Here is a 56,236-nt window from a genome sequence, read left to right on the forward strand (position 1 = left end):
GAAGGGGTAGGATTCGAACCTACGTACGCTGACGCGGGCAGATTTACAGTCTGCTGCCTTTAACCACTCGGCCACCCTTCCGGCCAGGGCGGCGAGACATAGCCGCTCCGGGGCACGGCCGTCAAGCCGGCGCTGCTGCACGCCGCGAAAAAGCGTGCGGCCCTCACAGGCTCGCGTCGAGCCTGAAGGCGGCGACGGCGTCGCGGAATTCCGTCAGGAAGTCCTGGGCGAGCGTGGACAGGGACCGCTGCGCCGAGGTCAGCACCGCCATGTCGATGTGGATGGCCGGGTCGAAGGGACGGATGGCGATGCCGCGCCCCTGGTATTCCTGGGCGGTGAACGGATCGACGATGGCGACGCCGCTGCCCTCCGCGACCATGGCGCAGGCGATCATGGTCAGCTGCGTCTCGACGCGCTGCTGACGGCTGACGTCGTGGTCGGCGAACGTCGCGTCGATGCGGTAGCGCAGCAGCGTCGACTGGCCCAGCGAGATGAACGGCTCGCCAGCGAAGTCCCGCGGCGCGAGGCGGGCCTTCTCTGCCAGCCGGTGGCCGCTCGGCACCACGGCGACCGCGGCGACCGCCGGCAGCTTCTCGCTCAGCACGGTGGCGTGCTCCACCGGCGTCTGCCCGAAGCCCAGCTCGCACTGCCCCGCGGCGACCCAGTCGAGAACCACCGTCGAACTGCTGCCCCACAGGGAGACGTCGACGCGCGGACGCTGCGCCAGGAAGCGCGCGACGAAGCGCGGCAGGAAACCGATGGCCAGCGCTGGCATGGCGGCGACGCGCAGCGTGCCGGCGCGGCGCGCGTGCAGGTCGCGCGCCCGCTGCTCGATCCGGTCCAGCCCGACGAAGGAGCGCTCCACCTCCTGGTACAGCGACTGCGCCTCGCTGGTCGGCATGATCCGCGAGCCGCGGCGCTCGAACAGGGTCAGCTTGAGCGCGTGCTGCAGGTCGGTGATCAGGCGGCTCACCGCCGGCTGCGAGACGTTGAGCAGCTCGGCGGCCGAGGTGATGCCGCCGGTCAGCATGACCGCGCGGAAAGCCTCGATCTGGCGCGGGTTGAGCATCGGCGTTGGTCCGTCCGCTGGGTGAGGGCGGGCACAGCATAACATTTGCGTATGGTGGACCCCAGCAATTCGATTTGACGGTTATAGATGCGTGGGGCCAGCATTCGTCCGCGACGCATCGCGCCTTGCGGGGCGCCGGGACAACGAAGGGGGGCAGAGGAATGCGGTATGCGGTTTACGGCCTGATGATGACCGCCGCCATGTGGTGCGGCGCGGCCCAGGCCCAGCAGAAGACCCTGTACGTCGCCGCCTACGGCGGATCGTTCGAGCAGACCATGCGCAAGGACGTCATTCCCGCCTTCGAGCAGAAGCACAGCGTGAAGGTGGAGTACGTCGCCGGCAACTCGACCGACAACCTCGCCAAGCTGCAGGCGCAGAAGGGCAACCAGCAGATCGACGTGGTCATCCTCGACGACGGCCCGATGTATCAGGCGGTGGCGCTCGGCTTCTGCGGCGACCTCGCCAAGGCCCCGGTGTACGACGACCTGTACGATCTGGCGAAGATCCCCTCCAACAAGGCGGTCAACTTCGGCGCCGTCGGCACCGGCATCGTCTACAACAAGAAGGTCTTCGACGAGAACGGCTGGCCGGCGCCCGCCTCGTGGAAGGACATCGAGGACGCCAAATACAAGAAGAAGCTGGTCGTCCCGCCGATCAACAACTCCTACGGCCTGCACGCGCTGGTGATGATGGCGCGCCTGAACGGCGGCGGCGAGAAGAACATCGAGCCGGGCTTCAAGGAGTTCCGCGACAAGGTCAACCCGAACGTCCTGGTCTACGAGCCGTCGCCCGGGAAGATGACGGAGCTGTTCCAGAGCGGTCAGGCGCTGGTCGCGGTGTGGGGCTCGGGCCGCGCCAAGGCGCTGGCCGACACCGGCTTCCCGGCCGCCTTCGCCTACCCGAAGGAGGGCGGCATCGTGCTGGCCTCGGCGGCCTGCCCGATCGCCGGCAGCGCCAAGGCGGCGGAGGCGCAGGCGTTCGTTCAGCACATGCTGGCCCCCGAGGTGCAGACCGCGCTCGCCACCGGCGCCGGCTTCGGCCCGGTCAACCGGACGGTGAAGCTGGCGCCGGAGCAGCAGGTCGGCCTGCCCTACGGGCCGGAGCAGATGGGCAAGCTGCTGGTGGTCGATTGGGACACCATCAACGCCAACCGCGAGGCCTGGAACAAGCGCTGGACCCGCGAGATCGAGCGCTGACGCGGGCGCTCGGGGCGCGGAGTGGGAGACGGAACGATGCCATACTTGGTTCTCGACAGACTGACGAAGCGGTTCGGGCACTGGACGGCGGTCGATGAGCTGTCGCTGACGGTGGAGAAGGGGGAGTTGATCTCCCTGCTCGGCCCCTCCGGCTGCGGCAAGACGACGACGCTCCAGATGATCGCCGGCTTCCTCGACCCGAGCGCGGGGCGGGTCACGCTGGACGGCACCGACCTGCTGGCGAAGAAGCCGAGCCAGCGCGGCCTCGGCATCGTCTTCCAGAGCTACGCCCTGTTCCCGCACATGACCGCGGCGGAGAACGTCGCCTTCGGGCTGGAGATGCGCGGCATCTCCCGCGCCGAGCGCGACCGCCGGGTGGCCGACGCCCTGGCCTTGGTCGGGCTCGGCGCCTTCGGCGACCGCTACCCCCGGCGGATGTCCGGCGGCCAGCAGCAGCGCGTGGCGCTCGCCCGCGCGCTGGTCATCGAGCCGAGCCTGCTGCTGCTCGACGAGCCGCTGTCCAACCTCGACGCCAAGATGCGCGAGGAGATGCAGGTCGAGCTGCGGCGCATCCAGCGCCGCGTCGGTACCACCATGATCCTGGTCACCCACGACCAGGCGGAGGCGATGGCGCTGTCCGACCGCGTCGTCGTCATGAACAAGGGCCGGGTCGAGCAGATCGCCGCCCCGCAGGAGGCCTACGACCGCCCGGCCAGCGCCTTCGTCGCCAACTTCCTCGGCCGCACCAACCTGCTGCAGGGCGTGGTGCGGCACGAGGGCGGCGCGCCGGAGGTCGTCGTGGCCGGCGCCCGCTGGCCGGTCGGCGCCGAGGTGCCGGCCGGCCCCGGCGTCATCACCGTCCGCCCGGAGAAGATCGTCTTCGTGCCGGAGGGCGTCCCCGGCGTGGTGCAGGCCCGCGTCTTCCAGGGCACGCAGTGGCTGTTCGAGGTGACGACCGAGGCCGGCCCGCTGACCGTCATCCGTCAGCACGACGGCCAGCCGCTGCCGTCGGAGAGCGAGTGCGTCAGCCTCGGCTGGCGGAGCGAGGACATGCGCGTGATGGCGGGGACCGCCCGGGCGGGTGCGTCGTGACCGCGGTGCCGAACGCCGGCGCGGCGGCGCCCGATCCCGCGGCGGCCACGACGCCGCCGGCCGCCGGAGCCGCCGCGCCCCGGTTGTGGGCGCCCTACCTGCTGAGCTTGCCGGCGCTGATGCTGTTCGGCGGGCTGCTGGTGGTGCCGCTGGCAATGACGGTGCTGCTGTCGCTGAACAGCTTCGGCTTCTACACCGGCATCCAGGACGTCTGGCAGCTCGGCAACTACATCGACATCCTGACCGACGGGTATTTCCACGAGGTCTTCCTCCGCACCTTCCGCATCGCCGTGTCGGTGACTCTATTGTCGGCCGTGCTGGGCGCGCCGGAGGCCTACGTCCTGCGCCGCATGAACACGCCCTGGCGCGGCATCTGCCTGCTGATCGTGCTGGGGCCGCTGCTGATCTCGGTGGTGTCGCGCACGCTGGGCTGGGCGCTGCTGTTCGGCTCCACCGGGCTGATCAACCAGGGGCTGATGGCGGTCGGCCTGATCGCCACGCCCATCGAGTTCATGTACACCGAGACCGGCGTGGTGATCGCGCTGACCCACGTGCTGGTGCCGTTCATGGTGCTGTCGGTGTGGGCCTCGCTGCAGCGCATCGACCCGCAGGTGGAGAACGCCGCGGTGTCGCTGGGCGCCGGCCCCTTCACCGTGCTGCGCCGCGTCGTGCTGCCGCAGGTGGTTCCCGGCATCCTGTCCGGCTCGATCATCGTCTTCGCGCTGGCGGCCAGCGCCTTCGCCACCCCCGCCATCATCGGCGGCCGGCGGCTCAAGGTGGCGGCGACGCTCGCCTACGACGAGTTCCTCAACACGCTGAACTGGCCGCTCGGCGCCGCGGTCGCGGTGCTGCTGCTGCTCGCCAACATCCTGATCATCGTCGGCTGCAACCGGCTGGTCGAACGTCGCTACAAGCAGGTGTTCGAATGACCCGCAACGGCCCCCTCGCCCTGACCTTCCACGTGCTGTTCCTGGGCTTCCTGCTGGCGCCCATCCTGGTCGTCTGCGTGGTCGCCTTCACGCCCGAGGGCTATCTGTCGCTGCCGACGCGCGGGCCGTCGCTGCGCTGGTTCGCGGCGATCGGCAACAACCCGGAGTTCGTGCGCGCCTTCCGCGACAGCCTGCTGCTCGGCGCCGTGTCCTCGACGCTGGCCATCGCCGTCTCGATCCCGGCAGCGCTGGCCATCGCCCGCCACCGCTTCCCCGGCCGCGAGGCGATCACCGCGCTGTTCCTGTCGCCGCTGATGGTGCCGCACATCGTGCTGGGCATCGCCTTCCTGCGCTTCTTCACGCAGATCGGGCTGGGCGGCACCTTCGCCGGGTTGGTGCTGAGCCACGTCATCATCATCCTGCCCTTCGCGCTGCGCCTCATCCTGGCCGCCTCCACCGGCATGGACCGCGCGGTGGAGAACGCCGCCATGTCGCTGGGCGCTTCCGCCTGGACCACCTTCCGCCGGGTCACGCTGCCGCTGATCCTGCCCGGCGTGGCCAGCGGCTGGGTGCTGGCCTTCATCAACAGCTTCGACGAGGTGACGATGACCGTCTTCATCGCCTCGCCGGAGACGACGACGCTGCCGGTGCGGCTCTTCCTCTACATCCAGGACAACATCGACCCGCTGGTGGCGGCGGTGTCGGCGGCGCTGATCTTCCTGACGGTCGCCGCGATGCTGGCCCTCGACCGCCTGTACGGGCTTGAGCGGCTGCTGGTCGGCCGCGGACAGGAGTGACGATCACCATGTCTGACCTTTCAGGAAGCGAGTACGACGTCGCCGTGGTCGGCGGCGGGCTCGTCGGGTCGGCGACTGCCTGGGGCCTGGCGCGCCTCGGCCAGAAGGTCGCGCTGCTGGACGAGGGGGACGTCGCCGTCCGCCCGTCGCGCGGCAACTTCGCGCTGGTCTGGGTGCAGGGCAAGGGCCTGGGCATGCCGGAATACGCCGGCTGGACCAAGCGCTCCGCCGACGGCTGGACCGAATTCGCCGCGCTGCTGCGCGACCAGACCGGCATCGACGTCGCCTACGACCGGCCGGGCGGCTTCTTCCCCGCGCTGTCCGAGGCGGAGCTGGAGGCGCGCGCCCAGCAGCTGCAGCGGCTGCACAACCAGCCGGGCGTGGTCCGCTACGATTACGAGATCCTCGACCGCGCGGCGTTGAGGCAGGAGTTGCCCTTCATCGGCCCGGACGTGGCGGGGGCCAGCTACTGCCCGCTCGACGGGCACTGCAACTCGCTGCGGCTGCTGCGGGCGCTGCACGCCGGGCTCCAGCATTCCGGCGTCGCCTATCGGCCGAACCGGCGGGTGGAGCGCATCGAGGCGCGCGACGGCGGCTTCCGTCTGGCGACCGGGGGCGGGGAGGTCGGCGCCGGCAAGGTCGTGCTCGCCGCCGGGCACGACAACATCCGCCTCGCGCCGATGGTCGGCCTGGACGCGCCGGTGCGGCCGGAGCGCGGCCACATCATCGTCACCGAGAAGACCATCCCCTTCCTGCGCCACCCGGTCGGCTTCATCCGCCAGACCGACGAGGGCGGGGTGATGATCGGCGATTCCTTCGAGGACGCCGGGCTCGACGTCGGGGTGCGGGTCGGTGTCGTCTCCACCATCGCCGAGCGGGCGGTGCGCATCTTCCCGCTGCTGGGTCCGCTCAACGTCGTGCGGACCTGGGCGGCGCAGCGGGTGATGAGCCGCGACGGCTTCCCGATCTACGAACAGTCAGCGACGGCGCCCGGCGCCTTCCTCGCCACCTGCCACAGCGGCGTCACGCTCGCCGCCAACCACGCCCTGGCGCTGGCGCCGCACATCGCGGCCGGCCGCCTGCCCCAGGAATTCGACGTCTTCAGCGCCCGGAGGTTCCATGTTCCAGAGGCTGCCTAACGCCGCGGCGGAGCGCGTGCCCTTCACCATCGACGGCCGCCCGGCGGAAGCGCAGGCCGGCGACAGCGTCGCCGCCGCCCTGCTGGCGAACGGCGTGCAGACCTGCCGGGCCACGCCGGTGTCCGGCGCGCCGCGTGCCCCCTACTGCATGATGGGCGTGTGCTTCGATTGTCTGGTGACCATCGACGGCGTCGGCAACCGGCAGGGCTGCCAGGTGCGGCTGGAGCCGGGGATGCGCGTCGAGACCCAGGACGGCAAGCGGGAGATCGGGCTGTGAGCGCGACGAAGGACCAGTATGACCTCGCGGTGATCGGCGCCGGCCCGGCCGGCCTCGCCGCCGCGACCCTGGCGGCCCAGCGCGGCCTTTCCACCGTGCTGCTCGACGAGCAGGAGGCGCCCGGCGGCCAGATCTACCGGGCGATCACCCGCACGCCGCTGCGCAACCCCGGCGTCCTCGGCCCCGACTACTGGCACGGCGCCGAGTTGACCGGGCCGTTCCGCGACAGCGGCGCCGACCACCTGCCCGGCACCACGGTGTGGAGCGTGTCGCGCGACCTGGAGATCGGCCTGTCGCGCCAGGGCGCGGCGCGGATCCTGCCGGTGAAGCACGTCATCCTCGCCACCGGCGCGCTGGAGCGGCCGTTCCCCATCCCCGGCTGGACGCTGCCCGGCGTGATGGGCGCCGGGGCGGCGCAGATCCTGCTGAAGGCTTCAGGGCTGGTGGCACAGGGCAACGTGGTGCTGGCCGGCAGCGGGCCGCTGCTCTGGCTGTTGGCGTGGCAATACCTGCGCGCCGGCGCCCGCATCGACGCCATCCTTGACACCACCCCGCGCGAGAACTGGCGCGCCGCGCTGCCGCAGCTCGGCGCCTTCCTGCGCTCGGACTATGTCGGCAAGGGTGTGCGGCTGCTGTTCGAGGTGCGCCGCAAGGTCAAGGTCTACAGCGGGGTCAGCGAGTTGAAGGCGCTCGGCGACGGGCGTGTGCAGATGGTCAGCTTCCGCCAGGGCGACGGCGAGGAATGGCGGCTGCCGGCCGACACGTTGCTGCTGCACCAGGGGGTGATCCCGAACATCAACCTCGCCAACGCCATCGGCTGCGCCCAGACCTGGGACGAGACGCAGCGTTGCTGGACGCCGCAGGTGGACGCGTGGGGCGCCACCACGGTGCCGGGCGTCGCCGTCGCCGGCGACGGCGCGGGCATCGGCGGTGCGCTGGCGGCGGAGCACCGCGGCCGGCTGGCGGCGCTCGACGCGCTGCTGCGCCTCGGCCGCATCGATCGGGTCGAGCGCGACCGCAGCGCCGCCCCACACCGCGACGCGCTGGAGCGGGCGCAGCAGGGCCGCGACTTCCTCGACACGCTGTACAGCCCGGCCAAGCCGTTCCGCGTGCCGCCGGACGACACCATCGTCTGCCGCTGCGAGGAGGTGACGGCGGGGCAGGTGCGCGAGGCGGTGGCGCTCGGCTGCAGCGGCCCCAACCAGACCAAATCGTTCCTGCGCTGCGGCATGGGGCCGTGCCAGGGCCGGCTGTGCGGCCCGACGGTGACCGAGGTGATCGCCGAGGCGCGCGGCGTCTCGCCGGCCGAGGTTGGCTACTACCGCCTGCGCCCGCCGGTGAAGCCGATCACGCTGGCCGAGCTGGCCTCGCTGCCCAAGAGCGAGGCCGACGTCGCCGCCGTGCTGGGCCGGCACTGACCATGTCCCGACCCGATGCCATCGTCATCGGCGGCGGCCTGCACGGCTGCTCCACGGCGCTCCACCTTGCGCGGCGCGGCGTGCGGGCGCTGGTGCTGGAGAAGGACCACGTCGGCCGCCACGCCTCGGGCGTGAACGCGGGCGGTGTGCGTCAGCTCGGCCGCCATGTGGCGGAGATCCCGCTGTCGGTCGCCGCCATGGTGCTCTGGCACCGCATCGCCGAGTTGGTGGGCGACGACTGCGGGTTCGAGAGCCACGGCCAGATCAAGGTTGCCGAGAACGAGGCGGAGCTGGCGGCCGGACGCGACCGCGTCGCGCAGCTCAACGCCCTTGGTTTCACGCACGAGGAGGTGGTCGACGAGGCCGAGCTGCGCCGTCTGGTGCCGGCGATCGCCGACCATTGCGTGGGCGCCGTGGTGTCGCGCGGCGATGGCGCGGCGCTGCCGTACCGCACCACGCTGGCCTTCAAGCGCAGGGCCGAGAGCCTCGGCGCCCGCTTTGTCGAGGGCGCGGCGGTGAGCCGCGTCGCGCGCGCCGGCGGCGGCTGGCGCGTCGAGACCGCCGCGGGCGAGGCGCACGAGGCGCCGGTGCTGGTCAACTGCGCCGGCGCCTGGGCCGACCGCGTCGCGGCGCAGCTCGGCGAGCCGGCGCCGCTGGAGCCGATGGCGCTGATGCTGATGATCACGGCCCGCATGCCGCCGTTCGTCAAGCCGGTGGTCGGGGCGACCGGGCGGACGCTGTCGTTCAAGCAGTTCGCCAACGGGACCGTGCTGATCGGCGGTGGCATGCGCGGGCGCGCCTGGCGCGACGAGAACCGCACCGAGCTGGACTTCGCCAGCCTGTCGATCAACGCCCGGACGGTCTGGGACCTGTTCCCGATCATGCGCGGCGCCACGATCGTCCGCGCCTGGGCCGGCATCGAGGGGCGGATGCCTGACGATATCCCGGTGATCGGCCCGAGCGCCACCGAGCTCGGCGCCTTCCACGCCTTCGGCTTCTCGGCGCATGGCTTCCAGCTCGGCCCCATCGTCGGGCGGATCCTCGCCGACCTGATCATCGACGGCCGCACCGACCTGCCCATCGAGCCCTTCCGCATCCAGCGCTTCCGCCAGATGGCGGAGGCCTGACCAACCCCGTCCTTCAGGAGAGCGTCCGTGCCCATCCAGCGCTTCCACCCCGGCCCGCGCATGAGCGAGATGGTCGTGCACAACGACACCGTCTATCTCGCTGGCCAGATCGCCGACGACGGCTCGACCGACGTGGAGTCGCAGACCCGCGACGTGCTGCGCCAGATCGACGCCCTGCTGGCCGAGGCCGGCACCGACAAGAGCCGACTGCTCACCGCCACGGTCTATCTGGCCGATATCGGTGCCTTCGCGGCGATGAACCGGGCGTGGGACGAGTGGGTGGACCGCGCCAACCCGCCGGCCCGCGCCACCGTCGAGGCGCGCCTCGCCGCGCCCGAGTACCTCGTCGAGATCCAGGTCATGGCGGGGCGCTGAGCGCCGTCCGTTTCCCCACCCTGCAAACTTTGGGAGTCTTCCGTGGTCAAGCGCATCGAAAAGACCAAGATTATGCACCGCGCCGTCGAGCACAACGGCATCGTCTTCCTGGGCGGCATCATCGCCGACGACGTGAGCGTCGGCATGCATGGCCAGACGCAGCAGATCTGCAGGAAGCTCGACGCGGTGCTGGCGATGGCCGGCACCGACCGGACGAAGCTGCTGTCGGCGCAGCTCTACATCACCGACATGGCGCAGAAGGAGGAGATGAACGCCGCATGGCTGGAGTGGCTGGATGGCGGAGACCTTCCGGCGCGCGCTACCATCGGGGTGGCCGACCTCGGCAGCCCGTCGGTTCTCATCGAGGTGGTGGTGACCGCCGCGGCCTAACTGTGCGTTAACGCATAAGCTGAGACAACCGAGTAAGGTGCGGCGGGCATTTTGGAGACGGCCTGACAGCATAAGTCGCGACTAAAATGCCCCATAAGGTGAGAATTCCCGCATTGATTTGCGCAAATCCTGAGATTTTCCGCTGAGGCCCACCCATCCGGAGGCCCATCGCATTTGGCGGGATCGATCATCAGCGATGGGACTTTCAATTTTCGGCTACACGGGCGCAAACGCCGCCTTTTGCCACACCGGCGACCCGGAACCCAAGCCCCTGGAGACGTGTTGCAAAAGTCGTGGCGAAATCATGTGGTGAAAGGGCATGGGGAGGGCCGCCGCCACACGTACCACTCCACGCCTGATCGGGTATGCCCGAGTGTCCACCGATGATCAGCGGTTGGATCTGCAGATGGACGCCCTGACCAAGGCGGGGGTGGAGCCCGAGGACATCTGGACCGATACCGCGTCCGGCCTGACGGTAGCGAGGCCCGGTTTGGCCGGCGTGCTGAAGGCCGTGCAGCCCGGCAACGTATTGGTGGTTTGGAAGTTCGATCGTTTGGCACGTTCGACCCTGGAGTTGCTAAAGATCGCCGATCAGCTCAAGCGGAAGGGCGTCGGTCTGCGCAGCCTGACGCAGGGCATCGACACCAGCGGTCCGGCGGGGGCTCTGGTCTTTGCGGTGCTCGCCGCTGTCGCGGAGATCGAAGCCACGATGATCTCGGAGCGAACCATTGCCGGGATGGAGGCGGCGAGGATCCGCGGCGTTCACCTCGGGCGGCCTCGAAAGCTCACCGACAAGCAGTGTGCGATGATCGAGACGCTGCTCAGGAACCGGCATGGTTGCCAGACGGCGCGGCAGATCGCCGAACAGTTCGGAGTGGAGCGCACAACGATGTATCGCGCGCTCCGGGAGCGCCGTGCTCGAATGGGCAAGGGGTGAAAAGTGGTTTGCGCGGTATCGAACTGATTATAGCGGAAAGTACGGACAACCCATTATTCTCACTGCATACCCTGGTGTGGCGCCAAAATGCCGCAGCTTGGCGTCGACACGTCCAAGGAATGATCCGATAGGGTGCGCAACGCGATTGAGCACTTCTTGGATGGTTGCCGAAACTTGGGAGCCTCCTTTATAGGCTCAGATCTAATAAGCGAAACCCTACACCCCTACCGCAACACAGGAATATAACATGAGTGGCATACATTTGAAATTAGAAGATGTGATTGTTCCGGAAATTCATCAATACGAGTCCACTATCGGTTCTTCGGTATCGGAAGATGACTTGCCGTACGAATACAGCGAGATTGATAGAACGCTGCCAGTCTATACGACCGTAACGGAACAAAGCCGCTCTGACGGGGCTCGGAGCTATCAAGTGACCGTTAATGTAAAGATCGAGGAGCCTGGCAAAGCAGCTCGACTTGAGACACGTCACTTTGATGTTGATCACAACACGAATGACGGCTCATTTAGATTTAAACGCACCAGATAACTTTAAGTAGGTAGGCCCGCCCGTGTCGACGCGCTGGATACCGACCGGTGTCCCACGATATTAATCTGTAGTGAAATGGAACGGGCGCGCGGGCACGGGACTCACTCTTTTAGACAAATCGTAATCATTCAAGGGAAAGGTGCTGTTGTGACGAAAAATATCAACTATACCACAATATTAACTGCTGCAATTGCCTTTTTAGCTCTACTCCAGATCCCTCAGTCTCAAGCGCAGACTGCACCCATCACGTCACAACAGTCCTCATCCTCCAGTTCAGCCAGCGTGAGCCAATCAGCAACGGCGCTGGCCGCATCTCAACAGCCTATTGCTTCTCAGCCCTCCACAGGGGGCGGTGTTTCCTCGATTGCGGCCAAACCTGCATCCGGCAACGATGATTGGCATTTCCGTACCGTTGCTACCATCATCGCTGCCCTGATCGCTGCTGTCGCAAGTGTGGTGTCAGTTATTTGGAATTCTCATTCAAATCGGAAGTTACAAGAGATCGTGTTGCGCGAAAGTGGGAAAATAAAAGAAAAAGAAATAGAAATCAATAGGATTTCAAAAGAAAGCGATCTAAAGAAAGAGATATCCCTTAAAATGGCGCAATTCAGGTTGGAGTGGATTAATAATTTAGGCGACCAATTCGCAATATTTCATTCATGCGCTATCAGGCTTGGCTTTAAACCAGTTGAATCAGGCAACGGAGAGGCGTCTGATGTTCATCAACAGATGTTCCAAGCGGCCACAAGGATCGAGTTGTTGATGAACCATCAAGATCCTGCATTCGCCGACCTCAAGCGGGCGATGCACAGAATTGACCAGCTGGTATGGGCGCGCCTTGAAGGGCGAAAAGATCTCAAAGGCGCCATCAAGGAAATGAAGGAACTTGACAGCAATTATGTCGAGCTCGCTAACGGTATCCTTAAGAGAGAATGGCAAAGGACGAAAAAGCATTTGCGTGAAGATACTGTTGAAGTCTCTGCCCTCAAGTCAGATACAGAGTCGCCCTCCAACCAAGTTGCGGTTGTGCGGGATCTTGTCGAAATTCCTATGCGCTGATGGTGCCGGGCCCAGCACCACCTGAGAGGTGATGGGATCGATTGCAGCGAAAAGGGGATGCCACACTGGGCTGTGGAGGGGCCGCTGCTCGACGCAAGCGGCCAACATACGAGCACGGGCAACTCGCTGCTATGGATTGTCCTCGCGCCGAGGAATCGGGACGTCGCCAGCACGAGGAAATTCTCCCTAGCGCCGCTTGCGCCCATCGATCATGGCGATGCGCTGGTTCACCGTCTCCGGGACCGCCAAGCCGCTGCAGACGTTGAGCATGAACGTCAGGCATTTGTATTCGGAACTGATGGCCCGCTTGTAATATGTGAGTGCCGCGTCGTGCAGCCCCAGGCCTTCCGCGCTTCTGCCCAGATAGTACCAGGAGATGTCCTGGTTGTACCCGATGGTGATGACCAGCTTGGCCAGATCGTCCCATCGGCCGGCATCGTGAAGGTTCCGCATGGTCGCCTGACCGGAGCCGAACCTGGTGGCGCACGCCAGATAGCAGTCAAGTTCCGCCTTGCCCGACACAAACTCATCGACAATCTGGTCAACGTTCTTCGTGTTGATTTCGTCGATGCGCGCTGAGCACGCCCCCACTACGGCCATTGCCGCCGCGGCAGCACAAACACCCAGGGCATGTGAAAGCGGGACCGGAGTCATGGCGCACCTGTCGTGTTGAGCGCTATTTCAGCCAATTTTCCTTCAGCTTCTTCTTCAGCATGCCGACGCCCTCGTCGGCGCCCCCGGCCGGCGCGGCGCTTTCGGCGCTTAGGGGGACCACTGGCTGGGCACGGCCGGCGGGCACAGGACCCGCATCGCTGCCGCTCTGGGCGACCGCTTGATCGAGCCGTTGCAGCGCCTTTCCGGCGTCCGCATGGCCTGCCTCCGCCGCCTTGCGGAACCAGGTACGCGCCTGGGCAAGGTCACGCTTCCCGCCCCGGCCTTGCTCGTACAGGACGCCGATCTGGTACTGGGCGGCGATGTGCCCCTGGTCGGCCGCCTTGCGGAACCACTGCCTCGCCTGGGTATGGTTCTTCTGCCGGAGCGCCTCCTCGCCCCGGCGAAACGCCTCCTCCATCGAGACTGGCTGTTCGGCCGGTGGTGGCGTCAGCGCCAGTTGCTGCGGCTCGTCCTTGCGCGGCAGCGCGCTTGTGGCGGCCGGCGGTGGCTTGCGCTCCAACTCCTCGATCCGGAGCCGGGCCAGCGCAGCGAAGGTCCCCGTCGGGTATTGCTCCAGATAGGCGCGGAACAGGGCCGGGTTTCCGCTGCCGGCGATCGAGTTCCAGTAAGTGAGCTCGATCTGCCGCTCGTCGAAGGCGCTGACCGCAGAGGGCGGTGTCACGTTGATGGTGAGGTTGAATACGAAGTCGCCGGTCAGAGACGACGATTCCCACGGCGTCTGCGCCCCGCCCGTGCGTTTGACGACATTAGCGCGCACGCGCTTGAACACCTCCTCGGCCTTGAGGTCGGGCTGGGCCAGCATTTTGAGGAGTTCGGCGGTGTAAACGCCGTTCCCGCCATCGCCGTCCAGCGCCACCGAACCCGGCGCGGTGGCGTAGGCCACCAGCGTGCCGCGCGCGGCGTCCATGGCCGCCAAGCCGCGGGCGCCGCCGCGGAAGCGGCGTTCAAAGGGGTTGTTGCGGCAGGCGTCGAGGATGATGAGATTCACCCGGTTGTCCGCCTCGCCCATCTGCTCTGTGACGGATTCGACCGCCACCGCCTCGAACCGCACGGCGGCTTCCGAGGCGACCGTGGCGTCCACCGGCACCAGGTAGTTCTGCCCACGCACCTGCACCCCGTGTCCGGCGTAGTAGAAAAGGCCGACGCCGCCCCCCTTGAGGTCTGCGCCGAAGTCGAGGATCGCCTTCTGCATCTGCCGCAGCGAGGCGTCGGTCACCAGCGCCACCTTGAAGCCGAGGCGGTGCAGCGTCGCGGCGATGGCCTTGGCGTCGTTCACTGGGTTCTTGAGCGGCGTCTCCTTGTAGGCGGCATTGCCGATAACCAGCGCCAAGCGCTGCTCCGCATCGGCCGACAGCGCCGGCCGGATGGGCGGGCCGCACCACACGGCCACGAGGGCAATCGCAATGATGAGGCGCCGCACCATGGCCCGCCGCGTGTCGATCCGAAAGGGTGTAGTCCGCAACGATGCGCCGGCCTTGCAGCGATTTCCACAGCGGAGACGGGGGAGCCGCGACGCGTTGGAGTTGATCCGGCATCGGAACCGCCCCTCCCGGCGTGCCTAGGCAGGTCGGTCGATCGGCCCCCGCTCTTTCAACGGCCCAAATGCCGAGGGCACTTGGCAGGGCGCATCTCGCCCGGCAGCGTCGAAATAAATTCCGAGACAAGGGGGTGATTGGCACGACGCGCTGGAGCACCGTATAACGCCTGCTTCAGGTCTCAGAGCTGCCGCCACCGATGTGGCGAAAGGGGACGGCGGCTCCCCGGTCGATGATGGTCCGCTTGGCGCCAATAGTATCGAAAAATTGGCGGCCGGGCTCTGTTGCAAAAGACTCGGTGCAGCGGGGAGTAGTCTTCGCTAAGAGTCGTCATCCGGTGCTTTGCTATTGCCTTCTGGCATCAAGGAAAGTGCGCACTACGGTGGTGGTTCCCTGCGGATTTTCTTCCATGATCCAGTGACCGGAGTCCGGCAGGATGGCTTCCTGAACGTTCTCGGCGGCGAAGCGCATCACCGTCGCCATCGTCGGCCCGAAAGACTTTTCGCCGCCGACGGCAAGCACCGGCATCGTGAGCTTGCCGCGGCCGGCCAGGAATCCCTTGTTGTCAGCGGCGTCCTGGTCGAAGGCCGCGAACTGCGCAAAACCGGAGTGCATGGCGCCGGGCAGCGCGTAGAGCTTGGCGTAATGGTCGCGCGCCGCCTCGCCGATGCGATCAGGGTGGGCAGCGAACTCGTTCCAGAAGCGGTCAAGATAGATGCGCTCGCGCCCGGCGACGAGATGCTCCATGTCCGGGCCGCCAAACCGGAAATGCCAGAGCAACGGCGTCTTTAAGATCTCCTCCCAGGGGCCGATGCCCGGCAGCGGCGCGTCGATCAGCACGAAGCGACCGACACGCTCGGGATGCTGCGCGGCGAAGGCGTAGCCGACCATGTTGCCGATGTCGTGGGTGACGAGGTCCGCGGTGGCGATCTTCAGCGCGTCGAGCACGCCGGCGACGTCGCCCGCCTGGGTCTTCTTGTCGAAGCCGCCGGCCGGCTTGGACGACAGCCCGAGGCCGCGCAGATCCGGCACGACCACCGTATGGTCGCGGGCGAGGTCGGCCGCCAGCGGCGCCCACATGTTGCCGGTCGAGGCATAGCCGTGCAGGAGCACGACGGCCGGACCCGTGCCGCCGACGCGCACGTGGATGGTGGCGCCGTTCGTCGCGATCTCGTGAGTGTGGAAGGTTGCGGGGAATGTTTGGACCTGCGCGGACGCTGGGGCGGTCAGCGCCAGTATTGCGACGGCGCCGGTGGCCAGTAGGGTGCGGAGCATGTCGGATCTCCTCGAGAGTCGGGAATATGTCGGATCAGGCGCCGAAGCCGCCGTCGATGGTCTGGAGCGAGCCGGTGATCATCGCGCCGTACGGGCCGGCGATGAACGCGGCCAGTTGGGCGATCTCGCCGGTGCGGGCATGCCGCTTGATGGCCATAAAACTGTGCATCAGTCCCGCCATCGGCCCATCGGCGGGGTTCATGTCGCTGTCGGTCGGTCCCGGCTGGATGGCGTTGACGGTGATGCCGCGTTCGCCGAAGTCGCGGGCCAACCCACGGACCATGCCCTGCACCGCCGATTTGGTGAGCGCGTAGGCAGCGCCGCCGGCAAACGGCATGCGGTCGCCGTTGACCGAGCCGATCACGATGATGCGACCGTTCGCGTTCATCCGCCGCGCCGCCTCGACCGCGGCGTGGTAGGGCGCGCGGACGTTGACGTCGATCATCCGGTCGACGGCGTCGGGATCGAGCGTGAGCGGGTCGCCCAGGACCAGCGCGCCCGCGTTGACCACGAGGATATCCAGCGCACCACGGTCGGCCACGGTGGCCACCAGCGCGCCGCGGTCGGCGTTGTCGGTCCGGATCGCCTCGGCGCCCGTCTCCGCAGCCAGCGCCTCGGCCGCGTCCTTCGACCCGGCGTAGGTGAAGGCGACGGTGCCGCCGTCCTCGGCGAAGCGCCGAACGATCGCCGCGCCGATGCCCCGGCTGCCGCCGAGGACCAGGATGTTCTTGCCCGTAAAACCAGCCATGATCGGCCCCTTGTGTTTGTGTAGTGGGTACTATAAATTAGCCGGACAGCAGACGCAAGAGGATGTTTAGTGAGCGCTACAAAAATACCTGGAGCGCGCGGGCGGCCACGCTCCTTCGACCCCGAGCGGGCGGTCGAGACCGCCATGAAGCTGTTCCACGCGCGCGGCTACGACGCCGTAGGCGTGGCGGAGCTGAGCAGCGAACTGGGCATCAAGCCGCCGAGCTTCTACGCCGCCTTCGGCAGCAAGGCCGGGCTGTTCGAGCGCGCCCTCCAGCGCTATGCCGCGGGCGAGGGCAACGTCTTTGCGCACGCGCAGGCCACAGGCGGCAACGTCGGCGCGGTGCTGGAGCGCACGCTGTTGCGGGCGGCACACGTCTACCCCCGGCGAGACGGGGCTGCCGGTTGCCTGGTGCTCGACGGAACGCGCAACAGCGCCGATCCCGAGGCGAGCGCGCTGAGCGCCGCCGCACGGAAGGCGAGCTGCGCCACCATCCGGGACTTCGTCGCGGCGCATGCGGTCGTGCGCGCAGAGGAGGTCGCCGACTTCGTGATGATCGCGCTTCTCGGCATGTCGGCGGCGGCGCGCGACGGCGCGGACGAGACGACACTGCGGACCTTCGCCGAAAACGCTGGCCGCGCGTTGCGCCGCGAGTTCGGGCTGGAGTGACGGCCAAAGGCCGGCCAGCCTCACAAACGGATGTCAGCCAAGCATGCACACGTCGTTCCGGGTGATTGACGGTCCACTGTACTGTCGCGAAAGGGGAGTTGCCTTCCTCCGGCTCACCGGTAGGGCAGCGACGCCCCGACGGGAAGCGTCGCTGCAAGCCGAGCATTAAGTCTTTGGGTTTTTGGCGGGCTTTTCGTTGGCTGGGCTCGGCGTACCCGCTCCGCCGACTGGTGCGGTGGTCGGAACGCCCTTGCAGGATTTCGAGAGAACGGAGATGTGCTCCGTGAGCCCGCCGACGTTGAACGTAAAGTCGATATACGCACTTCTGCGCGGCTGGATGCGGATGAAGAACTTCTTAGCCTTGAGAATTCGAGCGATGAACTCGCTTTCCTTGCCTGGATAGAATACGGCCTTACTATTGGTAGCTTCATTCCAATTGCCTGATTTCGCAGGCTCGTCGTCGTACCGGTAGGTAACCGGTATCTTGTCGTTGTCGCCGAATAGCAGATCTCCTCCGGCCGTGATCAGAACGTCCAGATTGCGATCGCGGCAACGAATGAAGAGCGTCCCTCGGCTGGCCGCCGCCCCATCGGGCGCCACAGCATTCAGCATGAGGGTTGCGTTCGTGCTGTCGTCCAGGGGCGACTTTTCTTCCAACACGATCCATGTGGGCGACGAAGGCGCCGGCGTGCTGGACGAGTCCGATTCGGGCTGGCTCGGCAGTCCGCCGTCCGCCGGCTTAGCAGTCTTATTGGAGCCTGGAGCGAAGAGAGCGCTCAGGGTCGCACCGCCGTTGACCGACCGCACCCTAAATGTCATCGACTCGGTTGATTCCGTCGGCCAGTGACTTTCTCTGAGCTTCGCGCACTGCTGGGTCAAGGTCATGCTGAGCAGACGCTCTTGAAGCTTGCTTCCCTTTAGAAGGTCCCCTCGGCTATCGGTGGTTTCAATATCCACATCTCCTCCGGCCAGTCGCGTCACCTTGAAGTATTCACTATACGTAGACCGAGAAGTCTCAAGCGAGGCGAGGCGAGGCACGCGGAGATTGTCCTCGTCGCGGCACAGGCCCAGCGAGTACGTATAAATATAACCGTGATCGCCCACTCCGAGGCTCGAGACGGTTAGTTTTTCGATTTTGGGCGCGAGCTCATTCCAGTTCATATCGAGCTTGAATCCGTCGTGCGGCGAGGGATCCTGCGCAACAGCAGGCCCTCCAGCCATCAGCATCGTTGCACATAAAGTGATCAGCGCGCCTATGGCGCTGAGTCGCGGTTTCTGGGACATCTCCGGTCCTCTCTAACCAGTCAGTCTGCAGCGACTATGATCACGGCAACCAGGGCGCGACAAGGGTGCCAACCGCTCGTCTGAGTTGGTCCTGGGTAGTAGGGACCAGTTTAGTGGCGAAAGGGGACGCCGGATCCGGAGCCGCTTGATAATCCGCTTCGCGCCGAAAATCTTGGAACAGTCGGCGGTAACCGCGCGCCGGTGGGTGGGCGGTCACCCTTGCGCGTCGCGCCGCCGCCGTTCCCGCTCGGCCAGCATGTCGACGAAGATACGGACCTTGGTGGGGCGGAAGCGGGCGGCCGGGAAGACCGCGTGGATGCCTCCGGAAGGCAGACTCCAATGCGGCAGGACCCGGACAAGGCGGCCCGAGGCAAGATCGTCGGCAACCGCATAGTCAGGCAGCACCGAAAGCCCGGCTCCCTCGCGCACCGCCTCCCGGACCGCGAACGTCGCGTCCAGGGAGATCGCCGCCCGCGTCGTCACTATCCGCCGCTCGATCTCGTTCCGTGAGAACTGCCAGTTGAGCGGCTCCCGCAACGCTGTGTTGGCGACAAACGGCAGGGTCGCGATGTCTTCGGGGCCGGAAAGCCCGGCAAGTCGGTCGGCCAGCACCGACGCCGCGACGAGCAACTGGCGGAACGAACCGAGGCGGCGGGCCTGGAAACTGGTGTCGGTCAGCCAGCCGACCCGGATGGCCAAATCGATGTTGCGGGCCACGAGGTCGAGGGACTGGTCGGCCAGCACGACATCGGCCTTGCAGGCGGGAAAGCTTCGGGTGAAGGCAGTGATGGCCGGCACGACGACGGACACGCCGTAGTCGAAGGGCGCGGTCAGCCGGATGAGGCCGGACGGCGTCGCCGCCGTCTCGGCCAATTCCTCGAACGCGTCCTCCGCTTCACGCAGGACCAGGGCGCAACGCTGGTAGAAGGTCCGTCCGGCTTCGGTCGGCTCCACCTTGCGCGTGGTGCGGACCAGGAGCGTAGTGCTGACGTCCTCCTCGAGCCGTGCGACCTGCTGGCTGACCACGGCCTTGGTGATGCCGAGCCGCTCCGCTGCTCCGGTAAACGAGCCCGTCTCCACCACTGCGGCGAAATAGGTGAGACGGTTAAGGTTTCTCGGTTCGTTCATGGCCTGGATACGCGAATTTGTATGCTGATAGCATACAGTATGTCTGCTTTGCGTGGCCTACACCACACAACTGCGAAAGGCTAGTGTCACAGCTGGCACGGAGGCTGACATGACGCCGCCCAAGACCCTGACCTATCTGTTCGATCCGCTCTGTGGCTGGTGCTACGGCGCCTCGCCGGTGATCGCGACCCTGGCCGACGCCCAGGGCGTCACGTTGGAGATGGCGCCGACCGGGCTGTTTTCCGGCGACGGCGCCCGGCCGATGGACGACCGCTTCGCGGCCTACGCGTGGTCGAACGACCAGCGCATCGCACGTCTGACCGGTCGGCACTTCACCGAACTCTACCGGACCCGCGTGCTCGCCGATCGCCGGCAGATGCTTGACAGCGGCCCGGCGACCTTGGCGCTGACGGCCGTTTCGCTGTCCGCACCGGACCGCGAAGCCGAGGCGCTCAGTGCGATTCAAGCCGCACGCTACGTCGACGGGCGGGATGTCACGGCGTTGTCGACGCTGACCGAGGTGCTGACGGCCCTTGGGCTTGTGGAAGCCGCCGCCCTGATCGCGCAGGCGGGCGCCGGGCTTCTGGCCGCAAACCGGTCGCGCATGGATCGCGCCCGGGCGCTCATGACCGAGTTCCGCGCCGACGGCGTGCCGGCCCTCGTCGTCGATGACGGGGCGAAACGCTGGATGCTGCACGCGAGCGCCCTCTTCGCCGCCCCCGACGCCCAGGCCGTCCAGTTGGGGGCCGCCCGGCTGGGTGCCGCATAACCCGCCCCGCCCCTGATTTTCAACGAGGGAGAATCACCATGCTCACGCGGAGAGACATCATGAAGACCATCGCCGTCGGAGGCACCGCCATCACGTTCGCTCCCCTGAACGAATCCGCGGCGGCCGGCGGCGGGCTGAGCTGGAAGCACTTCCCGGCCGGCGAACACGGCTTCTTCCGCGCTCCCGTCCTGATTTCGGGTACTAATGACACCATCCTCATCGACGGGGGCTTCACCCTGGCGGATGGCAAAGCCCTAGCCGACGCGATCAAGGCGACGGGCAGGACGCTGACCGCGGTTTACGTCAGCCAGAGTGACCCGGACTATTATTTCGGTCTTGCCCCCATCAAGGCGGCTTTCCCAGCCGCCCGCGTTATCGCCGCCTCCGCCACGATCGACGCGATCAAGGGCAACGTCGAGAAGAAGCTGGCCACCTGGGGGCCGCAGCTCAAGGAGAACGGCCCGCAGACGCTCGCCGACGTGGTGATGCCCGAGGCCTTCGACGGACGCTCGCTCAGCCTCGATGGCCAATCCATCGAGATCGTCGACGCGGAGGGCCTCACCAATCGCCGCTATCTCTGGGTGCCCTCGCTCGGGGCGATCTTCGGTGGCGTCATGGTCTTTTCCGGCCTCCATGTCTGGACCGCGGATACGCAGAGCAAGGAGTCCAGGGCGGCCTGGGTGAAGACACTCGACACCATGGCGGCACGCAATCCGAACATCGTGGTCGCCGGCCATCAGGCGCCCGGCGCAGCCTCAGACGCCGCGGCCATCACCTACACAAAGGCCTACCTTCTCGCGTTCGAGGAGGAATTTGCGAAGGCGGCGAACAGTGCCGACCTCATCGCGGCGATGACCAAGCGCTATCCCGACGCGGGTATGGGCATCGCCCTGCAGATCGGCGCCAAGGTGGCGACCGGTGAAATGAAATGGGGATGACGCCGCACCGTTGTGCCGGTTCCTGCCGCGGTTTGAACACCAGACCCAGGGACCGGCCCGGCATGCAGCCGTCCTCACAGAGGCTCTCGGCGGCCCCGCGGCGGCATGCCTGTGGGTCTATGCGCGCGACAACCGCGCCAACGCCGACACCACCGCTCCGGCTGTGCTTCACCGCTATACGCCGGTCGCAAGGGGGAGCATCCGCCGATAGGGCTGTGGTGAAAGGGGAGGGCCTCAGCATGAGGTACCGAAAAGCAGCGGAGGCAGCACCGCTACGCCAAACTCCCAGATATTGGTAATTAATGGTTTGTATATTTACACTATCGTTTCCGTCAATGAAAGACTATTTCAACTATATGGCAAAAAAAGGAGGGGGCGAGCCCCTCAGTTTCAGGGAGGAATACGACTGAACCTTCGGGAACGCACGTTGAAGGCTCAGCGTTTCAGGCGAACACGCGCCTGAGCTCTGAACTCAAATCAACAGCCGCTGCGTCATCGATGCTGGCAGGCGAAACAACAGCAAGCTCGCGTTGCCTCAGACACGTGAACCAAGCCGCTGCACAACCAAGTTTGCCAACGCGACGTCCTCAACCCCTACGCCGACCGACTTGTAAACGATGATCTGTTCGTCGTCGCTCCGCCATGCGGCGGGACTGGCAACAACAGCACCCAGTTCCTCCACACGCCCCCAGTCCACCGCGTCGCCGGCGAGGATCAGGTCTCCCGCCTCGCGACGGGCCTGCGGTTTCCATTCCACCACGATGCGTCCGGCGCGTTCCAGCAGCAGCGCATCGATCTCACGGGCGACGGGCTTGCTCGACCCGATCGCCGCAACGAAGGCCCCCGGCTTCACGGCATTTCCGGAGAAAAGCGGGGCCGTGGCGCGCGTGGCGGTCACGATGATGTCGGCATCCTGCAGGGCGTCCGCCGCGTTGGTCGCCGTTGCATGCACGCCAAACCGCTCGCGGACCCAGGCGGCACACGCATCGGCCGCGTCCAGGCCGACGATGCGCACGGTGCGGAACGGGCGGGCGGTCACAAAGGCTTCCAGATGAGCGCGGGCCTGGACCCCGGTGCCGAAGACGGCGAGCACCCCGGCGTCGCGCCGGGCCAGGGCGTTGGCGGCCACCACGGTGACCGCGGCGGTGCGGTACTCGGTCAGTGCATTGCCTTCCATGACGGCGATCAAACGCCCGTCCACGTTGGAAAACAGGGAGAGGAGGAAATTGAACTTGCCGCCGACCGTCGGGTAGACCTTGGCGCCCATGACGCCGGCGCCGGAGAGGATGGCGCCCATCATGCTGAGCGACACGCCGTCGCCGTGCGCCCGGACACGCTCCTGCATGGCGCCGCTGCCATGACCGTAGTCCCGAAAGGCATCCGTCATGGCGGCGACCGCATCGGGAAAGGTAAGGACGCTGCGCACGTCCGCGTCGCTGATGAACACCGTCACCTCCTGAATTCAAGGAAAAATGGTCGCGGGTCGGCCACGGCACACGTCAAACGGATGGGGGCCTCGACGCGCCGGCGCGGTCCAATCCCAATTTGGCGTAGACAGAGTGGTGGATGAGCGTGCCCGTCTTCAGGTCACGCAGTTCAATCGTGAATCCGATGCCGCTGCCCGAAAAGATCTCTTCGATCCGTTTGACACAGATCTTGACCGTTTCAGATGCATTCGGAGACACCGCGATACTGTCCTGGACAAAGCAGCTGATTTCATATCGCATCGCTTGCTCCCTGGGTTGTTCATGCAACAAGGCGACAACGCCCCTATCACGGCGGGACGGCGGCTACGATGCTACGGCGAGCCGTGCCCCAGCGGCGGGCTGCGCTTCCGTCACCGTGAAGCCGGCGAGCGGAATGGCGGGACGCCGTCCGGCGACCAGATCGCCAATGACCCGTGCCGATCCCATGGCCAGGGTGAAGCCAAGCGCGCCATGCCCGACGTTGAGGAGCAGGTTGCTCATCGGCGTGTGCCCAAGCATAGGCTTGCTGGTCGGCGTCGCCGGCCGCAGGCCGCACCATGGCTCGACCCGCCGGTAGTCCGAGGCCTCGGGGAAGGCAGACTTGGCCTCGCGGATCAGCAGGGCCAGCCGGTCCTGGTCCAACTCCCGTCCGTACCCGACGACATCGGCCATGCCGGCGACGCGCAGCCGGTCGCCGAGCCTGGCATAGACGATCTTGCGCGCGTGATCGGTGACGCTGACGCGGGGCGTCGCCGCGGGATCACGCACCGCGACCGAGAGGCTGTATCCCTTCAGCGGGTAGATCGGCAGGCCGAGCCCCGCCGTACGAGCCAGCGTCCGGCTTCCAGCGCCGAGAGCCAGCACATAGGCGTCGGCCTCGACAACACCCTGGTCGGTTTCCAAAGCCAACACGCGCTGACGGTCGCACACGAACCGGCTGGCCGTGCGGCCGTAGGCGAAGGTGACCCCGTAGGTCTCGGTGCGCAGCAGCGATTCCAGACCCGCGCAGAACCGGTGGCAGTCGCCAGCCTGCTCACTTGGGGTGAAGATCCCCCCGACCAGACGGTCGCGGATGTGGAGCAGCGCCGGCTCAATCTCCAGGCATACCGCGGCGTCCACGGCGCGCTGCTCGCAGCCGAGGCGCTCCTGGAAACGCATCTGGGCGACCCCGCCCCGAAAACCCTTCTCGGTCGAGTAGACGACCAGCTTGCCCGTGCGGGAGTGGACGAACTCCACCCCTGTCTGGGCCACGAACTCCTCCATCAACGCCCGGCTGTACAGGGCGAGCGTCAGCAGGCGCTCGGTGGTGCGTCGGCTCTGCGTGCTGGTGCAGGCCATCAGGAACTGCAGGCACCAGCGCCATTGGTGCGGATCGAGCTGCGGCCGGAAGCGCAGGGGTGAAGTGCGGTCCAGCAGCCAGAACGGCAGGTCGAGAAGCGCGCCTGGGCTGGCCAGCGGCGCCACATAGCTGTAGCTGAGCTGCCCGCCGTTGGCGTAGCTCGCGCCAAGCCCCGGACCACCCTCCCGATCGACGACGGTCACCGTGTGGCCGTCGCGGGCAAGGCAATAGGCCGTGGTCAGGCCGGTCACCCCGGCTCCGAGAACGAGAACGTGCATGTGCGCACCTTTCGTGAAGAGGTCGGCGTCCGCTCAGGCGGCGCGCAGCTGCGCCAGAAACCGCGCCACGGCTTCGTGCAGGTGTTTGGCCTGGGTGACGAACTCGTTGGCGACCGCCTGCGCCTCGCGCACCGTCGCCGAAGAGGTCTCTGCCGCCGCGCTGACGTCGGTGATGTGCTGGGACACCTCCCGCGTGCCCAAAGCCACCCCCTGCACGTGCCGGGCGATGTCGGCCGTGGCGGCGCCCTGCTGCTCGACGGCCGTCGCGATGGTGGTGGAGATCTGCTGCATGGCGGTGATCGTCTCAGCGATCTCGCGGATGGCGGCCACGGCGCCGCCGGTGGCGCTCTGCATTGCCCCGACCTGGGCTTTGATCTCGTCGGTCGCCTTTCCGGTCTGCGACGCCAGATTCTTCACCTCCGAGGCGACGATCGCGAAGCCACGGCCCATCTCACCGGCCCGCGCCGCCTCGATGGTGGCGTTCAGCGCCAGCAGGTTGGTGCGATGGGCGATCTCACTGATCAGCGTGACGATGCGGCCGATGCGTTGCGCCGCCTCCTCCAGGCTCGCGACCATGGCGTTGGTATGGTGCGCCTTTGCGTTGGCATCGCGCGCCACGTCGGCGGCGCGGCTGACCTGGCTGGACACCGCGCCGATGGACGAGGACAGCTCCTCGGCACCACCCGCCACCGCGTCGACGCGCACCGACGCCTCGTCGGCCAGGGAGGCGACCTTCGCCGCCTCCCGGCTGGAGCACACGGCGGCCTCGAAGACGACGCTGAATCGGGTCTGGAGTTGGGCCGCGCGCTCGTTGAGGACCGTCACCACACTGTGGACGCTGCTTTCCAGGCGGTCCGAGATGTCGGCCAGCAGGCTGTGCTGCTCGGCCGCGGTGCGGTCGGCCTGCACCGCGGCCTCGGCCGCAAGCCGCCCGCGTTCCAGCAACGCGTCGCGGAACACCTGCACCGACCGTGCCATGGTGCCGATCTCGTCGGCGCGCGCGGCGTGCGGGACGTCGACGCTCGTATCGCCGCCGGACAGGTGTTGCATGGTCTGGGCGATGCGCAGCATCGGCCGGGACACCAGGTACGCGACGAAGGCGTAGAGGATGATCGCTCCCAGCACCGACGCAGCGGCGCCCAAGGCCATGACGATGCGCTGCTCGGCGAAGCGGTCGGCGGCCGTTTGGGATTGCAACGCGAGCGCCGCGCGCTCCGCCTCGATGGTCTCGCTGACGGAGCGGCGGATCCGCTGGCTCGCCGCGCGGGATGTGTCGGTGGCGGTCATGATCCGGATGTCGCCCTGCACCGCCTCGCGCCACAGCGCGAGGGACTCGGCGGTGGCCTCCAGCCGGTCGCGGTGCGGCAGGTCCGCCGGCCGGAGCGCCTTGGTCTCCTCGATCAGGGTGTCGAAACGACGCTTCAGCGTGTCCTTGAAAGGGGCCAGAACGGCGGAATCAGTGGAGGCCAGGTAAAGGCTGACGGCCATCTCCTGCTCGGAGACGTTCTGGAGGATCTGCTGCAACCGGACGATCACCTCGTAGCCTTGCACGGTGGCTTCGCCGCTGCGGCCGATCGCCTCCAGGCCGCGCAGATTGACGCCGGCCACAGCGAACGACGCCGCAACGAAGACACCGAAGAGAAGGAACAGCTTGGACGCGATGCCACTGACGCGGTTGCTCAGGCCTTTGCTCATGATCGCCTCCTCCGCGCGTCAGGCCGCGCTGGTGATAGGGTTGCGGATGACCCGTCCGGGACGCACGGCGGCCGCGCGGCCGCCCCGCAACACGGGCTGACCGTTGACGAGGACGTGGACGATGCCGTCCGCCGGCTCGGTGGGGTTGCGGAAGTCGGCGCGGTCGCGCACCGTGGCCGGATCGAAGACGCAGAGATCGGCGTAGGCTCCGGCGCGGATCACTCCGCGGTCGGCGATGCCGAACTGCCGCGCCGGCAGCCCGGTCATCCGGTGAACGGCCTCTTCCAGGGTGAACAGGCCGGTCTCGCGGCAGTAGTGACCAAGCACGCGCGGGAAGGTGCCCCAAAGCCGCGGGTGCGGGTGCTGGTCGTGCGGCAATCCATCCGAGCCGATCATGCACAGCCGGTGCTTCATGATGTGCCGGACATCCGCCTCGTCCATGTTGACGTAGATCGCGCCGGCCGGGCTCAGGCGCCGCGCGGCCTCCTCCGGGGTGCAGCTCCAGTCCGCCGCGACGTCCTCGACCCGTCGTCCGCTCGCCTCGGGAAAGGGGCTGGACCAGGTCACCCAGGTCTCGCTGGAGCGCTTGAGCTTGCCCGGCAGCAGAACGGTGGAGCTTGCGGTGTAGGGGTAGGCGTCGAGGCCGATGTCCATCGACTCCGCCGCCGCATCGATCGCCGCGAGCGTCATGGCACTGCGTCCCCACACCGACACGCCAAGACACTTGTGGTGGGAGATGACCAGCCGCACCCCCGCGGCCCGCGCGGTGGCGAAGGCCTCCTCCAGGGACACCAGCACGCCCTCACCCTCATCGCGCATGTGGGTGGTGTAGATCGCGCGGTGCCGACCGGCGACCGAGGCGAGCGCCACCACTTCCGCCATCGACGCGTTGCGGCTGAAAGGATAGGCTAGGCCCGTGGAGAAACCGAAGGCTCCGGCTCGCAGCGCGTCGTCCAGCATCGCCTGCATGCCGGCGACCTCGCCATCCGTGGCCGCCCGCGCCGGGTCGGCGCCGACCGACGCGCGCAGCGCCATGTGCCCGACCAGCGGCACGACGTTCACCGCGGGCGACGCCCGCTCCACTGCCGCAAGATAGGCGGTGAAGGTGCCGAAGAAGTCGCCGGCCGCCTTGCCCAGGAGGTTCAGCGGCGCCGGTACGGCGTCGTCGAGGAGCACGGGGGCGAGGCTGATACCGCAGTTGCCAGTGACCACCGTCGTCACGCCCTGGGTGACCTTCGGCTCCGCCTCCGGCTGGATGAGCACCAGCCGGTCGTCGTGGGTGTGCACGTCGATGAACCCGGGGGCCACCACCAGCTCGGCCGCGTCCAGTTCCAGCGCGCCGCAGGCCGGGGGCAGCGCTCCGACGACGGCGATGCGGTCCGCCGCGATGGCGACGTCCGCCGCGAAGACGGGTCGTCCGCTGCCGTCCGCCACCATCCCGTTGCGCACGACCACGTCATAGGCCGGGCGCGTTTTCCCGGTTCCGTCCCCGCCGCACGTCCGCGGCGGGAACGGATCGATGAGCTTGTCCATGGGGCGCCCCTATACCTTGGCCCGGCGCGCCGCCCGCGCCCGCAGTCCCTCGATGGTGCCCATCAGCAGCACCGACACGACGATGATGAGCGTGGAAACCACAGCGATGGTCGGCGACAGGTCGAAGTCGATGTCCTCGAACATCTTGCGCGTCAGCGTCTTCTCGGTGCTGCTGGACAGGAAGTACGAGATCACCGCTTCGTCCAGCGAGGTGATGAAGGCGAAGGCCGCGGAGGTGGCCATGCTCGGCCCCAGCAACGGCAGCGTGACGTGCCGGAACGCGCGCAGCCGGTTCGCCCCCAGGCTGGCCGCCGCCATCTCGAGGCTGGGGTCCATCTTCTGCAGGCCGGCCGAGACGTTGATGACCACGAACGGCACGCAGACGACCGTGTGGGCGAGCACGAAGCCGGTCAGCGAGCCCAGCAGGTTCCACTTCATGTAGACCATGTACATGGCCACGGCGATCACGATGTGCGGCACGATCATCGGCGCCAGCACGACGGCGCGCATGGCGCCCTTCAGCGGCATCCGGCCCCGCATCAGCGCCAGGGCGCCCATGGTGCCGAGCACCACCGCCGCGACGGTGGTCAATCCGGCGACCTTCAGGCTGAACAGCGTGGCGGCGATCCACTCCGGATCCTGGAAGTACGCGACGTACCAGCGCAGCGACCACTGCGACGGCGGGAACGACAGGTACTGGGTCGCGCTGAAGGACGCCGGCATGACGATGACGGTCGGCAGCAGCAGGAACAGGAAGATCAGGCCGCAGACGCCCTTGAACAGCGCGTTGCCGAGGTGCTTCGAGAGGTTCAGGCGCGGAGCGGTCGCGTTGGCCGTCGGCGCGGATTGCGCGTGCGAAGTCATGACGCGGCCTTCTTGTCGAGCCCGAGGAAGCGGTTGAACACCGCGACGAGCAGCAGGGTGATGCCGAGCAGAAGCGCGGCGAGCGCGCCGGCGAAGGGCCAGTTGAGCAGCTCCGTGGTCTGCTGGCCGATGAGCGTGGCGATCATCAGCGTCTCCGGTCCGCCGACCAGCGCCGGCGTGACGTAGAAGCCCAGCGACAGGATGAAGACCATCAGCACGCCCGAGGCGACGCCCGGCAGGCTCAGCGGCAAGACCACCAGGAGGAAGACGCGCACGGCGTTGGCGCCGAGGCTCTGCGCGGCCAGCGGAAGCTCGCGCGGAATGGTGCGCAGCGCCGCCCAGATCGGCAGGATCATGTAGGGCAGCAGCACGTGGGTCATGGCGATGGCGACCGACAGCTCGTTGTAGAGCAGCGGCAGCGGCGCGTCGATCAGCCCGAGGCTCTTCAGCATGGAGTTGAGCAGGCCGTTGCGCTGCAGGATGATGATCCAGGCGTAGCTGCGCACCAGCACGCTGGTCCACAGCGGCACCATCACGCAGGCCGCCGCGAGGGCGAGGCGCCAGCCGGTCAGCCGGGCCATCAGGAACGCCACCGGATAGGCCAGCACCAGCGTCAGGATGGTGACCACGGCGCCCAGCAGGAAGGTCCGGCCGAGGATGCGCAGATAGAGCGGCGTCTCGGCGATACGGACCAACTCGGCTATGGTGAAGTCCGGATTCCAGACGCTCACCTCGAGCAGGCGGCCGACGGGCAGGATGAACGCCACGCACAGGCCGATCACCAGCGGGCCGACCAGCAGCAGGGAGAGCGGCGCGGAAAAGCCCCGCCAGTCGGGCCGCCACAGCGTGGCCGCGAGCCGTTTGAGCGATGCGGTCATGGCCGGTCCCCTCAATAGACCAGGGCGTTGGCGGAGTCCCAGGTCAGGGACACGGCCTCGCCGCGCGCGGGCTTCAGGGCGTCGCTCTGCACCGGGACGCGCACGGTGATCTCGGGCAGGCTCCCGGAGCGCAGCAGATAGATCCGCGTCGGACCGGCGTAGATCACGTCGGTCACCGTGGCGGCCATGCCGCCGACCTCCGCGGGCGCCAGCACGATGCGCTCCGGACGGACCGCCAGGCGCACGCGCGACGTCACCGCCGCCCCGCGGCGGGCCGCCGCCGCGGGCGTACCCCGCACCACCGTCCCATCCACGAGCCGCACCGCCCAGTCCTCGTCGGCGGCCGCCAGAAGCTCGCCGTCCATCAGGTTGGTCTCGCCGATGAAGCTGGCGACGAAGGGGTTCGCCGGCCGCTCGTACAGCTCCGCCGGGGTGCCGACCTGCTCCAGCTGGCCGTGGTTCATGACGGCGATGCGGTCGGCCATGGTCAGAGCCTCCTCCTGGTCGTGGGTGACGTAGATCACCGTGGCGCCGAGCGATTCCTGGAGGTGTTTGATCTCGATCTGCATGCGCTCGCGCAGCTTCTTGTCCAGTGCCCCCAGCGGCTCGTCCATGAGCAGCACCGGCGGGCGGTAGACGATGGCGCGGGCCAGCGCCACGCGCTGCTGCTGGCCGCCGGAGAGCTGGGACGGCAGCCGCGTGTGCATGCCGTCCAGCCCGACGACATGCAGCGCATCCAGCGCCTTGAGCCGGCGTTCCCCGGCGGCGACACCGCGCATGCGCAGCGGGAACGCTACGTTGTCGAGAATGGTCATGTGCGGGAACAGCGCGTACTTCTGGAACACCATACCGACGTCGCGGCGGTGCGGCGGCATGCGCGACACGTCGACGCCATCGATGCACACGGCGCCGTGGTCGGGGTGTTCGAAGCCGGCGATCATCATCAGGAGCGTCGTCTTGCCCGAGCCGCTAGGACCGAGCAGCGCCACGAACTCGCCCCGACCGATGGAGAGGCTGACGTCGGTCACCGCCGTGAAGCTGCCGTAGCGTTTGACGATGCCCTCCACCGACACCGTGCCGCCGCGGATGCGCTGCAGGCCGGAATAGTCCTCGTGGATGGCGTGGGCTGCGGTCATGGAGGTCTCCTCCCTGGAGATGCCGGCCGCCGTTGAGGGGCTGGCAGGGTTCTTGTTTCGGTGATGGCGGAATCCCGGGCCGCCGTGCGTCACGCCGCAACGTGGCACAGCATGGCGCGGTATTTTGGAACCGGACTGTCGAGACGGCGCTCTGTCTCCGACCCGAACGACAGCAGCATCGCGTCGTCATCGCGCCGCGCAGCGAACTGCAGACCCACCGGCATGCCCTGGGCGGTGAAGCCGATGGGGATCGACAGGGCCGGGAGGTCGAGGTAATTGGCGAACCGAGTAAAGGCCGTCGGCAGGCGGCTTTCGTCCACCTTGGACACGGCGATCGCCCCGTCGGGGCACGTCGGAAGTGCGATGACGTCGAACCCGCGCATCGCGGCGTCGAACCGATGCTGGTGCTGCCGCCGATCTTCGATCATTGCTTCATGCGGTGGCTTGGCACGACCGCTCAGGATTCGGTCGCGGACAACCGATCCGAATAGGTTCGGCGCCGCTTCGATCGCCGCCCCATGCACGGCGTAGGCTTCCCGCAGGGCAAGATCGCCCGCCAGAACCGAGTAAGCCTCGAAGCGTTCCGGGCTGTGGAACCGACCGATCCGGTGTCCGGCGTCCGCCAGCTTGGCCAGGGCCGCACGGTAGAGCGCGCCGACGTCCGGGGATGCCGTATGCAGATCGGCGTCGTCGAGTTCGCCAATCCGCACCGCGCCCACGGTGCCCTGTAATGATCCGCCAGGAGTCCCGCCGCCGCGCCAAAGCGCCATGAACACGGTCCGGACATCCTCGACCGTCAGGCCGAGCAGCCCAATTGCGTCGTGCGTCGGGCTATAGGGGATCGCCCCGTCGAGCGGCACCAGCCCCGGGGACGGCTTGAAACCGACGATGCCGCAGAAACTGGCGGGAATACGCACCGACCCGCCCGTGTCGGACCCCAGGGCGAAGGGCACCAGCCCGGCAGCGACTGCGACCGCGGACCCGCTGCTCGACCCGCCGGGAACGCAGTGTTCCCTAGCGTTCCAGGGGTTTCGCGGGATCGGGCTCGCGCTCTGGGTGCCCCAGCCCCCGCACCCCAGTTCGACCGTCGCCGTCTTGCCGAGGACGATCATGCCCGCGTCCTCCAGCCGCTTCACCGGCCAGGATGACGCAGTTGCCGGCGTCTGCGGACGGGCGTTTGATCCACCGTGCGTCGCCAAGCCGGCCACGTCGAACAGATCCTTGACCGCCAGCGGAATGCCGTCGAGCGGGCCACGCGCCAAGCCGCTACGGCGCCGGGCGTCGGCATCGCGGGCCAGTGACCGGGCGTTCTCGGCCAACGCGACGAAGGCGTTCAACATTGGATTGGCACGGTGAATGCGATCAAGACACCCGGAGACGAGGGCTTCGGACGACAGACCGCCCTCGGTCAAAGCCGTCGCCAGCTGAAACAGAGTCAGACCGGATCCGTTTGGGCAGGAAGCGTTCATGGTCAATGCGCCTATGATCGGTCACTTGCTGAGCCACCGGTTCCACCGTTCGATGACCGCGGCACGGTTGACGGCGACCCACGCCGCATCGATCACGGCCATCTTTGCGACGTTTTCCGGCGTCGATCCCCGGACGGCGCGCTCCTCGGCGCTAAGGAGTTCAAGCGCGTTGCGGTTCGACGTGTCGTACTTGAACGCGTTCGCAAAGGCGACGTGGGCTTCCGGGCGGGTCAGGTAATAGTTGAGAAACGCGTAGACCTTCTCCTCGTTCGCTCCACCCTTGAGCACCGACCAGTAGGCGACGTTGGGTACGGCCTCGTTCCAGACGACGCTCACGGGCATCCCCTGATCCTTCAGGACGAAGCCGCTGCCCGACCACATCATGGACATGACGACCTCGCCGGAGCGGAGCAATTGCATGCTCTGGTCGCCGGTGCGCCACCAGACGGCGATCGACGGGCGCAATTCATCCAGCTTCCTGAACGCGCGATCGAGGTCGAGCGGGAAGAGCTTGTCTCGCGGCACCCCGTCCGCCATGAGCGCCGCCATGAGCGGCCACCACGGCGCCCCGGCGTTGGGCATCGCGCGCGGACCGGGAAAGCGCTTCACGTCCCAGAAATCGGCCCAGTTCTGCGGTCCTCCCTGGGGGAACCGGTTGGCGTCGTAGACGATGCTGACGCCGCCTATCGTGCGCAGAAGGCCCCGTTCGGTGCAGGCGCCGTCCACCGCCTGGGAGGCGAGGTTCGAGAGCCTGGAGCAGTCCAGCTTCGCCAGGCTGTCGGCCTGCGCCACCAAGTCCTCCGGCCATGCCGTGACGATGTCCCAGCCGATGGCGTTCGCCTCGCGCATGGCCTTCACCTTGGTCCAGGTCTCGGCGTTGCTGGCTGCCACCGGACGGATGCGAACGCCGGTCTGTTCGGCGAACGGCTCATAGAAATGCTTGCGCAAGGATTGCTCGAACGCGCCGCCCGTCGCGACGACAACCAGTTCCTTGTCCTGCGCCCGTGCCGGGGCCGCGCCGGCGAGCGCAACGACCAGTGACACCGACAGGAACGTGAGAGACCGCAGTGAGTTCAAGGTTTCCTCCCTTCGTGGGCGTGATGCACAGTTACAGATTTATGTATTTCGTCAACGTCGATATGTGAAATGAACGTTACATCGTTGCGCCGAGGAGTGCAATGTGTTTTTCATTGCGGTGAGTGCGTGAAAGCCGCTCGACAGATGCACATGGGAATGCCAAGAGATGAACCTACTGGAGCGGATCGGCCAACGTCGTGACGACCTGACGGAAAGCGAGCAGGCGCTCGCCCGCTACGTTGCGATGAACTACGCCGGCCTCGCCTATGAGCCGGCGGCCCAGATCGCACAGAAGTGCGACGTCAGCGCCGCAACGGCGACGCGGTTCTTTACGAAGCTGGGTTACGACAGCTTTGCCGACGTGCAGCGTGAGGTGCGCGAACAGATCGAACAGCGCCTGAGTTCGCCGCTTGGCCGTCTCGGAACGATGGCGTCCGATGCGGCGTCGATGACGGACCTTGTTGCCCAGACCCTCGAGCGCGACCTGCGCAGCATTCAGGAAGCCGGTGCCGGCATGCAGCCAAGCCGCGTCATCGGTATGGCTGAGATTCTGGTGCAGTCGAAGGGGACGCTCTACATCTACGGGGAAAAGAAGGCGCATGCCGTCGCCTTCTACCTGTACGCGCAGCTTAACCTCTGCCTGGACAGGGTCGTGCTGCTGACCTCCGATCAGTCGCTGCTGGCCGACCGGTTGCTTCAGGTCGGCTCCGACGACATTCTGCTGGTCGTTGATGTCCGACGCTATGTCCGCTCGACGCTCTACGTGGCGCAAACTTTCAGTGAACGCTCGGCCCAGGTGCTGCTGCTCGGCGACAGTGAAACGTCGCCTCTGGCCGCGACGGCCAATTTTGGCATCTACTGCCCGGTCGAAGGCGCCTCACTGTTCGATTCCTATGCGGCTCTGATGTTCGCGGCAAACGCCTTGAGCAACGTCGTCGCCGCCCACCGCAAGGCTGAAATAGCCGACCGCCTGAAGGAAGCGGAGCGGCTTTGGGCACGCTTCGAAACATTCGCAATCAAGAGCAAACAATCCGATGAGCATTGAGCCATGTCTCCTATGACCAATCATCGGCCCGCCGGGCATTGACGGAATGACCGCTCAGCATGGCATGTGTCGTGTGAATCGCTGGTCGATTTGCCTTGGTGCGTTCGATCAGATCATGTTTGCGACAGATGGTTGAGAGCACAGCCATGAGTCACAGGGGAAGCTGCCTTTGCCGTGCCGTACGCTACGAGGTGGACCACCTTGATGCGGCCATTGGGCACTGCCATTGCACGACATGCCGCAAGGCACACGCCGCCGCCTTTGCGACGACAGCCCGTGTGCGGCGCGAGCACTTTCGATGGACAACAGGAGAAGACAACCTCAGCGCCTATGAATCATCCCCGGGAAAGCTGCGCCGGTTCTGCTCAACGTGTGGCACCCATCTCGTGGCCGACCCGTTAGCGCAGCCACATATCATTCTGCGGGTCCCAACCCTGGACGATGACCCTGGCGCAAGACCAGCCGCGCACATCTGGACTGCGCATGATGTCGCTTGGTTGGTGGATGGCGAGGATGTGCCCCGCTATGCCGAGTGGCCACCGGGGCGGTGATGCAGGCAGGCCCGCCGGCGCTCGCGCCTTCACCACCTAGTGCAAGACAGTCGACGTCACCCAGATTGACCTTGCCCGCGTGCGACGCCTCCCATAGCCGGCTAAAATCGGCGACGGACTGGAGGCAAGATGGCGAAGGCGACACGGGCGCGGTACACGCTTGAATTCAAGGAAGAGGCGGTTCGACTGGTCACCGGCGGCCAGCGGGTGGCGACGGTGGCCAAGACACTGGGCTTGGCGGAGCAGACGCTGCACAACTGGGTCAAGGCTGCTGAAAGCGGCGGCTTGAAAGGGGCGGCGGCGCCGAAGGTCAGTGCCGAGCAGATGGAAATCAGCCGTCTGCGGACGGAACTGGCGCGGGTGAAAATGGAGCGCGACATCCTAAAAAAAGCGGCGGCGTACTTCGCCAAGGAGTCGCTGTGAAGTACGCCTTTATTCAGCGGCATCGTGATCAGTGGCCGGTTTGTACTCAGTGTTCGGCTCTTGGCGTCAGCGCCCGCGGGTTTCGCCAGTACGTACACCGCGAGGCCGACACGGCGTCTTCAATTCGGCGGCGAGTGGGTAACGTGGCCCTGCTGACGCACATCAAGGCGATCCACGCCGAAACCCGCGGCGCCTATGGCTGGCCGCGGATCTGGCGGGAGTTGCGCCAGCGGCACGTGCGCGTCGGCAAGGAGCGGGTGCGGCGGATGATGCGCGAGCATGCCATCCGGGCGCGGGGAAAGCGGAAGTTCAAGGCGACAACCCACAGCAACCACGGCCTGCCGGTGTCCGACAACCTGTTGAACCGGGCGTTCCGGCCGGAGCGGCCCGATCGGGTGTGGACGGGCGACATCACCTGCATTGCCACCCAGGAGGGCTGGCTGTACTTGGCCGTCGTCATCGACCTGTTCAGCCGACAGGTGGTGGGCTGGGCGATGGGCGAGCGCATGACCCGCCAGTTGGTGATCGACGCCCTGACCATGGCCTGGTTCCGGCGCCGGCCGGCGGAGGGGCTGATCTTCCATTCCGATCAGGGCTCGCAATACGCCAGCGCCGATTTCCAGGCACTCCTGCGCCGCCATGCCATGCGCGGGTCGATGAGCCGCAAGGGCAACTGCTGGGATAACGCGGTGACGGAGACCCTGTTCGGCTCCTTGAAAGTCGAACGCCTGCATGGCATGCGTTTCGAAACCCGGCGGCAGGCCAAGGACGAGGTCATCGATTGGCTGGGCTTCTACAATCGCAAACGGATGCATTCCACCCTGGGCTACACCAGCCCCATGGCATTCGAGGAAACTTGGCGTCGCCAGCACGGCCCGCTGGCGGCATAATCTCCCGGCTATGGGAGGCGTCGCACGCGGGCAAGGTCAGAAAACAGGCAAACCGTTGTTCTCAAACGGGCTCTCAGGCTTTCCCACCGAATTCTCATTTTATGGGGTTTCGGTTCTCAGCTTATGGGGTGTTATTCCCAATTTATGCGTAAACCGACAGGTCACCCGCACTTCGAATAGCCGCACTCCGGGCAGAGGTCGCAGCCCTCCTGGCGGATCAGGCCGGGTTGGCCGCACTTCGGGCACTGCATGGCGCGCGGCGTGTCGCCGCCGGGGACCGGGCCGCCGGCCACCTTGCGCAAGACGCCGGTGTCCAGTCTCTCGTCGTCCACGGGCAGGAAGCCGGTGGCCTTCATGTGCTTTTCGATGACGTCGCCGATAGCGGCGAGCAGCGACGGCACGTAGCGCCCCTGCATCCAAGCGCCGCCGCGCGGGTCGAACACCGCTTTCAACTCCTCGACCACGAAGCTGATGTCGCCGCCGCGCCGGAACACCGCCGAGATCATGCGCGTCAGCGCCACCGTCCAGGCGTAGTGCTCCATGTTCTTGGAGTTGATGAACACCTCGAACGGCCGCCGCCGCCCGGCCTCGACGATGTCGTTGATGGTGATGTACATGGCGTGGTCGCTGTCCGGCCAGCGCACCTTGTAGGTCTCGCCGGGCAGCGATTCCGGCCGGTCGAGCGGCTTCGTCATGTAGTGTACGACGCCGCCGGGGTCGGCCGGGAGCGGGGCCTGCGTCGGGGGGGCGGGCTTCGCCTCCTCCTTCTTCACGCTCAGCACCGCGCCGGTCACCGGGTTCGGGCGGTAGGTGGTGCAGCCCTTGCAGCCCAGCGCGTAGGCTTGCCGGTAGACGTCCTTGAACGCCTCGAAGGGCAGATCCTCCGGGCAGTTGATGGTCTTGGAGATCGAGCTGTCGACGTATTTCTGCGCCGCCGCCTGCATCACCACATGCTCGCTCGGCGTCAGCGACTGCGCGTCCACGAACCAGTCCGGCAGCGGCGCGTCGGCGCCGAAGCGCTCGCGGAACAGGCGGTAGGCGTGGTCGCTCACCTCCTCCGTCCGGCGCGTGCCGTCCGGCATCAGCACCGAGCGCTCGTAGGTGTAGGAGAACACCGGCTCGATGCCCGAGGAGATGTTGTCAGCGAACAGCGAGATGGTGCCGGTCGGCGCGATGGACGTGAGCAGCGCGTTGCGGATACCGTTCGTCGTGATGAGCGTCCGCACGTCGGGATCGAGCGCTTGCACCATCGGGGCGGCGAGGTACTTGTCCCTGTCGTAGAGCGGGAAGGCGCCCTTCTCCCCCGCCAGCTCGGCCGAGGCGCGGTAGGCCTCGTTCTGCACCACCGACAGCCAGTGCTCGGTCAGCGCCACCGCCTGCTGGCTGCCGTAGCGCACCCGGCACAGGATCAGCGCGTCGGCCAACCCGGTGACGCCCAGCCCGATGCGCCGCTTGGCCTGCGCCTCGTGCCGCTGTTCGGGCAGCGGAAAGCGCGAGGCGTCCACCACGTTGTCCATCATGCGCACGGCGGTGGCGACCAGCGTCTTCAGCCGTGGAATGTCGAGGTGCGCCGACTCGCCGAACGGATCGCGCACCAAGCTCGCCAAGTTGATCGAGCCGAGCAGGCAGGCGCCGTAGGGAGGCAACGGCTGTTCTCCGCACGGGTTGGTCGCGGAAATCTCTTCGACGTACCTTAGGTTGTTCAGCGCGTTGATGCGGTCGATGAAGATGACGCCCGGCTCTGCGTAGGCGTAGGTGGCGCGCATGATGCGGTCCCACAGCTCGCGGGCGCGCACTTCGCGGATGACCGTACCGTCGAACACCAGCGGCCAGGGGCAGTCGGCGTCCACCGCCTCCATGAAGGCGTCGGTCACCAGCACCGACAGGTTGAACATGCGCAGCCGGCCGGGCTCGCGCTTGGCCTCGATGAAGGCTTCGATGTCCGGGTGGTCGCAGCGCAGCGTCGCCATCATCGCACCGCGCCGTGTGCCGGCCGACATGATGGTGCGGCACATGGAATCCCAGACGTCCATGAAGGACAGCGGTCCCGACGCGTCGGCACCGACCCCGCGCACCGGCGCGCCCTTGGGACGCAGTGTCGAGAAGTCGTAGCCGATGCCGCCGCCCTGCTGCATGGTCAGCGCCGCCTCGCGCAGGTGCGCGAAGATGCCGGCCAAGTCGTCCGGGACGGTGCCCATGACGAAGCAGTTGAACAACGTCACCGAACGCCCGGTGCCCGCCCCGGCGACGATGCGGCCGGCCGGCAGGAACTGGAAGCCGGACAGCGCCTTATGGAACGCCGGCTCCCAGCGTGCCGGGTCCGATTCGCAGGCCGCCAGCGCCTTGGCGACGCGCGCCCAGGTGTCTTCTATGGTTTTGTCCACAGGCTCGCCGGCCGCCGTCTTGAGGCGGTACTTCATGTCCCAGATCTGCTGGGAAATAGCGGCGATGCCGGACATGGACCCTCCCAATGCGGCCGGACCCCCGTGCCATCGGACGGGCGATCAAAGGGAATTTCGAGAAATTCCAGATATTTGTGCGCAGTCCCAGCAAGTGTAGGGACGGACCGTGGCGGGAGCAAGCCGTGGCGCGGCGGCCACGGCGTGCGGTGCGACGGCGGCAGGCGCATCTGTCCCCTTGACGGACCGATTGCCCACAATTTTATCCACAGGGTTACTCAGGAGGTGGTGGAAGCCATGGCGCCCTTGGGCTCCGGCCGCGGGCGCGCCGTCGGGGGGCCGCCCGCGGCGATCACGAGTCGGTCGGTGGCCTCCTCCAGGCGGGTCTCCATCTCCTGCATGAGCTGGGCGCGGGTCAGGCCCGGCGCGATGGGCGGCAGGATCTCGACCACGATGGTGCCCGGCTTCTTGAGGAAGCTGCGGCGTGGCCAGTACAGGCCGGAGTTGAGCGCCACCGGCACGACCGGCAGCTTCAGTTCGTCGTACAGCACGCCGACGCCGACGCGGTAGCCTACGTACCGGCCCGGAGCCACCCGCGTGCCCTGGGGGAAGATGACGATGGGCCGGCCCTCGGCGACCACCGGCTTGGAGTTCTCGATCATCGACGTGAGCGCCCGGCCGCGCGCGCCGCGGTCGACGGCGATCATCCGCGACTTTTTGGCGTACCAGCCCCAGGTCGGGATCCAGGTCAGCTCGCGCTTCAGGATCACCGCCGGGTCGTGGAAGATCAGGTGCAGCTTCATCGTCTCCCACGCCGACTGGTGCTTGGCGGCGATGATGAAGGAGCCCTGGGCCGGCAGGTTCTCCAGCCCGCGCACCTCGTAGCGCAGGCCGAGGAAGGTGCGCTCCATCCAGGCGATGGAACTCAGATACCAGCGCACCACGGCCATCATCTGGTCGCGCGGCAGCAGCAGCATCCACAGCAGGCCGACGCACATCAGCGCGGTCCAGACGATGAAGGCGGTGTTGAAGAGGAGCGAGCGGAGAAAGGTCATCGGCGGAAACTGTCAGGAATCGAGGGCTTTCTCAAGCTGGTAGCGCAGCAGCGCCACCAGATATTTGTTGTACTCGGTGGCCAGCAGGCTGGCGGTGCCGGGCCAGCGCCACCACTCCGCAAGGTGGACGTTGGCCGGCGCCACCGCGTGCGGCACCACCGCGGTGCGGGGCGCCGCCATGGCGAACTCCAACAGGCTGCGCCGCATGTGGTAGTTGGCGGTGACGAGGCGCAGCGACGCGTACCCCTGCTCCTCCATCCAATCGGCCGTCTCGAAGGCGTTGCCCACGGTGTCGGCGGCGGCGTAGCCCAGCACGATGCAGCACTCCACCTTGTCCGGCGACAGCTGCGACAGGTTCAGCAGCTCCTTCACGTCGACGCTGGAGTAGACGCCGGAGACGAACAGCTTTTTGGCCAGCCCGGCCTTCAGCAGATCCAGCCCGGTGGACAGCCGGCCGCTGCCGCCGGTCAGCACGACGATGGCGTCGGTGTGCTCCAGCGAGTCGAGGGCGGCGGCGCCCGGCGGCTCGCGCGGGATGGTGCCGGCGAACCACACGAGGCCTCCGGCCCACGCCGCGGCCAGCAGCAGCGCCACGACCGCCAGCCGGCCGAGCGTGCGCGCGACGCGGTCGCGGCGGCGGCGCGCCGGGCTCACGGCATGGTCTCCAGGGTGCGCATCACCGTCCAGCGCGCGGTCAGCACCGCCAGAGCGCAGGCGATCAGCGGTACCAGCGCCAGCGCCGCCCATTGCCCGACGGTGAGCGAGGCGTCGGGCAGCAGGCTGGCGCGCAGGGATCCGGCGGCGCGGGCGACGGCGAACAGCGTCAGCGCCGCCAGCCCCAGCCCGCAGGCGCCGCCGCGCAGGCACAGGCCCAGCACGTGCGCTTCGAACTGCCGCGAGACGTAGCGGTCCGGCGCGCCCATCAGGTGCAACAGTTCCACCACGTTGCGGTGGATGGCGAGGCCGGCGCGCACCGCGAACACCACCGACGCCACCGCGGCGGCGCCGACCAGCAGCACGATGCCGGCGGCGGCCAGCTCGACCGAGCCGGCGAAGGCGCGCAGGTCGGCCAGCCACGCCGCGTGGTCGTCCAGCGTCACCCCCGGCACGGCGGACAGCCGGCCTTGCAGCGCCGTGACATCGACCGGGCCGGAGGCCACCACGTCGACCAGCGTCGGCACCGGCAGCATCGGGTCCTTGGCGCCTTCGTGGCCCAGCCAGGGCTCCAGCAGGTGTGCCACCTGCTCCTGTGACAGGGCGGCGGCGCTGCGGATGCCGGGCGTGCCGCGCAGGATGGCCAGCGTTTTCTCCAGCCGCTCGGCCACCGGTGCGGCGCCGGGGCCGGACAGCGGCACCACCTGCACCGTCAGGCCGCCGGCCAGCCCGCTGTCCCAGCGTCGCGCCATGTCCGACACCACCAGCGCGCCGGCCAGCGCCAGCGCCGCCAGATAGACCATCACCGCGGTGATCAGTAGCAGGAAGCGCGCCGTCGGATCCTTGGCGAGCGGCAGGTCGAAGCGCTTGCGGAAGGGCAAGGCGGAGAGGGCGGCCATGGTGGTCCTCACGCCCAGCTCGACGCGGACTGGTGCAGCACGTGCAGCCGCCCGTTCTCCAGGTGCAGGCGGGGGTGCTCGAAGCGGCGGATCAGCGTCTCGTTGTGGGTGGCAATCACCACGGTGGCGCCCAGCTTGTGCATCTCCTCGAACAGGTAGAGCAGGCGCATGCCGATGCCATCGTCGACGTTGCCGGTCGGCTCGTCGGCCAGCAGCAGGCGCGGGCGGTTGATGACGGCGCGGGCGATGGCGACGCGCTGCTGCTGCCCGCCTGAGAGTATCGACGGCCTGGCGTCCAGGTGGTTGCCGAGTCCGACCCATTTCAGCAGTTCGGTGCAGTGCTCCACCACCTCGTTCTCGCCGGCTCCCGCCATGCGCAGCGGCAGCGCCACGTTGTCGAGCGCCGAGAGGTGGTCCAGCAGCGCGAAGTCCTGGAACACCACGCCGATCTGGCGGCGCAGCTCCGGCAGGTCCTCGCGCTTCAGGCGGGCGATGTCCTGGCCGAAGACGGAGATCAGCCCGCGCGACGGGCGGTGCGCCAGGTACATCAGCTTCAGCAGCGACGATTTGCCGGCCCCGCTCGCCCCCGTCAGAAAGTGGAAGGAGCCGGGCATCAGCGTGAAGGAGATGTCGCGCAGCACCTCCGGTCCGGTGCCGTAGCGCAGGCCGACGTTCTCGAAACGAATCACGTGTGCGCACCGTGCGGTTGAGCAGCGCCCCGGCGCACGATGCAACGGCCGCAAAGCGGCGTCCAGCGCCGCGCCGAGGGGGCTTCCTTGCTTCATACCGCATGAGTCCATATAAGACTCCAGCAATTTCCGTGACCGCGGCGCTCCCCCGACATGCTGATCACCTGCCCCAACTGCTCCACGCGGTACACCGTCGCCGACAAGGCGGTGCCGTCGCAGGGGCGCAAGGTGCGCTGCAAGAGCTGCGGGCACGTGTGGTACCAACGCCCGGTGGTCGAGGAGCCGGAGCGCACCCTCCTCGCCGAGGACCTCGCTCCGCCCCGCCGCCCGGCGGCGAAGCCGGGCAAGGTGAAGAAGCCACTGTCGCGTGGAGTCGTCGCCGGCTGGGCGGCGTTCGCGGTGCTGCTGGCGGCGATCCTGGCCGGGGGCTACTTCGGGCGCGCCCATGTGGTGCGGCTGTGGCCGCCGGCGGCGCTGCTGTACGAGACCGTCGGCTTGGCCGTGGACCCGCCGGGGACGGGGCTGCAGTTGCAGAACGTCCGCTCCGAGCAGCGCGCGGAGAACGGCGCCACGCTGCTGGTGGTGGAGGGACAGATCCTCAACGCGTCCGACGTGATGCGCCCGGTGCCAAAAGTGCGCGCGGTGTCGCTGGGCTTCGACCGCAAGCCGGTGCAGACCTGGACCATCGAGACCACGTCCGACCAGCTCCTGCCCGGCGAGATCGCCACCTTCCGCTCCACCCAGCGCGACCCTGGAGCGGTTGCCGAGGTGATGGTGACGTTCGAGGGCGGGTGACGGGGGCTTCGTCACCCCAGGTGTCGCGCCACCAAGACAACAGTCACACGGATTTCACGGATTTTGGCACGGGTTGCACGGATTTTCTTCTTCGTGCCCAGACCACAGCTTACTGGTAGGCCAAGGTCTCGTATAAGACAGTAGATCCGTGCAATCTGTGTCTCAATCCGTGCAATCCGTGCGGAATCTTGTTTTCACTACAGTGCGGATCACCGCTTCCACGCGATCAGCCGCCGCGCCGCCTCGGCGATGGTCTCCTCCGCTCCCGCGAAGCTGAAGCGCATGAAGCGCCGGCCGCGCGCCGGGTCGAAGTCGATGCCGGGCGTGGCGGCGATGCCGGTCTCGGCCAGCAGACGCTTGCAGAACGCCTCCGAATCGTCGGTCATCGCCGAGACGTCGGCGTAGATATAGAAGGCGCCGTCGGCCGGGGCGATCCTGTCGAAGCCGGCCTTCGGCAATTCGCGCAGCAGCAGTTCGCGGTTGCGGGCGTAGCGGGCTACGTGGCGGTCCAGCTCCTCGGTGCAGTCGAAGGCGGCCACGGCGGCCATCTGCGACAGCGTCGGCGCGGAGATGAACAGGTTCTGCGCCAGGCACTCCACCGAGCGCACGAGCGACTCCGGCAAGATCATCCAGCCCAGCCGCCAGCCGGTCATCGAGAAGTACTTGGAGAAGCTGTTGACCACCAGCGCGTCCAGGCTGATGGCGGCGGCGGTCACCGCCTCGGTGCCGTAGGTCAGGCCATGGTAGATCTCGTCCGACACCAGCCGCACGCCGTTGCGCGTGCACCAGTTGGCCAGTTCGGTCAACTGGGCGCGCGACAGCATGGTGCCGGTCGGGTTGGCCGGGCTGGCGACGATCAGGCCCTTGATGGGCTTGTCCAGCGCCTCCAGCATGGCGACGGTCGGCTGGAAGCCGGTCTCCGGTCCCGCCTCGATCTCCACCGGCTCGACGCCGATGGCGGTCAGCGTGTGGCGGTAGGCGGGGTAGCTGGGCGAGGCCATGGCGACGCGGTCGCCCGGATCGAAGGCCGCCAGGAAGCCCAGCTGGAACGCGCCCGAGGAGCCGACGGTGACGGCGATCTGGCTCTCCGGGATCTCTACGCCGTAGCGGTCGCGGTACCAGCGCGCGATGGCGGCGCGCAGCGGCGGGATGCCCAGCGCGTCGGTGTAGCCGAGCTTGTCGGAGGTCAGCGCGCGCTGCGCCGCCGCGATCACCCCCTGGGGGGCGCCGGTGGACGGCTGGCCGACCTCGAGGTGCAGCACCTCCAGTCCGGCGCGCTCGCGCTCGAAGGCGGCGCGCATGACTTCCATCACGAAGAAGGGAGGGATCTGGCCTCGTCGGGAGATTCCAACCACGTCGGACACCTTGTGCGCTGGGAATGGGAAAGGCGCGATTCATAGCGTGCGGGGCTGCAGGCCGCCACCCCCAACCAAAGGCGGGGGGCGGTCTGCGACCTTCGGCTCTGTGACAATCCGCATCCTGGGGGCGACTCGCGGCTCAATCTTACAGTTAGAAAACTACCCAAAGGGTAGCTGTCCTAACGCAGGAGAGCACAATGCGCGCAGGTCTCATCGCCGCCGTCCTGTTGCTGGCGGCTTCCGGCACCGCCCAGGCGAAGGATCCCCCGGTCAGCTTCTCCGAGGACATCCATCCCATCCTGCAGATCCGCTGCCAGAGCTGCCACCAGCCCGGCGGCGACGGCTTCGAGAAGAGCGGCTTTGACGTCCGCAGCTACGACGGCATCATGAAGGGCACGAAGTTCGGCCCCATGGTCGTCGCCGGCGACCCGACCACCAGCAACCTGCTGATGCTGCTGGACGGCAAGGTGCAAGGCCTGCAGATGCCGCACGGCAAGCGCAAGCTGTCCACCTGCGACCGCGACCTGATCCGCAACTGGATCAAGGCCGGCGCCAAGAACAACTGACCCGCGTGCTGCTGTCCCGCGCTAGTCGCGGGGCAGCAGCATATCGTGGGCGATGCCGCGGGCGCGTGGATCGGCGGCCGTCTGGCAGTCCTTCAGCAGGTTCTCCAGCGACACCTGGCAGGTGACGAGGTCCACGCGGCCCGGTCCATCGCCGCGCGCTGCCAGGACCTCGCCGGCCGGCCGGTCATCGAGCACCGCCGGCAGGGCGCCGGCCAGCAGCGCCGCCGGCCCGGCGGCCGGGCCATCGTTGCCGGTGGCGGTGCCGACGCCGCCGAACAGCGCGCGGCCGACGATGGTGTTGGCGACCACGCCCGGCGCCCCGAAGCCGGCGCGGTCTACGCCGGACGCCCCCAGCACGCCGGTGCCCGGCGCCACCTTGCCGGTGCCGAACAGCCCACCCATGGTGAAGGCGCAGGCGACGGCGTTCTCTCGCACGTCCATGGCGACCAGCCCGGCGCCCGGCGCCACGGCACCCGTCAGCGCCCCCAGCGCCTGCGCGGCGCGGGCGGCGCGTTCGGCGGGCGGCGCGTTCTCGGCGGCGGCCCAGGCCTTGGCGATGGCGGCGCCCGCGTCCGGCTCCGGCAAGTCGGCGAGGTGCAGGTTGCGCGTGCTGTCGATTCGCACGGCGACGGTGTCCCGCCACTGCGGCGTCGCCGCGCGCAACGCCGCCGGGTCGAGGTGGAAGGCGCCGGCCAGCGCCTGTCCGGTGCTGCCGGCGGCGAGAGCGTTGGGGCCGTTGCGGCGGACCTGCGACAGCACGGCGGCCAGCTCCGGCTGGCGCAGCCGCGCGCCCTCGGCCAGCGGGCGGCCGTCGGGCAGGAACAGGCGGCGCGCCTCGGCGTCGGTCAGACGGGCGGACGCCGCCTGGATGTCCTGGGCGAGTGCGCGGGTGACGCCGGGGCTCTCCAGCGCCAGCGTCTCCGCCGGCACGACCGCCTGCTCCCAGCGCAGCGTGCCGCCGCCGGTGGCCTGCAGCGCGTACAGCGCGCGCAGCAAGCTCGGTGCGGCGGTGCCGCCGGGGGCGGCGCGCGGCAGGAAGTCCAGCGTGCGCACGCGCTTGGCCGTGGCATCGAACACCACGCACACGCCGCCGCCGGCCACCCCGACGCGCGAGGGCAGGGTTGCGGTCATGGCCAGCGCCATGCCGGTGGCGGCATCGGCGGCCGAGCCGCCCTGGAACAGCAGGTCGCGCCCGACGGCGGCGGCGAGCGGCTCGTCGGCCACCGCGAACGCCTGTCCGGGGGCGTTCGACTTGAACTTGGTGTTGACGCAGCCGGGCAGAAGCGCAGCTACTATCGCAAACGCGCCCAAACCTCGCCAAATTCGGCGGGTAGAGGTCGTGTTGCAGGTCGGTCCACCGGAGGTCGGAAAGGTGCGTGAGCCCAGAAGGCTGGTGTCGGTCGTCGCCATCGTGTCCATGCTGGCCGTGTCGTGGACGGTGCCCGCGGGCGCCCAGCGCCAGCCGGAGCTTCAACTGCTCAGCGACGCCGAGACGGAACATACCATCCGCGAGATGGCGCGGCCAATCTTCAACGCGGCCGGAATCGACCCGCAGGCGGTCAACATCGTGCTGGTCAACGACCGCACGCTGAACGCCTTCGTGGCCGGCGGGCAGAACATCTTCCTGCACACCGGGCTGCTGCTGCAGACCGACCCGAACCAGCTGGTCGGCGTCATCGCGCACGAGACCGGCCACATCGCCGGCGGACACCTGATCCGCGGGGCGGAGGCGATGGAGAACGCCTTCCTGTCCTCGCTGATCGGCATGGGCATCGGCGTCATCGGCGGGCTGGCGGCGAAGAACGCCGGGGCCGGCATGGCCGGCATCATGCTGGGCCAGGCCATGGGACAGAACCAGTACATGTCGTTCTCGCGCGCCCAGGAATCCTCGGCCGACCAGGCCGGGCTGAGCTACATGGAGCAGGCGCACCTGTCCTCCAAGGGGCTGCTGACCTTCCTGGAAAAGCTGAACGCTGAAGACCCGGTGCTGAACGACCGCGACGCCACGTACGCCCGTACCCACCCGCTGACCCGCGAGCGCATGGACAGCGTGCGCCAGATGGTGCAGCGCTCGCGCTGGAACGACGGCATCGTGCCGGCCGCCCAGCAGGAGCACTACGCCCGCATCCAGGCCAAGCTGTACGCCTACCTGGACCCGCTGGGCGCGCTGCGCCGCTACCGCGCCGAGGACGGCAGCGTGGTCGCACGCTACGGCCGGGCCTACGCCTATTTCCGCCGCGGCGAGGTCAAACAGGCGCTGCCGCTGGCCGATGGGCTGATCCAGCAGGAGCCGCAGAACGCCTACTTCCACGAGATGAAGGGCGACCTGCTGCTGCAGAACGGCCGGGCGGTGGAGGCGGTGGGGCCGTACCGCAAGGCGGTGGCGCTCGCCCCCGACGGCAACCCGATCCGCGTTTCGCTGGCGCACGCACTGCTGGAGCAGCATGATCCGAAGCAGGCGGACGAGGCGATCAAAAACTTGCAGGTCGCCGCCAAGTCGCAGCAGGGGCAGTCGGCCTTCCTGTGGCGGCTGATGGCGCAGGCCTGGAGCATGAAGGACAATCCCGGCATGGTCGCCTACGCCTCGGCCGAGGAGGCGTTCGCCCAGGGCGACCGGCCACGCGCCATCGCCATGGCGGAGCGCGCCGAGAAGCTGCTGCCCGCCGGCTCACCCGGCTGGCTGCGCGCCCAGGACATCCGCAGCCAGATCGGCCCGCGCACCGCCGGCAAGAAATGAAGGACGACGAAAAGCGCCGGATGATGGTGAACTTGGTCGCCGGCGCCGTGGTGGCGGCGATCGTCGGCATCGGCTTCTGGATTGTCGACGGGCTGGCGCGGCAGGCCAAGCTGGAGGACTGCATGATGGCGCACCGCCGCAACTGCCGCGGCTTCGAGGTGCCCGATCCCGGCCGCCGCGGCCCCTGACGGCGCGCGGGCCGCTTGCCCTGCGGCCGGTGCCGGGTCATCTTACGCTCGCAACGCTCATCAGAGGCTCGTTCTCCATGCTCCGCATCCGTCCCGCCCTGCTCGCCGCCGCCGCGGTGGCACTGGCCGTCCTCTCCCCGGCCGCGCAGGCCCAAAGCGTCCCGGCCGAACAGCGCCAGGCCATCGAACAGGTGGTGCGGGAGTACCTGCTGCAACACCCCGAGGTCATCGTCGAGGCCATCGAGGAGCTGCAGAAGCGCGAGCGCGCCGAGGAGGAGCGCAAGGGCAAGCAGGGCCTCGCCCAGAACAAGGACAAGCTGTTCAACGACCCGGCCTCGCCGATCGCCGGCAACCCGAAGGGCGACGTGACGCTGGTGGAGTTCTTCGACTACCAGTGCGGCTACTGCAAGTCGGTGCAGGCCGACGTGCAGAAGCTGATCAAGGATGACGGCAAGCTGAAGTTCGTCTTCAAGGAATTCCCGATCCTCGGGCCCGCGTCGGTGACGGCGTCCAAGGCGGCGCTGGCCGCGCGCGCCCAGGGCAAGTACGAGGCCTACCACAACGCGCTGATGGGCCATCGCGGCCAGCTCGACGAGGCGACGATCCTCAAGCTGGCGTCGTCGGTCGGGCTCGACACCGACCGGCTCAAGAAGGACATGGAGTCGGCCGAGGTGCAGCAGGCGCTGGGCGCCAACCTGGCGCTGGCCGAGCAGCTGGGCATCCGCGGGACGCCGGGCTTCGTCGTTGGCGACCGCATCGTGCCGGGCGCCATCAAGCTCGACGACATGAAGAAGCTGCTCGCCGAGGCCCGCAAGGGATGACGATCCGGGCCGTCGTCTTCGACATCGGCAACGTCCTCATCGAGTGGGACCCGCGCCACCTCTACCGCGAGTTCTTCGACGACCAGGACGCGCTGATGGAGGACTTCCTGTCCACCGTCTGCACGCCGGCCTGGAACCTCGAGCTGGACCGCGGCCAATCCTGGGACGAGGGGGTGGCGGCGCTGGTCGCCGAGTACCCGGACTGCGCCGAGCTGATCCGCGCCTACCGCGAGCGCTGGCACGACATGGTGCCCGGCGAGATCCCCGGCACGCCGGAACTGTTGGAGGAACTGAAGGCGCGCGGCGTGCCGCTTTACGCGCTCAGCAACTTTTCGCGCGAGAAGTACGTGGAGACGCGGGAGCGCTACCCCTCCTTCGACCTGTTCGATGGCCTCGTCATCTCGGGCGAGGTCAGGCTGGTCAAGCCGGACCCGGCGATCTGGCGTCTGCTGCTGGAGCGCTACGGCCTCGACCCGGCGGCGGTGCTGTACATCGACGACCTCGTGGAGAACTGCGCGGTGGCGGAGGGGCTGGGGATGAGGACGCACCGGTTCAGTGGCGCGGCGAAGCTGCGGGCGGAGCTGGAGGAGCGGGGGGTGCTGTAGGGGGCCAACGCGATCACTTGATCCAAAAAGAAAAGGCGCCGTGAGGCGCCTTTTCCCTTTCATTCGTCAAACCCTTACCGGTTCCACCAGCCGCGCTTGGGCTTTTCCGGGGTTGGGTTGACCGTCTCTGCAGCGCGCGCGGCGGCGTTCTCCTCCGCCGTCGGAGTGGTGGGAGCCGCTTCGGCCGGCACGGCTTCCGGCACCGCTTCGGGAGCGGCGACGGCGGCGACTTCCTCGACGACCGGCTCGCTCAGCGTCACCGCGGGCGCCTCGGCGGGCTCGGCGGCCTTCTTGCTGCGCGACGGGCGCTTTTTCGGCTTCGGCGCTTCCGCTTCCGGTGCGGCCTCGACCGCCGGAGCGGGCACGGCCTCGGCGGCCGGCTCGGTCGCGGCCTTCTTGCTGCGCGACGGACGCTTCTTCGGCTTCGGAGCCTCCGCTTCCGGCGCGGCCTCGGCCGGTGCTTCGGCGACCGGCTCGGCCGCGGCCTTCTTGCTGCGCGATGGGCGCTTCTTCTTCGGAGCCTCGACCGCGGTGTCGGCGGCCACTTCCGGAGCCGCAGCCTCGGGCGCCGCGGCGGCCGGGGCCTCCTCGGCAGGGGCTTCGGCCGGAGTCTCGGCGGGCGGCGGCTCGCCGGTCAGGATCCAGTCGAAGTCGATCGGCTCCAGCGCCGGGGCCGGCGGCACCGGCTTCGGCGGCACCAGGGCACGCACGCGCTGTTTCGCCGCCGGTGCCGGCGTTTCGGGAACGTCCGCGGCCGGAGCCTCGGCACCATCCTCGGCGCCTTCCGCGCCCTCGGCGGTCTCGCCCGGCGCCAGCTCGCGCTGGCGCGACCGGCGGCGCCCGCCGCGCTTGCCGCGACGGCGCTTCTTGCGGCTGTCGGCGTCGTCACCCTCGCCGCGCTCGCCGGCCTCGACGCCCTCATCGGCCTCGTCGCCTTCAGCCTCGTCCTCGTCGCTTTCGGCCTCGGACGACAGGGCCTCGGCGTCGGTGCGCTGCTCGCCACCCTCGCGCTCGCCACGGCCGCGGCGGCGGCGGCGGCGGCGGCGGCGGCGGTCGCCGTTCTCACCGGCGTCAACCGCTTCGGCCGGACGCTCGGCGGTCTCGGCCTCGCTCTCGGCGGCCTCGTCGTCCGCGTCCTCCTCTTCCTCCGCCTCCGCCTCGGCGGCGAGCACACGGTCGGTCTCGGCCATGACGCGGTCGGCGCTGACCAGCGGCGCGGTCTCGTCGCCCGGCTGCTTGGCCTTGACGCGCTCCAGGCGCAGGTCGGGGGCGATCAGCGTGTCGTCGGCCTGCACCAGCACGCGGAAGCCGTACTTCGTCTCGATGCGGGCGAGGTCCGTGCGCTTCTGGTTCAGGATGTAGAGCGCGATGGCCGTCGGCACGGTCACCGTGATCTCGGCGGAGCGCTTGCGGATGCCCTCCTCCTCGATGTGGCGCAACACGTGCAGCGACGCCGATTCCACCGAGCGGACCACGCCGGTGCCGGCGCAGTGCGCGCAGCGCTCGAAGTTGGTCTCCAGCAGCGACGGGCGCAGGCGCTGGCGCGACAGCTCCAGCAGGCCGAACGGCGAGATGCGGCCGAGCTGGATGCGCGCCCGGTCGTTCTTCATCGCCTCCTTCAGGCGGCGCTCGACCGACGCGTTGTTCTTCGCGTCCTCCATGTCGATGAAATCGATCACGATGAGGCCCGCGAGGTCGCGCAGGCGGAGCTGGCGGGCCACCTCCTCGGCGGCCTCCAGGTTGGTCTTGTACGCCGTCTCCTCGATGTTGCGCTCGCGCGTCGACTTGCCCGAGTTGACGTCGATGGCGACCAGAGCCTCGGTCGGGTTGATGACGATGTAGCCGCCCGACTTCAGGTGCACGACGGGATTGTGGATGGCGTCGATCTGCGGCTCCACCTGGTAGCGGTGGAACAGCGGGATCTCCTCCTCCTTGTAGGGCTGCACGCGCTTGGCGTGGCTCGGCATCAGCATCCGCATGAAGTCCTTGGCGGTGCGGTAGCCGGCGTCGCCCTCGACCCAGATCTCGTCGATGTCGTTGGAGTAGATGTCGCGGATCGAGCGCTTGATGAGGTTGGCTTCCTCATAGATCAGCGCCGGTGCCGTCGAGCTCAGCGTCTGCTCGCGGATGTCGTCCCACAGGCGCAGCAGGTATTCGAGGTCGCGCTTGATCTCCTGCTTCGAGCGTTCGAGGCCCGCGGTGCGCAGGATGACGGCCATGCCCTCGGGGATGTCCAGGTCGGAGAGCATCTCCTTCAGGCGCTTGCGGTCGGCCGGGTTGGTGATCTTGCGGCTGATGCCGCCGCCGCGCCCGGTGTTGGGCATCAGCACGCAGTAGCGGCCGGGCAGCGACAGGTAGGTGGTCAGCGCAGCACCCTTGTTGCCGCGCTCCTCCTTGGTCACCTGCACCAGCATGATCTGCCGGCGCTTGATGACTTCCTGGATCTTGTAGCTGCGCAACGGGCGGGCGCGGCGGCGGTGGGAATCCTCCACCTCGTCGCCGCCGACCACGTCGACGCTCTCCGACGTGGGGCTAGGCTCGTGGGCGGCGCCGTTCTCGTCGGAGGCGGCCTCGCCGTTCGACTCGGGCTGGGCCTCCCGGGTGTACGTCTCGCTTTCGGCGTACGCGTACGCGCCGCCGTTGTCCTCGCCGTAGCCGGCGGCCGGCTCCTCGAATTCCGTGGCGGCCTCGGCTTCGGCCTCGGCGATCGGCGTGGGCATCGGCGAGTCGTGCTCAATGACGTCGCCGCGGCGGAGGTCCTCCTGCAGGTTCTCCTGGATCTCGCTCTGGATCTCGGCGGTGCTCTCCGCCGCCTCGGCCATGGCGCGCCGGTTGCGGCGCCCGCCGCGCTCGCGGGATTCGGCCTCGCGCTCATCCTCGCGGTAGCGGCGCTCCTCCTCGGCCAGCAGCGCCTCGCGGTCGGCGACCGGGATGCGGTAGTAGTCCGGGTGGATTTCCGAGAAGGCGAGGAAGCCGTGGCGGTTGCCGCCGTACTCGACGAAGGCCGCCTGCAGGGACGGCTCGACGCGCGTCACCTTGGCCAGATAGATGTTGCCCTTGAGCTGTTTGCGGGTGGCGATCTCGAAGTCGAGTTCTTCGAGCCGGTTCCCGTTGACCACGACGACCCGGGTCTCTTCCGGGTGCGTGGCGTCCACAAGCATACGCTTGGCCATTCATGATCCCCATGACGCAACCCGTGCACCCGCGCGACCAGACAGGCGCCCAGGCAGCGTCATCGCTGTGTGAGAAGCGTTCGGAGCCTTACCCGACGGATCGTCGAACGGCGCTCTGGTGAGCAGCCAGGACGGGTCGAGCCCAGCATCCGGGCTCCGGCCTTGCGGCCGAAGCCTGCTTCAAGGTTTCTCCTCATTTTACCGGCCGATCCGTAAGCGTCCCGCACCGGAACGCGACCGAAAGCTAAGCACGGTCGAACTCCCTCCGGGCGCGACGCCGCCGCTTCCCACTGGGAATCGGGCGGACCTCGGTATGTCGCACAGACACCATAGACAAGCGATCATCCGTGCACAACCGGGGAATTCGGCGGAGCGTACGGTCCGCCGATCCTCCGGCCAATGCTCCGGTCAACGGCGTGCTGGCGCGAAAGCCACAGTCGCCGACAATTGAGTCGTTGTCTCACCTTGTCCGTTGAGTGCCTTGATTTGCCTAAGCTATAGGTAGGTGTGGGGTGATCGGAGTAGGGTTCCCGTGGATTTCGTGCGGCGAATGCTCGCGCCGGTGGTCGCGATGGTGTTTCTGCTGGGCGCCGCCCACGCGCAGACCACGGCCGCGCTGCCCGCGCCGCCGCCGCGCCCGGCGGTGGTCGATGCGCGCCTGGGCGTACACCCCGACAAGACCCGTTTCGTGCTGGAGTTGAGCGACGCCGTCGCCTTCAAGGTCAGCACCACCGCCGCCCCCTACCGCGTCATCGTCGATCTGCCGGACCTCGTGTGGCCCGGCGGCGATGCGCCGGCCGCCGGCCGCGGCCTCGTCCAGCGCTACCAGCGCATGGCGGGCGACTCCGGCGGTCTGCGCGTCGTATTCGAGACCAGCGGGCCGGTGCAGGTGCGCGAGGCGTACATGTTGCCGCCGAAGGACGGCCACAAGCCGCGCTTCGTGCTCGACCTGGCGCCCACCACGCCGGACGCGTTCGCCAAGTCCGTGCAGCCCGCGGCCCAGCCGGCCGCAAAGCCCGCCGTCGTCCGGCCGGAGCCGGCGCCTGCGGCGATCCCCGCCCCGCTGCCCCCGGCGCGCGTCGTGCCCGTGGCGCTGCCGGCGGCCCCGCCCGCGCCGTCGCCGCCGCGCGGGCCGGAGAAGCCGTTGATCGTCCTCGATCCCGGGCACGGCGGCGAGGATCCGGGCGCCGTCGGCGTCGGGGGCGTCTTCGAAAAGGACATCACGCTGGCGGTGGCGCGCGAGCTGCGCCGGCAACTGGAGGCGACCGGCCGCTACCGGGTGATGCTGACCCGTGACAAGGACGTGTTCATCCGCCTGCGCGAGCGCGTCGGCATGGCCCGCGATGTCGGCGCCGACCTGTTCCTGTCGCTGCACGCCGACAGCATCGCCACCGGCTCGATCCGCGGCCTGTCGATCTACACGCTGTCCGACAAGGCCTCCGACCGCGAGGCGGAGATGCTGGCCGCCAAGGAGAACCGCGCCGACGCCATAGCCGGCCTCGACCTGTCCGGCGAGAACGACCTGGTGGCGAGCATCCTCATCGATCTGGCGCAGCGCGACACCATGAACCATTCCAAGCGCTTCGCCAAGGCGGTGCTGGAGAGCGTGCGCCACGACATCACCCTGTTGCCCAGCAAGCCGCACCGGCAGGCCGGGTTCGCCGTGCTGACGGCGCCGGACGTGCCGTCGGTGCTGGTGGAGATGGGCTACCTGTCCAGCCCCCAGGACGCCAACCAGCTCAAGTCGCCGCAGCACCGCGAACGCCTCGCCCGCGGCGTGACGCGCGCGGTGGACTCGTATTTCAAATGGCTGGGCGGGCCGCAGAAACTCTAGCGCCGCCTTCTTTCCCTTCCCCGAACGCATAGCCGCTACCCCTTCGTGGTAGGCGCCTTGCGGGTGTCACATTTTCCTGCCAATCGAACGTAGGAGTCGGCGCGTCCCCCCTCCGGGTGTAGGATGCGCCGCTCAGCCCGGCGCCGCGCGACCGGGCTTCTGGTGCGTTGGATCGGGTTCGGGACATGCGTCTGCTGCTGCGGCTTCTGATGGGTCTGTTGATGCTGGCGATCGCCGGGGCGGGCGCTCTGGTGTGGCTCATCGACCACTACAACCACGACCTGCCGGACTACACCAAGCTGGCCAACTACCAGCCGCCAGTGACCACCCGCGTCTACGCCGGCGACGGCCGCCTGCTGGCCGAGTTCGCCGCCGAGAAGCGCGTCTTCGTGCCCATCGACGCGATTCCGAAGCGCGTCAGCAGCGCCTTCCTGTCCGCCGAGGACAAGAGCTTCTACCAGCACAAGGGCATCGACCCGCTGGGCATCGTGCGCGCGGTGCTGACCAACGTCGAGAATTTCGGCTCCGACCGCCGGCCGGTCGGCGCCTCGACCATCACGCAGCAGGTCGCCAAGAACATGCTGCTGTCCGGCGAGGTGTCGTTCAACCGCAAGATCAAGGAAGCCATCCTCGCCGTGCGCATCGAGCGCGCCTTCACCAAGGATCGCATCCTCGAGCTGTACCTGAACGAGATCTTCCTGGGCTTCCGCTCCTACGGTGTGGCTGCTGCCGCCCTGAACTACTTCAACAAGGGGCTGGACGAGCTGTCCGTCGCCGAGGCCGCCTATCTGGCCGCCCTGCCCAAGGCGCCCAGCAACTACCACCCCGAGCGGCAGAAAGACGCCGCCATCGCCCGGCGCAACTGGGTGATCGGCCGCATGGCCGAGGACGGCCACATCACGCCTGATGAGGCGCGGGCCGCCCAGGCCGAGCCGCTGACCATCCGCAAGCGCGACGAGACCGAATACGTCACCGCCGAGTACTTCGCCGAGGAGGTCCGCCGCGAGCTGATCAAGCTGTACGGCGAGCGCGCGCTGTACGAGGGCGGGCTGACTGTGCGTGCCTCCATGGATCCCAAGCTGCAGGACACGGCGTCGCGCGCGCTGCGCCAGGGGCTGATCGACTACGACCGCCGGCATGGCTGGCGCGGCCCGATCACCCGCATGGAGAACTTCGACGGCTGGGCCAAGAAGCTGGCCGCCATCCCGATGCCGCCGGGCGGCGAGGCGTGGCGCTTGGCCGTGGTGCTGAAGGACGATGACGCCACCGGCACCGAGATCGGCCTGGGCGACGGCATGCGCGGGCGCATCCCGCTGTCCGAGCTGAAGTGGGCGCGCGCCTGGAAGGAGGGCGAACTCCTCGGCGCCGAGATCCGCAAGCCGGTGGACGTGCTGAAGCTCGGCGACGTGGTGCTGGTCGAGCCGGTGGCCAAGGACGAGCGCGGCAAGGACCTGCCGCAGGGCAGCTTCGGCCTGCGCCAGATCCCGGCGGTGCAGGGCGGCTTCGCGGCGCTCGACCCGCACACCGGGCGCGTGCTGGCCATGGTCGGCGGCTTCTCGCCGCACATGAGCGCGTTCAACCGCGCCACCCAGGCGATGCGGCAGCCCGGCTCGTCCTTCAAGCCGTTCGTCTACCTGACGGCGCTCGACAACGGCTTTTCCCCGGCCTCGCTGGTGATGGACGCGCCGTTCGAGTACGACCCCGGCGGCGGCCAGCCGATCTGGCGGCCGGAGAACTACAGCCACCAGTTCTACGGGCCGACCCCGCTGCGCGCCGGCATCGAGAAGTCGCGCAACGTCATGACCGTCCGCCTCGCCAAGCACATCGGCATGGACAAGGTGAAAGCCACCGCCGAGAAGTTCGGCATCGTCGACAACCTGCAGCCCTTTCTGCCGATGTCGCTGGGCGCCGGCGAGACGACCGTGCTGCGCATGGCGACGGCGTACGGCATGCTGGTCAACGGCGGGCGCAAGATCGTGCCGACCTTCATCGACCGCATCCAGGACCGCACCGGCAAGACCATCTTCCGCCACGACAACCGGCCCTGCCAGGGTTGTCAGGACGTTGCCTGGGCGCCCAACCTGCCGGTGCCCGCGGTGCCCGACACCCGCGAGCGCATCGCCGACCCGCGCACCGTCTACCAGATGGTGTCGATGCTGGAGGGCGTGGTGCAGCGCGGCACGGCGGCCAAGCTGCTGTCGCTCGGCAAGCCGGTGGCCGGCAAGACCGGCACCACCAACGACAGCAACGACGCGTGGTTCATGGGGTTCTCCTCCGACCTCGCGGTCGGCACCTACATCGGCTTCGACCAGCCGCGCTCGCTGGGCGGCAAGGAGACCGGCGGCTCGGCCGCGGTGCCGGTGTTCAAGGACTTCATGGAGGTGGCGCTGAAGGACCGCCCGGCCACGCCGTTCCGCGTGCCGCCCGGCGTGCGCCTCGTGCG

51 protein-coding genes (1 of these 51 cut by a window edge) are annotated in these 56,236 nt (G+C 68.0%); 26 read left to right on the forward strand and 25 right to left on the reverse strand.

All coding sequences use genetic code 11. The annotated features are described in order from the left end of the window. Positions 1 to 163: 163 nt before the first annotated feature. On the reverse strand, positions 164 to 1,069 hold the full coding sequence (locus tag TSO221_RS00670; protein ID WP_109116557.1) for a LysR substrate-binding domain-containing protein: 906 nt from the start codon (positions 1,067 to 1,069) through the stop codon (positions 164 to 166). Positions 1,070 to 1,230: 161 nt separating this feature from the next. Between TSO221_RS00670 and TSO221_RS00675 the strand changes: the two genes are divergently transcribed. From TSO221_RS00675 to TSO221_RS34780, 13 genes are all read left to right on the forward strand, one after another. Then, positions 1,231 to 2,265 carry an ABC transporter substrate-binding protein gene (locus tag TSO221_RS00675; RefSeq protein WP_109116558.1) on the forward strand — a complete coding sequence of 345 codons (1,035 nt, stop codon included), beginning with the start codon at positions 1,231 to 1,233 and terminating at the stop codon, positions 2,263 to 2,265. A 36-nt stretch (positions 2,266 to 2,301) separates the two neighbouring features. Continuing rightward, positions 2,302 to 3,357: an ABC transporter ATP-binding protein gene (locus TSO221_RS00680; protein WP_109116559.1), complete on the forward strand. Its 1,056-nt coding sequence runs from the start codon at positions 2,302 to 2,304 to the stop codon at positions 3,355 to 3,357. Continuing rightward, the gene (locus TSO221_RS00685; protein WP_247877856.1) at positions 3,354 to 4,286 is read left to right on the forward strand and encodes an ABC transporter permease; all 933 of its coding nucleotides are present in this window, start codon (positions 3,354 to 3,356) and stop codon (positions 4,284 to 4,286) included. Before TSO221_RS00680 ends, TSO221_RS00685 begins: the two co-directional genes overlap by 4 nt. Then, entirely contained in the window at positions 4,283 to 5,083 is an 801-nt protein-coding gene (locus TSO221_RS00690) for an ABC transporter permease (RefSeq protein ID WP_109116560.1), read from the forward strand. The genes TSO221_RS00685 and TSO221_RS00690 overlap by 4 nt, the downstream gene beginning before the upstream one ends. An 8-nt stretch (positions 5,084 to 5,091) precedes the next feature. Beyond that, entirely contained in the window at positions 5,092 to 6,222 is a 1,131-nt protein-coding gene (locus tag TSO221_RS00695; protein ID WP_109116619.1) for an FAD-dependent oxidoreductase, read from the forward strand. Further along, positions 6,203 to 6,499: a (2Fe-2S)-binding protein gene (locus TSO221_RS00700; protein WP_109116561.1), complete on the forward strand. Its 297-nt coding sequence runs from the start codon at positions 6,203 to 6,205 to the stop codon at positions 6,497 to 6,499. Before TSO221_RS00695 ends, TSO221_RS00700 begins: the two co-directional genes overlap by 20 nt. Beyond that, the gene (locus TSO221_RS00705) at positions 6,496 to 7,917 is read left to right on the forward strand and encodes an NAD(P)/FAD-dependent oxidoreductase (RefSeq protein ID WP_199229347.1); all 1,422 of its coding nucleotides are present in this window, start codon (positions 6,496 to 6,498) and stop codon (positions 7,915 to 7,917) included. The genes TSO221_RS00700 and TSO221_RS00705 overlap by 4 nt, the downstream gene beginning before the upstream one ends. A 2-nt stretch (positions 7,918 to 7,919) precedes the next feature. Further along, on the forward strand, positions 7,920 to 9,044 hold the full coding sequence (locus TSO221_RS00710; protein ID WP_109116562.1) for an FAD-dependent oxidoreductase: 1,125 nt from the start codon (positions 7,920 to 7,922) through the stop codon (positions 9,042 to 9,044). Between the two features lie 27 nt (positions 9,045 to 9,071). After that, the gene (locus tag TSO221_RS00715) at positions 9,072 to 9,419 is read left to right on the forward strand and encodes a RidA family protein (protein WP_199229348.1); all 348 of its coding nucleotides are present in this window, start codon (positions 9,072 to 9,074) and stop codon (positions 9,417 to 9,419) included. A gap of 42 nt (positions 9,420 to 9,461) precedes the next feature. After that, positions 9,462 to 9,809 carry a RidA family protein gene (locus TSO221_RS00720; protein WP_109116563.1) on the forward strand — a complete coding sequence of 116 codons (348 nt, stop codon included), beginning with the start codon at positions 9,462 to 9,464 and terminating at the stop codon, positions 9,807 to 9,809. A 319-nt stretch (positions 9,810 to 10,128) separates the two neighbouring features. Continuing rightward, positions 10,129 to 10,746, forward strand: a complete 618-nt coding sequence (locus TSO221_RS00725; RefSeq protein WP_109116564.1) for a recombinase family protein — start codon at positions 10,129 to 10,131, stop codon at positions 10,744 to 10,746. Positions 10,747 to 10,993: 247 nt separating this feature from the next. Further along, the gene (locus TSO221_RS34775; RefSeq protein ID WP_146208661.1) at positions 10,994 to 11,296 is read left to right on the forward strand and encodes a hypothetical protein; all 303 of its coding nucleotides are present in this window, start codon (positions 10,994 to 10,996) and stop codon (positions 11,294 to 11,296) included. 147 nt (positions 11,297 to 11,443) lie between these two features. Further along, positions 11,444 to 12,355, forward strand: coding sequence for a hypothetical protein (locus tag TSO221_RS34780; RefSeq protein ID WP_146208662.1), 912 nt, complete (start codon positions 11,444 to 11,446; stop codon positions 12,353 to 12,355). A 186-nt stretch (positions 12,356 to 12,541) separates the two neighbouring features. On the opposite strand, the gene TSO221_RS00730 is transcribed toward TSO221_RS34780, so the two are convergent. From TSO221_RS00730 to bdcA, 4 genes are all read right to left on the reverse strand, one after another. Further along, the gene (locus TSO221_RS00730; RefSeq protein WP_146208663.1) at positions 12,542 to 13,009 is read right to left on the reverse strand and encodes a hypothetical protein; all 468 of its coding nucleotides are present in this window, start codon (positions 13,007 to 13,009) and stop codon (positions 12,542 to 12,544) included. A gap of 22 nt (positions 13,010 to 13,031) precedes the next feature. Further along, positions 13,032 to 14,453, reverse strand: a complete 1,422-nt coding sequence (locus TSO221_RS00735; RefSeq protein ID WP_109116566.1) for a caspase family protein — start codon at positions 14,451 to 14,453, stop codon at positions 13,032 to 13,034. A gap of 457 nt (positions 14,454 to 14,910) precedes the next feature. Then, on the reverse strand, positions 14,911 to 15,840 hold the full coding sequence (locus TSO221_RS00740) for an alpha/beta hydrolase (protein ID WP_109116567.1): 930 nt from the start codon (positions 15,838 to 15,840) through the stop codon (positions 14,911 to 14,913). Positions 15,841 to 15,874: 34 nt separating this feature from the next. After that, a complete protein-coding gene (gene bdcA / locus TSO221_RS00745) occupies positions 15,875 to 16,588 on the reverse strand; it encodes an SDR family oxidoreductase (protein WP_109116568.1) in 714 nt (237 codons plus the stop codon). A 144-nt stretch (positions 16,589 to 16,732) separates the two neighbouring features. On the opposite strand from bdcA, the gene TSO221_RS00750 reads away from it, so the two are divergent. After that, positions 16,733 to 17,257: a TetR/AcrR family transcriptional regulator gene (locus TSO221_RS00750; RefSeq protein WP_247877858.1), complete on the forward strand. Its 525-nt coding sequence runs from the start codon at positions 16,733 to 16,735 to the stop codon at positions 17,255 to 17,257. A 165-nt stretch (positions 17,258 to 17,422) separates the two neighbouring features. Here TSO221_RS00750 and TSO221_RS00755 read toward each other — a convergent pair whose 3' ends face one another. Both TSO221_RS00755 and TSO221_RS00760 read right to left on the reverse strand, forming a co-directional pair. Then, complete coding sequence (locus TSO221_RS00755) at positions 17,423 to 18,541, reverse strand: hypothetical protein (protein WP_109116570.1); 1,119 nt, start codon at positions 18,539 to 18,541, stop codon at positions 17,423 to 17,425. A gap of 213 nt (positions 18,542 to 18,754) precedes the next feature. Then, positions 18,755 to 19,669, reverse strand: a complete 915-nt coding sequence (locus TSO221_RS00760; RefSeq protein WP_109116571.1) for a LysR family transcriptional regulator — start codon at positions 19,667 to 19,669, stop codon at positions 18,755 to 18,757. A 109-nt stretch (positions 19,670 to 19,778) separates the two neighbouring features. Here TSO221_RS00760 and TSO221_RS00765 point away from each other — a divergent pair, with 109 nt between their 5' ends. Both TSO221_RS00765 and TSO221_RS00770 read left to right on the forward strand, forming a co-directional pair. Further along, positions 19,779 to 20,438, forward strand: a complete 660-nt coding sequence (locus tag TSO221_RS00765) for a DsbA family protein (protein WP_109116572.1) — start codon at positions 19,779 to 19,781, stop codon at positions 20,436 to 20,438. A gap of 59 nt (positions 20,439 to 20,497) precedes the next feature. Next, positions 20,498 to 21,376 (forward strand): MBL fold metallo-hydrolase, encoded by an 879-nt coding sequence (locus TSO221_RS00770; protein WP_247877859.1) that lies wholly within the window; start codon positions 20,498 to 20,500, stop codon positions 21,374 to 21,376. Between the two features lie 535 nt (positions 21,377 to 21,911). On the opposite strand, the gene TSO221_RS00775 is transcribed toward TSO221_RS00770, so the two are convergent. From TSO221_RS00775 to TSO221_RS00815, 10 genes are all read right to left on the reverse strand, one after another. Next, positions 21,912 to 22,823, reverse strand: coding sequence for an ornithine cyclodeaminase family protein (locus tag TSO221_RS00775; protein WP_199229349.1), 912 nt, complete (start codon positions 22,821 to 22,823; stop codon positions 21,912 to 21,914). A 52-nt stretch (positions 22,824 to 22,875) separates the two neighbouring features. Further along, positions 22,876 to 23,103 carry a hypothetical protein gene (locus TSO221_RS34785; protein ID WP_146208664.1) on the reverse strand — a complete coding sequence of 76 codons (228 nt, stop codon included), beginning with the start codon at positions 23,101 to 23,103 and terminating at the stop codon, positions 22,876 to 22,878. A gap of 63 nt (positions 23,104 to 23,166) precedes the next feature. After that, complete coding sequence (locus TSO221_RS00780; RefSeq protein ID WP_109116575.1) at positions 23,167 to 24,459, reverse strand: D-amino acid dehydrogenase; 1,293 nt, start codon at positions 24,457 to 24,459, stop codon at positions 23,167 to 23,169. A gap of 33 nt (positions 24,460 to 24,492) precedes the next feature. Then, positions 24,493 to 26,154, reverse strand: a complete 1,662-nt coding sequence (locus TSO221_RS00785; protein ID WP_109116576.1) for a methyl-accepting chemotaxis protein — start codon at positions 26,152 to 26,154, stop codon at positions 24,493 to 24,495. 18 nt (positions 26,155 to 26,172) lie between these two features. Next, the gene (locus TSO221_RS00790; RefSeq protein ID WP_109116577.1) at positions 26,173 to 27,687 is read right to left on the reverse strand and encodes a D-aminoacylase; all 1,515 of its coding nucleotides are present in this window, start codon (positions 27,685 to 27,687) and stop codon (positions 26,173 to 26,175) included. A gap of 9 nt (positions 27,688 to 27,696) precedes the next feature. Further along, complete coding sequence (locus tag TSO221_RS00795; RefSeq protein ID WP_109116578.1) at positions 27,697 to 28,551, reverse strand: ABC transporter permease; 855 nt, start codon at positions 28,549 to 28,551, stop codon at positions 27,697 to 27,699. After that, entirely contained in the window at positions 28,548 to 29,429 is an 882-nt protein-coding gene (locus TSO221_RS00800; protein ID WP_109116579.1) for an ABC transporter permease, read from the reverse strand. The genes TSO221_RS00795 and TSO221_RS00800 overlap by 4 nt, the downstream gene beginning before the upstream one ends. Positions 29,430 to 29,440: 11 nt before the next feature. After that, entirely contained in the window at positions 29,441 to 30,565 is a 1,125-nt protein-coding gene (locus tag TSO221_RS00805) for an ABC transporter ATP-binding protein (protein WP_109116580.1), read from the reverse strand. Positions 30,566 to 30,654: 89 nt separating this feature from the next. Further along, a complete protein-coding gene (locus TSO221_RS00810) occupies positions 30,655 to 32,034 on the reverse strand; it encodes an amidase (protein ID WP_109116581.1) in 1,380 nt (459 codons plus the stop codon). 21 nt (positions 32,035 to 32,055) lie between these two features. After that, on the reverse strand, positions 32,056 to 33,111 hold the full coding sequence (locus TSO221_RS00815) for an ABC transporter substrate-binding protein (protein WP_158283959.1): 1,056 nt from the start codon (positions 33,109 to 33,111) through the stop codon (positions 32,056 to 32,058). A gap of 166 nt (positions 33,112 to 33,277) precedes the next feature. Between TSO221_RS00815 and TSO221_RS00820 the strand changes: the two genes are divergently transcribed. Continuing rightward, on the forward strand, positions 33,278 to 34,156 hold the full coding sequence (locus TSO221_RS00820) for a MurR/RpiR family transcriptional regulator (RefSeq protein ID WP_109116583.1): 879 nt from the start codon (positions 33,278 to 33,280) through the stop codon (positions 34,154 to 34,156). A 680-nt stretch (positions 34,157 to 34,836) separates the two neighbouring features. Beyond that, positions 34,837 to 36,020, forward strand: a protein-coding gene (locus tag TSO221_RS00830; RefSeq protein WP_247877860.1) for an IS3 family transposase whose coding sequence is annotated in 2 segments (ribosomal slippage) — positions 34,837 to 35,098 and positions 35,098 to 36,020 — 1,185 coding nt in all. Because the reading frame shifts where the segments join, the coding sequence is not laid out codon by codon here. A gap of 161 nt (positions 36,021 to 36,181) precedes the next feature. Here TSO221_RS00830 and TSO221_RS00835 read toward each other — a convergent pair. The 5 genes from TSO221_RS00835 to ftsE all read right to left on the reverse strand — a co-directional run bounded on the left by TSO221_RS00835 (position 36,182) and on the right by ftsE (position 41,716). Next, positions 36,182 to 38,479, reverse strand: coding sequence for an adenosylcobalamin-dependent ribonucleoside-diphosphate reductase (locus TSO221_RS00835; RefSeq protein ID WP_109116586.1), 2,298 nt, complete (start codon positions 38,477 to 38,479; stop codon positions 36,182 to 36,184). A gap of 218 nt (positions 38,480 to 38,697) precedes the next feature. Continuing rightward, positions 38,698 to 39,474 (reverse strand): lysophospholipid acyltransferase family protein, encoded by a 777-nt coding sequence (locus TSO221_RS00840; RefSeq protein WP_109116587.1) that lies wholly within the window; start codon positions 39,472 to 39,474, stop codon positions 38,698 to 38,700. Between the two features lie 12 nt (positions 39,475 to 39,486). Next, a complete protein-coding gene (locus TSO221_RS00845) occupies positions 39,487 to 40,128 on the reverse strand; it encodes a YdcF family protein (RefSeq protein WP_247877861.1) in 642 nt (213 codons plus the stop codon). After that, positions 40,125 to 41,027 carry a hypothetical protein gene (locus TSO221_RS00850; RefSeq protein ID WP_109116589.1) on the reverse strand — a complete coding sequence of 301 codons (903 nt, stop codon included), beginning with the start codon at positions 41,025 to 41,027 and terminating at the stop codon, positions 40,125 to 40,127. The genes TSO221_RS00845 and TSO221_RS00850 overlap by 4 nt, the downstream gene beginning before the upstream one ends. A gap of 8 nt (positions 41,028 to 41,035) precedes the next feature. Next, complete coding sequence (gene ftsE / locus TSO221_RS00855; protein ID WP_109116590.1) at positions 41,036 to 41,716, reverse strand: cell division ATP-binding protein FtsE; 681 nt, start codon at positions 41,714 to 41,716, stop codon at positions 41,036 to 41,038. A 153-nt stretch (positions 41,717 to 41,869) separates the two neighbouring features. Here ftsE and TSO221_RS00860 point away from each other — a divergent pair, with 153 nt between their 5' ends. Next, a complete protein-coding gene (locus tag TSO221_RS00860; RefSeq protein WP_109116591.1) occupies positions 41,870 to 42,511 on the forward strand; it encodes a zinc-ribbon domain-containing protein in 642 nt (213 codons plus the stop codon). A gap of 209 nt (positions 42,512 to 42,720) precedes the next feature. On the opposite strand, the gene TSO221_RS00865 is transcribed toward TSO221_RS00860, so the two are convergent. Beyond that, entirely contained in the window at positions 42,721 to 43,812 is a 1,092-nt protein-coding gene (locus tag TSO221_RS00865; protein WP_348770243.1) for a pyridoxal phosphate-dependent aminotransferase, read from the reverse strand. A 254-nt stretch (positions 43,813 to 44,066) separates the two neighbouring features. Between TSO221_RS00865 and TSO221_RS00870 the strand changes: the two genes are divergently transcribed. Next, entirely contained in the window at positions 44,067 to 44,435 is a 369-nt protein-coding gene (locus TSO221_RS00870; RefSeq protein WP_109116593.1) for a c-type cytochrome domain-containing protein, read from the forward strand. Positions 44,436 to 44,456: 21 nt separating this feature from the next. On the opposite strand, the gene TSO221_RS00875 is transcribed toward TSO221_RS00870, so the two are convergent. Then, positions 44,457 to 45,746 carry a gamma-glutamyltransferase gene (locus TSO221_RS00875; protein ID WP_247877862.1) on the reverse strand — a complete coding sequence of 430 codons (1,290 nt, stop codon included), beginning with the start codon at positions 45,744 to 45,746 and terminating at the stop codon, positions 44,457 to 44,459. Positions 45,747 to 45,807: 61 nt separating this feature from the next. Here TSO221_RS00875 and TSO221_RS00880 point away from each other — a divergent pair, with 61 nt between their 5' ends. The 4 genes from TSO221_RS00880 (at position 45,808) to TSO221_RS00895 (ending at position 48,786) form a co-directional block, all read left to right on the forward strand. Then, complete coding sequence (locus TSO221_RS00880; RefSeq protein WP_247877863.1) at positions 45,808 to 47,172, forward strand: M48 family metalloprotease; 1,365 nt, start codon at positions 45,808 to 45,810, stop codon at positions 47,170 to 47,172. Then, positions 47,169 to 47,360 carry a hypothetical protein gene (locus TSO221_RS00885; RefSeq protein ID WP_109116596.1) on the forward strand — a complete coding sequence of 64 codons (192 nt, stop codon included), beginning with the start codon at positions 47,169 to 47,171 and terminating at the stop codon, positions 47,358 to 47,360. The genes TSO221_RS00880 and TSO221_RS00885 overlap by 4 nt, the downstream gene beginning before the upstream one ends. A gap of 77 nt (positions 47,361 to 47,437) precedes the next feature. Beyond that, positions 47,438 to 48,181, forward strand: a complete 744-nt coding sequence (locus TSO221_RS00890) for a DsbA family protein (RefSeq protein ID WP_109116597.1) — start codon at positions 47,438 to 47,440, stop codon at positions 48,179 to 48,181. Then, positions 48,178 to 48,786 (forward strand): HAD family phosphatase, encoded by a 609-nt coding sequence (locus TSO221_RS00895; RefSeq protein ID WP_109116598.1) that lies wholly within the window; start codon positions 48,178 to 48,180, stop codon positions 48,784 to 48,786. Before TSO221_RS00890 ends, TSO221_RS00895 begins: the two co-directional genes overlap by 4 nt. A 74-nt stretch (positions 48,787 to 48,860) precedes the next feature. Here TSO221_RS00895 and TSO221_RS00900 read toward each other — a convergent pair whose 3' ends face one another. After that, positions 48,861 to 51,959, reverse strand: a complete 3,099-nt coding sequence (locus TSO221_RS00900) for a ribonuclease E/G (protein WP_109116599.1) — start codon at positions 51,957 to 51,959, stop codon at positions 48,861 to 48,863. A gap of 571 nt (positions 51,960 to 52,530) precedes the next feature. Between TSO221_RS00900 and TSO221_RS00905 the strand changes: the two genes are divergently transcribed. Both TSO221_RS00905 and TSO221_RS00910 read left to right on the forward strand, forming a co-directional pair. Beyond that, positions 52,531 to 53,793, forward strand: a complete 1,263-nt coding sequence (locus TSO221_RS00905; RefSeq protein WP_247877864.1) for an N-acetylmuramoyl-L-alanine amidase — start codon at positions 52,531 to 52,533, stop codon at positions 53,791 to 53,793. 185 nt (positions 53,794 to 53,978) lie between these two features. Further along, on the forward strand, positions 53,979 to 56,236 hold the 5' portion of the coding sequence (locus TSO221_RS00910) for a penicillin-binding protein 1A (protein WP_109116601.1). It continues 235 nt past the right edge of the window; only the first 2,258 of its 2,493 coding nucleotides appear in the window; the start codon lies at positions 53,979 to 53,981; its stop codon lies off the right edge, out of view.

This window comes from Azospirillum sp. TSO22-1 (genome assembly GCF_003116015.1).
In the GTDB taxonomy this organism is placed as follows: domain Bacteria; phylum Pseudomonadota; class Alphaproteobacteria; order Azospirillales; family Azospirillaceae; genus Azospirillum.

Bases quoted from the DNA above. Each gene is read 5' to 3' on its own strand.
- TSO221_RS00765 (WP_109116572.1), top strand. From the start codon at position 19,779: ATGACGCCGCCCAAGACCCTGACCTATCTGTTCGATCCGCTCTGTGGC.
- TSO221_RS00805 (WP_109116580.1), bottom strand. From the start codon at position 30,565: ATGACCGCAGCCCACGCCATCCACGAGGACTATTCCGGCCTGCAGCGC.
- TSO221_RS00770 (WP_247877859.1), top strand. From the start codon at position 20,498: ATGAAGACCATCGCCGTCGGAGGCACCGCCATCACGTTCGCTCCCCTG.
- TSO221_RS00905 (WP_247877864.1), top strand. From the start codon at position 52,531: ATGGTGTTTCTGCTGGGCGCCGCCCACGCGCAGACCACGGCCGCGCTG.
- TSO221_RS34775 (WP_146208661.1), top strand. From the start codon at position 10,994: ATGAGTGGCATACATTTGAAATTAGAAGATGTGATTGTTCCGGAAATT.
- TSO221_RS00700 (WP_109116561.1), top strand. From the start codon at position 6,203: ATGTTCCAGAGGCTGCCTAACGCCGCGGCGGAGCGCGTGCCCTTCACC.
- TSO221_RS00725 (WP_109116564.1), top strand. From the start codon at position 10,129: ATGGGGAGGGCCGCCGCCACACGTACCACTCCACGCCTGATCGGGTAT.
- TSO221_RS00820 (WP_109116583.1), top strand. From the start codon at position 33,278: ATGAACCTACTGGAGCGGATCGGCCAACGTCGTGACGACCTGACGGAA.
- TSO221_RS00885 (WP_109116596.1), top strand. From the start codon at position 47,169: ATGAAGGACGACGAAAAGCGCCGGATGATGGTGAACTTGGTCGCCGGC.
- bdcA (WP_109116568.1), bottom strand. From the start codon at position 16,588: ATGGCTGGTTTTACGGGCAAGAACATCCTGGTCCTCGGCGGCAGCCGG.
- TSO221_RS00840 (WP_109116587.1), bottom strand. From the start codon at position 39,474: ATGACCTTTCTCCGCTCGCTCCTCTTCAACACCGCCTTCATCGTCTGG.
- TSO221_RS00760 (WP_109116571.1), bottom strand. From the start codon at position 19,669: ATGAACGAACCGAGAAACCTTAACCGTCTCACCTATTTCGCCGCAGTG.
- TSO221_RS00780 (WP_109116575.1), bottom strand. From the start codon at position 24,459: ATGCACGTTCTCGTTCTCGGAGCCGGGGTGACCGGCCTGACCACGGCC.
- TSO221_RS00795 (WP_109116578.1), bottom strand. From the start codon at position 28,551: ATGACTTCGCACGCGCAATCCGCGCCGACGGCCAACGCGACCGCTCCG.
- TSO221_RS00895 (WP_109116598.1), top strand. From the start codon at position 48,178: ATGACGATCCGGGCCGTCGTCTTCGACATCGGCAACGTCCTCATCGAG.
- TSO221_RS00810 (WP_109116581.1), bottom strand. From the start codon at position 32,034: ATGAACGCTTCCTGCCCAAACGGATCCGGTCTGACTCTGTTTCAGCTG.
- TSO221_RS00695 (WP_109116619.1), top strand. From the start codon at position 5,092: ATGTCTGACCTTTCAGGAAGCGAGTACGACGTCGCCGTGGTCGGCGGC.
- TSO221_RS00690 (WP_109116560.1), top strand. From the start codon at position 4,283: ATGACCCGCAACGGCCCCCTCGCCCTGACCTTCCACGTGCTGTTCCTG.
- TSO221_RS00860 (WP_109116591.1), top strand. From the start codon at position 41,870: ATGCTGATCACCTGCCCCAACTGCTCCACGCGGTACACCGTCGCCGAC.
- TSO221_RS00710 (WP_109116562.1), top strand. From the start codon at position 7,920: ATGTCCCGACCCGATGCCATCGTCATCGGCGGCGGCCTGCACGGCTGC.
- TSO221_RS00900 (WP_109116599.1), bottom strand. From the start codon at position 51,959: ATGGCCAAGCGTATGCTTGTGGACGCCACGCACCCGGAAGAGACCCGG.
- TSO221_RS00865 (WP_348770243.1), bottom strand. From the start codon at position 43,812: ATGCGCGCCGCCTTCGAGCGCGAGCGCGCCGGACTGGAGGTGCTGCAC.
- TSO221_RS00750 (WP_247877858.1), top strand. From the start codon at position 16,733: ATGAAGCTGTTCCACGCGCGCGGCTACGACGCCGTAGGCGTGGCGGAG.
- TSO221_RS00730 (WP_146208663.1), bottom strand. From the start codon at position 13,009: ATGACTCCGGTCCCGCTTTCACATGCCCTGGGTGTTTGTGCTGCCGCG.
- TSO221_RS34785 (WP_146208664.1), bottom strand. From the start codon at position 23,103: ATGCGATATGAAATCAGCTGCTTTGTCCAGGACAGTATCGCGGTGTCT.
- TSO221_RS00675 (WP_109116558.1), top strand. From the start codon at position 1,231: ATGCGGTATGCGGTTTACGGCCTGATGATGACCGCCGCCATGTGGTGC.
- TSO221_RS00740 (WP_109116567.1), bottom strand. From the start codon at position 15,840: ATGCTCCGCACCCTACTGGCCACCGGCGCCGTCGCAATACTGGCGCTG.
- TSO221_RS00670 (WP_109116557.1), bottom strand. From the start codon at position 1,069: ATGCTCAACCCGCGCCAGATCGAGGCTTTCCGCGCGGTCATGCTGACC.
- TSO221_RS00870 (WP_109116593.1), top strand. From the start codon at position 44,067: ATGCGCGCAGGTCTCATCGCCGCCGTCCTGTTGCTGGCGGCTTCCGGC.
- TSO221_RS00680 (WP_109116559.1), top strand. From the start codon at position 2,302: ATGCCATACTTGGTTCTCGACAGACTGACGAAGCGGTTCGGGCACTGG.
- TSO221_RS00850 (WP_109116589.1), bottom strand. From the start codon at position 41,027: ATGGCCGCCCTCTCCGCCTTGCCCTTCCGCAAGCGCTTCGACCTGCCG.
- TSO221_RS00800 (WP_109116579.1), bottom strand. From the start codon at position 29,429: ATGACCGCATCGCTCAAACGGCTCGCGGCCACGCTGTGGCGGCCCGAC.
- TSO221_RS00790 (WP_109116577.1), bottom strand. From the start codon at position 27,687: ATGGACAAGCTCATCGATCCGTTCCCGCCGCGGACGTGCGGCGGGGAC.
- TSO221_RS00735 (WP_109116566.1), bottom strand. From the start codon at position 14,453: ATGGTGCGGCGCCTCATCATTGCGATTGCCCTCGTGGCCGTGTGGTGC.
- TSO221_RS00785 (WP_109116576.1), bottom strand. From the start codon at position 26,154: ATGAGCAAAGGCCTGAGCAACCGCGTCAGTGGCATCGCGTCCAAGCTG.
- TSO221_RS00890 (WP_109116597.1), top strand. From the start codon at position 47,438: ATGCTCCGCATCCGTCCCGCCCTGCTCGCCGCCGCCGCGGTGGCACTG.
- TSO221_RS00835 (WP_109116586.1), bottom strand. From the start codon at position 38,479: ATGTCCGGCATCGCCGCTATTTCCCAGCAGATCTGGGACATGAAGTAC.
- TSO221_RS00755 (WP_109116570.1), bottom strand. From the start codon at position 18,541: ATGTCCCAGAAACCGCGACTCAGCGCCATAGGCGCGCTGATCACTTTA.